The sequence below is a fragment of the Martinezella lusitana genome, from assembly GCF_014207095.1.
GTDB lineage: Bacteria > Pseudomonadota > Alphaproteobacteria > Rhizobiales > Rhizobiaceae > Rhizobium > Rhizobium lusitanum_B.
This window is the reverse complement of record NZ_JACHBG010000006.1, coordinates 173,014-230,684: the sequence shown is the minus strand read 5'-3', so window position 1 is coordinate 230,684 and position 57,671 is coordinate 173,014. Positions and strand designations below refer to the sequence as shown.

The window sequence follows — 57,671 nt, the reverse complement described above, 5'->3', positions numbered from 1 at the left end:
GCTTCGCGGCAATCGCGTCGGCCGCGTAGGTGCCTTCGCGCGAATTGTCCGAGGTGATGAAGGAAATGCGCTTAGAGAGAGGCGAGTCCGCCGCAAAGGTGACAACTGCCGTGCCCTGATCGATCGCGCGATTGATCGGCTCGATGAAGGGATCGGAGTTCATTGGATGAACGAGAATTCCGGCCGGATTCTGGGCGAGCGCCTGATCGAACGTCGCGATCTGCTTGTTGACGTCATATTCCGGCGTGCCGGTATATGCAGTCTCGCAGCCAAACTGCTTGCCGGCCTGCTTGAACATCTCATAGACCGGGAACCAGTATTCGACGCCCGAAACCATCACGTTCATGACGTATTTCTCTCCGGGCTTGCAGCGAAACGGATTATCCGGCTCGGCCGCAGCAGCGGTGGAAATGAATGCCGCCGCGGCCAGGACTGCCATCGCGGTCGTGCTTAGAAAATTGCGCAAGATTCCTCCTCGAGGCCGAAGCCCCTCCCCAAAAAGCCGAGGGCGCGTATCGCGCCTTGTTTGTGAAACCGGGTTTCCTCCTCGAACCCCGGTGATGGTAGTTAGCTTGGCGCAAAGCTGAATGTCAATATAATTCACGCTATGAAATATATTTCATTTCATAGCTGATTTTACTGCTGTCGCAGGAATGGATGCCAAAATGAGCAAATTGTTTCTTCAAGAGCGCCATCATTGAAGTAATATATCTATTCTATAGATTATAAGCACATAACTTAGAAACGCCCGGGGCCAACTGATCCTCCCAACAATCAACGTCCCGGGCTGGGGACAGGCACTTTCAGGAGAGTTTTCATGCAAGCAATTACCAACGTGCACAGGCGCGTGACAGCTGCTGTCGCCGCAACGATGATCGTGGCCGCAACGCTGCTGCCCAACATGGCCAATGCAGGCCCGACACTGGATAAGATCAAGGAACGCGGTCTCATCAAGGTTGGCGTCGGAACGACACCGGGCTTCTTCACTCCGGACAGTAGCGGCCGCTGGCAGGGCTTCTTCATCGATTTCGGTCGAGCGCTTGCCGTTACCGTTTTCAATAATCCGGACAAGGTGGAATTTACCAACTCCTCGCCGCAGCAGCGCCTGCCTGCTCTTCAATCGGGGGAGTTCGACATTCTGCTCTCCGGCGTCACGGAAACCGTCACCCGCGCCTTCAAGCTCGGCTTCCATTTCGGCCCGGTCGTTTTCTATGACGGTCAGGGATTGTTGGTGCGCAAGGATCTTGGCGTCACCAAGGGTCAGGATCTGGACGGAGCCACGATCGGCATCCAAAGCGGAACGACCGGCGAGCTGAACATCGCCGACTTCTTCCGCAAATCCGGCAAGAAGTTCACGCCGGTGACGATCGAGGAAACAGCAGAATTCACCAAGGCTCTGGATTCAGGTCGCGTTGATGCGCTGACGCAGGATTCGACGGATCTTGCGGCAAAGCGCACGCAACTCAAGAAGCCGGACGACTATATTCTGCTGCCCGAGCGGCTCTCCAAAGAGCCTCTTGCTCCGGCCGTCCGCGCAGGCGACGATCAATGGCTGGAAATCGTCAACTGGACCGTCTACGCGACTGTCCAGGCCGAAGAATTCGGCATCACCAAGGACAATATCGATACGTTCCTCACCAGCGAGGATCCAGCCGTCAAGCGCTTCCTCGGTGTCGATCCCTCTCTCGGCCAGGCAATCGGCCTCGACCCGAAATTCGCCTACAATATCATCAAGGCCGTCGGCAATTATGGCGAGATATTCGAGCGCAATGTCGGCAAGGGCACGCCTCTCAATTTCGATAGAGGCCTCAATCAGCTCTGGACGAAGGGTGGCCTGATCTACTCGCCGCCTTTCCGCTGAGACGGGTTCGATGGATCAGCTGCAGATGCATTCTCGTCACGTGGGGTCGGGCTTTTCGAAGCCCGGCCCCCTTCGCCGTGTTCGCCTCTGGCTCGGTCCCGCGCCTGCAGCGCAGGCGGCCGTCCTGTTGGCCTTGGGCGCGGTGCTCTGGTATTTCGGCGCCAACATCGTCGCCACCATGCATCGGCTCGGCATCGAGCCCGGTTTCGCGTTCCTGTCGCAACGGGCAAACTTTGAAATCGGCGAGAGCCTGATTGCCTATTCGTCGTCGGACAATTATGGGCGGGCGCTGCTTGCCGGACTTGTCAACACCATCTACGTCGCGTCCGTCGGCTGCATCATTGCGACACTTCTTGGCATTGCGCTCGGCGTTGCGCAGATGACCCGCAACCTCATTCTGACCTCGTTTGTTCGCTGCTATATCGAGATCTTTCGCAACACGCCGCTCCTGCTGCAACTCTTCCTCTGGAGCGCGATTTTTCACAACCTTCCCGCCGCCCGCCGCGCGACGGAAATAGCCGGCACCTATCTCAGCAATCGTGGCGTCTATATTCCAAAGTTCGTGCTTGCCGGAAATGCGCCTGTCGCAAGCATCGGGCTCGCCTTGCTATGTGGACTTGTCGTAGCCGTTGCACTGCGGCGCCTGCTTCTCGGCCGTCCCTTCTATGCCACCCAGATCAGCCTGGCGACCGTCATTGCCGCAACGGTGACCTTTTGGCTTACCGGGGGCAGCGTCGATCTCGACCTGCCGATCAAAGGCGGCTTCAACATATCGGGCGGGCTATCGCTGAGCCCCGAATTTGCAGGCCTGCTTGCCGGTCTGGTTTTCAATTCGGCGGCAACCATTGCCGAGATCGTGCGCGGCGGGATCCAATCGGTGCAGAACGGGCAATGGGAGGCGGCTCGCTCTCTGGGTCTGCGCCCCGGTCACATCATGCGCCTGATCGTGCTCCCACAGGCGTTACGGGTGATAACGCCGTTGATGACGTCGAGCTATCTCGATCTGACGAAGAATTCCAGTCTTGCCGTTGCGATCGGCTATCCGGATCTGGTGAACGTCGGCAACACGACCGCCAATACCACCGGACAGACGCTCGAAGCGATTACGATTATCGCGGGGGCTTATCTGACGCTCAACCTGATCGTCTCGCTCGCCATGAATCTCTTCAACAGGCACATCACGCGGAGAGGGAACCGGCGTCAATGAGTGAATTGCAGATCGGCCTCTCCCGACGGCGTCGACGTCAGATTTCGAAAGGTCTTTTCGACAACTGGCCGAACGCCATCATAACCATCATCAGTCTCGCAATCCTGCTTTGGATGACAGCTCCTCTCCTGCGCTGGGTGGGTAGCGCCGCGATCTGGGGCGGAACCGGCAGCGACTGCAGTGCCGAAGGTGCCGGCGCCTGCTGGGCATTCATTATCGCAAAGTTCCGCTTCATCGTCTTTGGATTCTATCCCCCTGTATTGCAGTGGCGCCCCGCACTCGCGATCGTCTGTATTCTCGCGTTGCTTTTCATGTCGGCCGACCCGAGATCCTGGGGTTTCAAGCTGCTGATATTCTGGCCGATTGTGCTGGTGCTGGTTTGGCTTCTCATGGCAGGGGTCGTCGTTTCACCACCCGTGCCGACCAATCAATGGGGCGGGCTGCCGATAACCCTCCTTGTGTCGGTCATCGGTCTTGCAACTGCTTTTCCGGTCGCGCTGCTTCTGGCCTTGGCGCGCCGTTCGTCGATGGGCATCCTGCGCGTGCTTGCCGTGGCGTTTATCGAATGCTTGCGAGGTATACCCCTCATTGCCGTACTATATGTCGCCATGTTGATCCTGCCGATGGCCTTGCCGAACGGGGCTTTGCTCGACAAGCTGCTGCGGGCGCAAATCGGCATTACGCTGTTCGTCTCCGCCTATCTGGCAGAGGTCATCCGGGCTGGCTTGCAATCGATCCCTTCGGGCCAGCTCGAAGCCGCTTACTCCCTGGGCCTCGGCTATTGGCGCACAACACAGCTTGTCGTTCTCCCGCAGGCTTTGAGGGCGGTCATTCCGGCCATCGTCAATCTCTCGATAGGAATCTTGCTCAGCACGTCGCTGCTGGCTGTCATCGGCATTTCGGATCTGTTGAACACCGGCAAGATCGCGGCAACCGATCCCGTATGGCTCGGCTTCTACACTGAAGCTTACGTATTTACCGGCGCGATCTATTTCGCAATCAGCTTTGCAGCCTCCCGGTATAGTTTGTGGCTGGAGCGCCGGCTTGCCGCGGGAAAAACGCATTAGTACCGAAAGCGGCGCTTCAGCCGGCGCAACCCCACACACTCACGCCTTGGCCGGCCAAGCCGTCCTGAGGGCAAGCACTTTGCCCGGCCCGTGGACGGCCGCAAAGAACAGCCCAGCCAGGAAGGTGAAATGGTCGACGAAGAAGCCAAACTCAGCTTGGTTGGCGGCCCAGTGCGCCGGGCCATGAAAGGAGAATCCGAGAAAGACGACATAGATGGCCGCAACAATCGCTGCCGGAGTGAAGAAAGCGCCGGACAGGAAAGCGGCAACCAGCAACACCTCCAGGATCGCAGCACACCAGGCCAGAAACAGCGCGAATGGAAATCCCGCGGCGGCGATGTAGCCGGCAGTCGCCCCCATATCCATAAACTTGAATGAGACCGCCATCAGAAAGACGGCGGCAAAGATCAGGCGAGCGATGAGGATGGCGGCAGTCTGCCAGGCCGATTGAGCATTTTCCACGATGTTCCTCCAAATTGAAGCGGTTGATACTTCTAAGACGATGGAGAATGACCGATCCCGACGTCGGAGTCGGATTTTTTTCAAGCTGTGCAAGACTTCTTTGCATATCCGCCAGCTCGCTCGCTGTCGCACCGCCCCAGGCCGAAGGAACGGGTCGGCCTCAAGTTTGCGAGGGACATGATGCTGGCGATGGCAGTTTCTTAACGCATCGCGTCGACATCTCTATGCCACATCAACATGGAAGACATGTGCCACGCCGGATTCATGCCCGTTTTAACGGTTGACAAATACTAAGCTGAACTTATCATTAGGGTGCTGAATTAGATTGACCTCCGGTCCAGCAAAAGGCGGCCCAGTTTTTCCCTAGACTGGACCGCTTTTGTTTTTTTGGAGACTGGATCGAGCTTGCGTGCCGCAGATGGCCGTGCGCTGCACGCGACGCCTGGAATTGCGACCGGGCTGTGCCGGAACAAACGGCCGGGCTCCCTGGAAGAAATAAGTGTCCGACGACACATGGTGAGGCATGGCTATCGCCGTCGGACACTGTGCTGTCCCGGCCTGAGGTGGCATCCAGACCGGCAGTTCGAATATTAGCATCTGCAACGAGCTTAACGACCTGCCCGGATGGGCAGGACCACGTTGGTTCGATCCCACCTGCTCCTGCAACGATCAATGGCGACGAAGCATTTGCAGAAGAGGTGCTTGGGGCTTCCACCCGAGCGCGAGAGAAGCAAGAAGATAGAGTGCGCTCACAATTTTAGGAGAGGCGGAAAAGCTTACGTCGCATCGGGCAATTGCTGCAATTTCGGCACGCTGGATCCCACGATGACCAGCAGCTGGACGGCAAAGCAGCCGACCGACGCAACCAGACAGGCGGTCACTCCGGAATGCGCGGCAACAGCGGCCCCGATTGCGGCGCCGAGTGGCCGTGCCCCGAGGGTCGCCGTCATGATGAACGCGGAAACGCGTCCGAGCATGGAATTGGGTGTCACCGCCTGCCGAAGCGTCATCGTCGAAATCGTCCAAAGGATCGGCCCGGCACCAAAAAGAAAGAAGCTCAGGCCGGCGACCCAGACAGAGGGCAGCCATAAGGTCAACAGCATGGTGAATGCCGCCGCGAACCCGGCGATCGGTCCGATCAAGATTGTGGTGCCGAAGGATATCCGACGTGCCAATGCAGGTGCGGCAAGCGCCCCTGTGATCATGCCGCCGCCGTAGATTCCGAGGGTGACCCCGACCTCAGTGGCCGTCAAGCCGAGATTTTGTACTGCATAGGCGACATAGATCGCCTGGAGAACGAACCAGCCGATGTTGAAGAAAACGGCAGTGACGAGGATCGGTCGCAGGAGATCGTGGCGCAGAACGAAACCGGCCCCTTCTCTGAGATCGTGAAGCAGGTCGCGTTTGTGCTTGGCCACGACCCCATCCCGAGGAAGACCGGCGAGACAGAAAACGGCCAAAAGCGAGAGCGTGGTGGCGAGCACATAGGCGGCGGGCGCCCCGGTCCACCCCACAAGAGCGCCACCGAGCGCCGGCCCCGCCGTAAATGCGGCGCTTCGCGCAAGCTCAAGCCAGCGATTGGCGTCCGAAAGTTGCGCGCGCGGCACTTGAGAGGCGACGAGCGCCGGTGCAGCGACGCTAAAACATACCGTGCCGATCGCTCCGACAAAGCCGAGAACCGCAAGCAACGGCAGGTTCATCACGCCGAGCAACAAGAGAGCAACAATCGCCGCCAGCGACAGCGCACGCAGCAACTCCGATGCGACCATCAGCTTGCGTCTCGACGCATGATCCGCGGCGAGGCCGGCCGGAATGGAAAGCAGAAGGAAGGGCAGCGTCTGGGCAGTCTGCAGCCATCCCGTTTCGGAAGGCCCCGCGGACAGGAGCAGGACGGCTGCGAGCGGCGCTGCGGCAAGCGCAATCTGTTCGGAGAATTGCGCAAGCAGATTGGACCAGCCGATGCGACGGAACGCATCGGAAAAAGATGGGACGGAGCTGTTCACGGGGATCCTCGTTGACGTGGTTTCGCCGACAAGATCGATCCGTTTTCAGGCCGAAACCACCCGTTTCCTGCCCGTCTTCATCTTCGAGATGCGCGCCTCCCGTTCCCCCTCACGCAGGCTCACGAACCTCCCCATCAAATGTGGAGGGCGTGGCCGAGCGCTTTCAATGCGGCTTCCTGCAGACCTTCGCTGCGTGTTGGATGAGCATGAATGGTGCCGGCAATGTCTTCCAGCCGCGCTCCCATCTCGAGTGCCAGAGAAAAACTGCTCGAGAGCTCCGAGACACCGGCGCCGACAGCCTGCAAACCGAGAACCAGGTTCGTATCCATGCGCGCCACGGCGCGGACGAAACCATCTTCGGCCTGGGTCGTCATTGCGCGGCCATTGGCACTGAGCGGGAAGAGACCGACGCGAACTTCATAGCCCTGCGCGCGGGCCTCGTCGGGAGATAGTCCAGCAGTCACGATCTCAGGATCGGTGAAGCATACGGCCGGGATGGCACGCTTGTCCCAGACGCGTTTGCGACCGGCAACGATCTCGGCAACCATTTCACCCTGCGCCATGGCGCGATGGGCGAGCATCGGCTCGCCGGTGACGTCTCCGATCGCGTAGACGCCGCGCATGGAGGTGCGGCAGTGCTCATCGATACGGATGAAGCGGCCGGCGCGATCGAGATCGAGCTCTTCGAGGCCCCAACCTTCGGTACGCGGCTTGCGGCCAACGGTGACAAGCACCTTGTCCGCGGTGATACGCTCCTCCTCACCGCCGGCGGTCTCGATCACCAGCGCTTCCCCCGAATAGGCCTTTGCTTTCGCCCCGGTCAGCACCCTTATGCCGAGTTCACCCAAACGCTTGGCGACCGGCTTGACGAGCTCGGCATCATATTGCGGCAGGATCTGCTGGGTTGCCTCGACCACTGTGACATCAGCACCCAACTTCGCAAAAGCCGTGCCGAGCTCCAGGCCGATATAGCCGCCACCGACGACGGCGAGCTTGCTTGGAACGTTTGTCAGCGAGAGCGCTTCGGTGGACGAGAGGATCGCGCCGCCGAAGGGCAATGATGGCAATTCGACCGGCTCGGATCCGGTCGCGATGACGACCGCCTCCGCACGGATGACCTGTGTCCCTGTCTCGGTCTCGACCTCGACGGTCTTGCCGTCGCGGAATTTCGCCTGCCCATGCACGATCTTAACCTTGGCCTTGCGCAGAAGACCGAGCACGCCGCTGTTTAACCGGCCGACGATGCCATCTTTCCAGCGAATGGTCTGAGCAAGATCGAGCTTCGGCGCCTCGACCGTGATGCCGAGCGCATTGGGGCTCGCCATGTGAGTGACCTTCTCGAATTCTTCAGCCGCATGGATGAGCGCCTTCGACGGAATGCAGCCGATGTTCAGGCAGGTACCTCCGGCCTTCGTCGATTCGACGATGACGGTATCGACACCGAGCTGGCCGGCACGAATGGCGCAGATATAGCCCCCGGGGCCGGCACCGATGACGAGGAGCTTGCAGACGATTTCTTTCATGTCATCAACCTTCGATGAAGATCAGTGCGGGGGTTTCGAGCAGCGCCTTGATCCGCTGCACAAAAACAGCCGCGTCCCAGCCGTCGACGATCCGATGGTCGAAGCTCGACGACAGGTTCATCATCTTGCGCGGGATGAATTGCGTGCCGTCCCAGACCGGCCGGGTCATGATCTTGTTGACCCCAACGATCGCCACCTCCGGGTGGTTGATGATCGGCGTGGTAACGATGCCGCCGAGCGCGCCGAGCGAGGTAATCGTGATCGTGGAGCCGGAAAGTTCCTCCCGGGCGGCCGTGCCGTTGCGGGCGGCATCGGCGAGGCGCGAGAGTTCGGCGGCGACGTCCCAGATCGACCGGGCCTCTGCATGCCGGACGACGGGTACGGTAAGACCGGATGGCGTTTGCGTGGCGATACCGATGTGGACGGCACTGTAGCGGGTGACGACACCGGCATCGTCGTCGAAGGTGGCATTGACACCAGGCTGCTCGCCAATGGTCTTGACCAGTGCCCGCATCAGGAAAGGCAGGATGGTCAGCTTCGGCTGATCAGGCTTGCGGCCGGCATTCATCGTCGCGCGCAGATCCTCAAGATCGGTGACATCAACCTCCTCGACATAGGTGATGTGCGGAATGCGTGAACTCGCGAGACGCATCTTCTCGGCAATGCGGCGACGCAGGCCGGTGACCTTGATCTCTTCGGTAGCAGTCTTGCGGGCAAGCCCCGTTGCAGCAACCGGGGCCGGTTGGGCGCCGCGTGCGATGAACTGGTCGAGATCCTCATGGCCGATACGCCCTGCCGGGCCTGTGCCGATAACCTGGCGCAGGTCGATGCCGGCCTCCTGAGCGCGCAAGCGCACGGCAGGAGACGCCAAAGGTCGCTCAGCCGCCTCGCGAGCGACGGGACGCTCTATGGATTTTTCCGGCTCGGCGATCTTTGCTTCAGCGGCCTGTCTCGCTGGAGACGATGCGGCGTGTTTCGTCTCTGCGGGCCGGTCACCGACCGCCTCGGCTTTCACTACTGGCTCAGTCGCGACAGGGGAAGCCGCCTCCGCTGCATCCCCATCCTCTCCGGCAATCCGGATACGCAGGAGCGGTGCCTTGACGGCGACCGTGTCTCCGACTTCGGCGCCAAGCCAAAGCACGACGCCCTCGACAGGAGACGGGATTTCAACCGTCGCCTTGTCCGTCATGACGGCTGCCAACACCATGTCCTCGCGAACCGGATCGCCGGGCTTGACGTGCCATTCCACGAGTTCCGCCTCAGCTACACCTTCACCCACATCGGGCATCTTGATGACGAACTCACCCATCTTCAGCCCTCCATCACTTCTTTCAAGGCCCGGCCGACGCGGGCTGGACCGGGGAAATAGTCCCATTCCTGGGCGTGCGGATAAGGCGTGTCCCAACCGGTCACGCGCACGATCGGCGCCTCGAGACTATAGAAGCAGTATTCCTGAACCAGCGAGGCGATTTCGCCGCCGAAACCGGAGGTCAGCGTCGCCTCATGCACAACGACGCAGCGGCCGGTCTTCTTCACCGACTGAACGATCGTATCGAGGTCGAGCGGCAGAAGACTGCGCAAATCGATCACCTCGGCATCGATCCCCGTTTCTTCCGCTGCGGCGAGCGCCACATGCACCATCGTGCCATAGGCGACAACGGTCACCGCGCTGCCCGCCCTGCGGATTTCCGCCTTGCCGATCGGGATCGTGTAGTGCCCTTCCGGAACCTCACCGAGATCATGTTTCGACCAGGGCGTGACCGGCCGCTCGTGATGACCGTCGAAGGGGCCGTTGTAGAGCCGCTTCGGTTCGAGGAACATCACCGGGTCCGGATCCTCGATCGCCGCGATCAGCAGGCCCTTGGCGTCATAGGGATTGGAAGGCACGATCACCTTCAGTCCGCAGACATGGGTAAACAGTGCTTCCGGGCTCTGACTATGCGTCTGTCCGCCGAAAATACCGCCGCCCGTCGGCATGCGCACGACGATCGGGCAGGTGAAGTCGCCGTTGGAGCGATAGCGGATGCGCGCCGCTTCCTGAGTGATCTGGTCGTAGGCCGGATACATGTAGTCGGCGAACTGGATTTCGACGCATGGCTTCAAGCCATAGGCGGCCATGCCGATTGCCGTGCCGAGAATGCCGGATTCATTGATCGGCGCATCGAAGCAGCGGGTCTTACCATACTTGGCCTGGAGCCCCTGCGTGGCGCGGAAGACGCCGCCGAAATAGCCGACGTCTTCGCCGAAGATGACGACATTGTCATCTCGTCCCATCGAGACATCCATGGCGCTGCGCACCGCCTCGATCATTGTCATTCTTGCCATGTCAGTAACCTGCCTTCTGCCGCTGGCGGCGGATATGGGCGGGCATTTCCGCATAGACGCCCTCGAAAATGTCGCGCACCGACGGCTTGCCGCCAGCATGGAGGGTGCCGTGGCTTTCGGCCTGCTTCTGTGCCTCGATAACTTCATCGAGCACTTCGGCTTCCGCCTGGGCGTGGCGCTCTTCCGACCAGACGCCGCGCACGATCAGATGCTTCTTCAATCGCAACACCGGATCGCCGAGCGGCCAGGCTTCGGACTCGGTTTTCGGACGATAGGCGCTCGGATCATCCGATGTGGAGTGGGCGCCGACGCGGTAGGTGACATATTCGATCAAGGTCGGGCCGAGATTGCGCCGGGCGCGCTCCGCCGCCCATTTGGCGACGGCATAAACGGCCAGATAGTCGTTGCCGTCGACCCGCAGCGCCGGGATGCCGAAGCCGAGACCGCGGGCGGCAAAGGTGCCGGAGCCGCCGCGGGCAATTCCCTGGAAGGTCGAAATGGCCCACTGGTTGTTGACGATGTTGAGGATGACGGGCGCCTTGTAAGTGGAGGCGAAAACCAGCGCGGAATGGAAATCGGATTCGGCTGTCGAGCCGTCGCCGATCCAGGCGGCAGCGATCTTGGTGTCGTTCTTGATGGCCGACGCCATGGCCCAGCCAACGGCCTGGACATATTGGGTGGCCAGATTGCCGGAGATGGTGAAGAAGCCATGGTCCTTCGACGAGTACATGATCGGCAGCTGTCGGCCACGCAGGGGATCCGCCTCGTTCGAATAGATCTGGTTCATCATCTCGACCATCGGATAGTCGTCGGCGATCAGAAGACCCGCCTGACGGTAGGTCGGGAAATTCATATCCCCCTTGTTCAGCGCCTTGCGGAAGGCGGAACTGACCGCCTCCTCGCCAAGATGCTGCATGTAGAAGGAGGTCTTACCCTGACGCTGCGCCATCAGCATGCGGGCATCGAAGGCCCTGAGCTTCATCATGTTGCGCAGGCCGGTCAGAAGCTCCTCATCGGAGAGCAGTCCTGCCCAGGGGCCGACGGCCTCGCCATCACGGTTGAGCACGCGGATAATGGAATAGGCAAGATCGCGGATTTCTTCGGGCGCCACATCGACCGATGGCCGAGGAACGGATCCGGCTTTCGGGATCTTGACATTGGAAAAGTCCGGTTGACCACCCGGCCGGACCGCCGGCTCGGGGACGTGCAGGCTCAGATTTGGAACCTCGTTCATGCCCTGTCATACCTCCATTGTCGGCCGCACCGCCCGTTGCTCCCCACGACGACTGCGACCACAAACATCCTACAAATTGCGTGCGATAACGATGCGCTGAACGTCGCTCGTTCCCTCATAGATCTGGCAGATGCGAACGTCGCGATAGATGCGCTCCACCGGATAATCCGACATGTATCCGTAACCGCCATGGATCTGGATCGCGTCGGAACAGACCTTTTCGGCCATTTCCGAGGCAAACAGCTTGGCCATCGACGCTTCGGTGAGACAGGGCTGCCCCTCCTCCTTCAGCTGGGCCGCATGCAGCACCATCTGGCGGGCCACCTCAATCTGGGTCGCCATGTCCGCAAGCCGGAAGGCAACCGCCTGATGATCGATGATCGGCGTGCCGAAAGCCGTGCGCTCGCGGGCATAATCGCGCGCCGCCTCGAAAGCCGCTCGCGCCATGCCGACGGACTGCGACGCAATGCCTATGCGTCCGCCTTCGAGATTCGACAGGGCGATCCTGTAGCCGTCACCCTCCTCGCCGAGCCGGTTTTCGGCAGGCACGCGCATGCCGGTAAAGGCGATCTGGCATGTGTCGGATGAGTGCAGGCCGAGCTTGTGTTCGACGCGCACCACCTCGTAGCCGGGCGTATCGGTCGGCACGATGAAGGCGGAAATACCCTTCTTGCCGGCGTTGGCGTCGGTGACGGCAAAGACGATGATGACATTGCCGTTCTTGCCCGAGGTGATGAACTGCTTGGCGCCGTCGATGACATAATGATCGCCGTCGCGGCGAGCCCGGGTCTTCAAGTTGGAGGCATCCGAGCCCGCCTGCGGCTCCGTGAGAGCAAAGCCGCCGATCCATTCGCCGCTTGCCAGTTTCGGCAGGAAACGCTGCTTCTGCTCTTCACTGCCGTATTTCAGGATAGGTACGCAGCCGACGGAGCTGTGCACACTCATGATGGTCGAACAAGGGCCGTCACCGGCGGCGATTTCCTCCAGCGCCACAGCATAAGCCATCACGCCAGTCTCCGAGCCGCCATAGGCTTCGGGCACGAGCATGCCGAGAAAACCGAGTTCACCCATCTCCTTGAGTTCCTCGCGAGGGAAGCGGCTCTTCTCGTCTCGCTCGGCCGCACCTGGAGCCAACCGCTCGCGGGCGAAATCACGCGCCATGTCACGGATCTGGATCTGGTCTTCGCTCAGCATCATGTCGCGATCTCCTCCTCGAAACCGGTCAATTCAGTTCAACGGCCATCGCGGTCGCTTCGCCGCCACCGATGCAAAGCGTGGCCATGCCGCGCTTCATGTCATAGCGCTTCAATGCGGAAAGCAAGGTAACGAGCACGCGTGCGCCGGATGCCCCGATCGGATGGCCAAGCGCGCATGCGCCACCGTGAACATTGACCTTGTCATGCGGCAGGTCGAGGTCGCGCATGGCCGCCATGGCGACAACGGCAAAGGCCTCGTTGACTTCAAACAGATCGACGTCCCGAAGGTTCCAGCCGGTGCGCTCACTCAGCTTTCGCAGCGCGCCTATCGGCGCAGTCGCAAAGAGATTGGGCGCCTGGGAATGCGTGGCATGGCCGACGATCGTTGCAAGCGGGGTGATGCCCTCGCGCTCCGCCTGGGACCGACGCATGAGCACCAGCGCAGCGGCTCCATCGGATATGGACGAGGCGTTTGCCGCAGTCACTGTGCCGTTTTCACGAAATGCCGGCTTCAACGTCGGAATCTTCTCAAGTTTTGCCTTGCCGGGCTGCTCGTCGCGGCTGACGACCAGCTCCGACCTCCCTGCCTTCACGGTGACGGGTATGATCTCGGCGTCGAACGCTCCGTCCTCGATGGCGTTGCGAGCCCTGGTCAAGGAAGTCACGGCATAGTCGTCCTGCGCGGGACGAGTGAACTGGTAGGCTTCAGCGCAATCCTCGGCAAAGGTTCCCATGAGGCGTCCCTTGTCATAGGCATCCTCGAGCCCGTCCAGGAACATATGGTCGATCACACGGCCATGCCCGAGCCGGTAGCCGCCGCGGGCGCGATCGAGCAAGTACGGCGCATTCGTCATGCTCTCCATGCCACCGGCAACCGCGATCGATGCGCTGCCGGCGGCGATGAGATCATGCGCCAGCATGACGGCCTTCATTCCGGAGCCACACATCTTGTTGACGGTGGTTGCCCCCGCCGCAAACGGCAGCCCCGCCGCGATTGCGGCCTGCCTGGCCGGAGCTTGCCCCTGACCGGCCGGGAGAACGCAGCCGAAAACCGTCTCTTCGACGGCATCCGGGCTGATACCGCCGCGGTCGAGCGCAGCGCGGATTGCAGCGGCGCCGAGTTCGGCTGCGGTGGAATCCTTTAAGTCGCCCTGGAAGCCGCCGATTGGCGTACGCGCCGAGCCAACGATAACGATCGGATCCTGCTGCGTCATATCAAAACCTCCCGTAGTGAGCCTTTATCAGAGCATGATGCCGAAACATGTGAGCGCTTTTCGGAGGACATCATGCTCTACCTCTTTGATATTGGAGCGAATTCAGATTTTGGGTCGAACGGACCCAAAATCATCCGGCGCTAATGTGATGCCATGCGCAAGGCTCCATCCAGACGGATGACTTCGCCATTCAGCATGACGTTCTCACAGATGTGGCGTACCAAGGCGGCGAATTCCACCGGCTTGCCGAAGCGCTGCGGGAAAGGCACGCTCTTGCTCAGCGAATCCTGTACCTCCTGGGGCATGCCAGCCATCATTGGCGTCTCGAAAATGCCGGGCGCGATGGCGACGACCCGGATGCCGCTGCGAGCCAGCTCACGGGCTATGGGCAGCGTCATGGCGGCGACACCGCCCTTGGAGGCGGCATAGGCCGCCTGGCCGATCTGTCCATCGAAGGCGGCAACCGAGGCGGTATTGACGATGACGCCCCGCTCGCCGTCTACATCCGGCTCCTGCTTTGCGATTGCCGCGGCGGCGAGGCGGATCATGTTGAATGTGCCGATGAGATTGATGCCGATCGCACGGCTAAAGCTGTCGAGCCGGTGCGGGCCGTTGCGACCGATCACCTTCTCACCGGGAGCGATGCCTGCGCAATTGACCAGCCCATGCAAATGACCGAAGCGTTCCAGCGCCAAGTCGATGGCAGCCTGGCCATCGCTTTCCTGCGTCACATCGGTCTGGATGAAGGCAGCGGCGGCTCCCAGCTCGTTGCGGATGGCTGCGCCGGCATCCGCATTGACGTCGGCGATGACGACGTTGGCGCCATCACCCGTGAGCATGCGCGCGACCGCGGCCCCGAGGCCCGAACCGCCACCGGTAACGACAAAAGTCTTGCCGCGGATCAACATGGTCGCTCTCCTCTAGCCCAGTCGATTTCAGCTGAGGGCCTCCACACGTCATGCGGTCGCCCGCAATATCGTATCCCCCATGATGACGCGATTTTCCCCGCGCCTTGCCTTACTCTATCTCCGCTCGATATTGCATTCGATGACAAAAGCGTCTCAAACCATCGGCCAGTTTTACCATGTTTCATAGGGCATGACGATGACGGAAGCCGCACGGCGGATGATATCACCTTTTTTCGTGGAGGAAGCGCTCGACTGCTTACGGCGACAGGGAAAATCGTCCGAGCGGCTGCTGACGGCGCTCGGCCTCCCCACCCGCGTCGACGCGCCGATATCAGCCGAAAGCTACGGCGCTCTCTGGCTCGCCATCGCCGCCGAAATCGACGACGAGTTCTTCGGCATGGGCGGCAGGCCCATGCATCGCGGCAGCTTTACGCTGCTCTGCCATTGCATCCTCCACGCGAAAACCCTCGACCAAGCACTGCACCGAGCTTTGCGGTTTTTGAACATTGTATTGGAAGATCCGAAAGGGCATATCGAAGTGGCCGACGGGCTGGCGCATGTGGTGCTGACCGATTTGACCGGCGCGCGCTCGGCTTTCGCCTATCGAACATACTGGATATTGCTGCACGGCATCGCCTGCTGGCTCATCGGCCGCCGCATCCCTCTGCGTATGGTCGATTTTCGCTGCGACGAGCCGGATCATGGCGCCGACTACCGGCAATTCTTCGGGGCGCCCGTGCGCTTCTCGCAGCCGGTCAGCAGGCTCGCATTCGATGTCTCCTTGCTCAAACTCCCGGTAACACGCAGCGAGCAGGCCCTGAAGCAGTTTCTGCGCAATGCGCCGGCCAATATCCTCGTGCGCTATCGCTACGACGCAGGCCTTGCGGCAAGCGTGCGCAAGCGGCTCAGGCAATTGCCGCCTGCATCCTGGAAGGCATTCGATGAGCTGGCTGCGCAAATGCGCATGTCGCCTTCGACCCTGCGCCATCGCCTGCATGCCGAGGGCCAGAATTACGCTGCGATCAGAGATGAGATCCGCCGCGACCTTGCGATCGAGATGCTGCAAACGACCGAATTCGGTGTCGGAGAGATCGCCACACGCCTTGGCTTTTCCGAACCAAGCGCCTTCCATCGCGCATTTCGAAAGTGGACGGCAAGAAGCCCCGCTGCATTTCGCAGGGAGATGTCGGCACAGAAACGCTGACCATGATCGAGAGCACCCGCAGGCCAACCGTATGGTTTGGGAAAAGCAGCGCTGCCACCATCACATTGCCGCTGGCCTCCGTTGACCCACGGCCACGATATCAGCATTTATGAACAACCTATTTTGACCCACATCAAGAAAGCGAGTTCTCGTGCCTCACACCGCTTCCAACCTCCTTCTCGATCTCGACGGAACGCTGGTCGATTCCCAACCGGGTATCCTGTCCAGCTGCCGTGCGGCGCTGCGTGCCCTCGGCCACGAAACTGACCCAGAGATGGATATCCGCTCGATCATAGGACCGCCTATCGAGGATGTGATGCGGTATCTTCTGAGCTCATTCGGTGATGACCGTGTCGCTGAGGCTGTCGACGCCTACCGCGCCGACTACGGGGATCGGGGCCTTCTCTTGAGCGAACTCTATCCCGGTATCCGCGAGACGCTAGTCGAGCTGCATTCCCGAGGCGTCCGCCTCCTTCTTGCGACGTCGAAGCGACAGACTTTCGCGCAGCGCATTCTCGACAATCATGGATTGTCGGACCGCTTCCAGGGCATATATGGCTCCGTGCCCGGCGCCGGCCTGGATCATAAGCCGGAATTGCTGGCACATATTCTCAAGGATACCGGGCTGGCAGCCGAGGACTGCCTGATGATCGGCGACCGGAAATTCGACATTATCGGTGCCCACGCCAACCGGATGCGCGCCGTCGGCGTTCTTTGGGGCTACGGAAACCGGGACGAGCTTGAAGCCGCGGGAGCCGACCTGATTATTGACAATCCAACCGAGTTGAGAACGCTCGCCCGATAAGCACATGGAAGGCGCAACGATTTCAACCACGGCGACCGCCTCACGGCCGCCCATTGTCCCGTGGCTCACCTATGGAGCTGCTGCGCCGTCACATCGAGACGCCGCAGCGCTCCATGCGCTTCACCGAGAGTGATTGTTCGCGATACACGCAATACTGTTGCAACCCTCGCGCTTTAACCTCACATTGATATGTCGAGAAGTAACGAAGCCAGTGAAGTCGATTCAGAGAAAAAGCACAGGCACTGCGAGGGGCCTGCGATCCCTATTTCGGTGGGCGATAGCGAGCGCCGTGGCGCTTACTGCTGTTTCATATCACGCCGGCGCTCAGGCCTTGCGGCAGGAGCCGTGCTCCGCGCCATCGCAGCGAAGCGTGGCGATTACCTTCGACGATCTTCCCTACAGCATTGCCGGCGACCCTGAAGCCCAAAACACGCTGGACGCCGCAAGAGACGCAAACGCATCGATACTGGCAGCTCTGGACCACCGTCGCGCGCCCGCAACCGGGTTTGTGGTTGAGAGACGCGTGCGGGCATTGGGACAAATGGGAGAAATCCTGCTCGCGCCGTGGAATCAAGGACACCTGGAATTGGGCAATCATTCCTTCGGCCATAGGGATAGCAACGACCTCAGCCTTGACGAATTCCGCCGCGAGGTGACCGACGGGGAAGCAACCATCGATCCGATGGTGCGGAAGGCTGGGCGATCGCTCAGGTTCTTCAGGTTTCCCTACAATCATGTCGGCGACACCGCCGATCGGCGGGAGGCCTTTGAAACGGTACTCAGAGAGCGCGGCTACCGAATAGCAGCGTCGACGATCGATACGTCCGACTATCTTTTCGACGCCGCCCATGAACATGCGCTGACTGTTGGCGACGAGGACATGCGCCAACGCATCGAAACCGCCTATCTGGACTATAGCCGCACCGAAATCGCCTATTATGCCGATCTCAACAGGCAGGTTCTCGGCTGCGAGCCCCCGGCGGTCATGCTGCTCCACCTGAACCGCATCAACGCATCGGTCATGGATCGATTGCTCGAAATTTTCCAGGCGTCCGGCTACCGCTTTGCATCGCTCGACGAGGCGCAGGCCCATCCGGCCTATGCCAGTTCGCCCCGGTTCGTAACCAAGTTCGGACCGATGTGGGGATATCGCTGGGCGCGCGATCAGGGCGTGAAAGTTGACGGCAGCAAGGAGCAGGAGCCACCGGCATGGATCGTGTCATACGGTAAAACGCCTACTCCCTGATCGAGCCGGAACCGCCGACAAGTCGAAGTCGCAAGCCCTCAATCTGTTGAGTTGGGCCGCTCGGCAATTCCGCCAAGCCCGCAATGAAGCGCATAGCGCTCCATCTCTGGTTTCAGGCCGGCAAATGCGGAGAGGACATGCATCTTGAGCTGCAGTGCAGCCGGCCCCGGTGGCATCAGCTTTGATTGCACGAAGCCCAGGGCGCGCGGCACACCGCTCGGCAGTAACGGCAGTGCTGTAATATTGTCGGTGTCCCGTCGGGCAAAAACCACGCCGAAGGGAAGCACTGCCAAACCGTCCGAATTGGCGAGATGCGCCAAGATCCCGGCCAAGGAGGCGCCGGAGAAATTGATGCGCACATGTTCGGCACCGAGGTTGATCAATGCAGTTCTGAGATCGGTACTCAGCGGACTGCCGGCGGGCGGTTCTACCCAGGGATACTGCAGAAGGTCGGCGGGCCGAAGCGCCTTGGAAGCCAGAAGCGGATGACCGGCGCGACAGGCGATGACATTGCGCCCGGTCAGGATCGGGTCGAAGGTCAGGTCGCCATCGGCAAAAACCTCGACGGGGCAGATGGCAAGATCGAGTTGCCCCGTCCTGATCTTCTCGGCAAGGCTCGCCGTATAGCCATAGACCTGCTCGATCCGGACATTGGGTCGCGTTCTTTGGAAGCTTCCGACCATCGCCGAAACGAGCGCATCCATGAAGAACGGTGTGCCCCCAATCCTGATGTCGCCGCGCTCACCGCGTCGGAATGACTCGGCAACATCGCTCGCCCGCGCCGTGGCGCGCCGCACGGCCGCACCAAGATCGGCAAGATCCCGGCACAGAGGCGTTGGCTCCATGGGGCGACGATTGCGCAAGAAGAGCGGCTCGCCAAGCCGTTTTTCCAGATAGGCGATCGTGCGTGAGAGACCAGGCTGTGTCATGCCGAGCGTTGCCGCAGCCTCCGAGAGGCCGCCGGCATCGACGATAGCCCAGATCTGCAGCAGATGGCGCGGATCGATCTGCAAGACCGCATCTCCCCTCAGTGTCATCTCTTCATAACATACCATACTGGTATGTTGTCATTAAACATCATTATTCGAATTTATCTCGGCCCGGAGCTACAGTCTCTTTCAATCAGAGTGACCAGCCACAACGGTATATCCGCAACTAGGGGAGGAACTGATGAGACCATTCAATTATCAGGGATCGCCAGCAAAGATCCTTTTCGGCGCCGGTATGCGGAAGCAGGTCGCCCAAGCCGTTGCCGACTTGGGCTGCAGGCGGGCGCTTGTCCTTTCCACTCCGCAGCAAGCCAAGGATGCCGAGACCATTGCCGCATTGCTGGGGGAGCGCGCCGTCGGAACCTTTGCGCAGGCGACCATGCATACGCCAGTGGAGATCACCGAACTGGCACTTCAGGCGATGCGGGACAGCGGTGCGGACTGCACCGTCGCCTTCGGCGGCGGCTCGACCACCGGGCTTGGCAAGGCCATCGCCTATCGTCTCGATACGCCGCAAATCGTTATCCCCACCACCTATGCCGGCTCCGAGGTAACGCCGATCCTTGGACAAACCCAGGCGGGCCGCAAGGAAACCGTGCGTGCGGCCTCCATCCTGCCGGAAGTGGTGATCTATGATCCGGAACTGACACTCGGCCTGCCCGTTCCGATGACGGTAACCAGCGGTCTTAACGCCATGGCGCATGCCGCCGAAGCGCTTTATGCCCGCGATCGCAATCCTATTTCATCGCTGATGGCAGTCGAGGGGTTAAGAGCGCTTGCCGAAGCCCTGCCGCAAATAACGGAAGCGCCACGAGATCTGTCTGCGCGAAGCGCCGCGCTCTACGGCGCCTGGCTCTGCGGCACGGTTCTGGGCACGGTTGGTATGTCACTACATCACAAGCTCTGCCACGTGCTCGGCGGGACGTTCGATCTGCCCCACGCAGAGACCCACGCAATCATCCTGCCGCACGCCATCGCCTTCAATGCGGGGGCAGTTGCTGCCGAGCTGCAGCCGATAGCCGAGATTTTCGGTACAACCGCGCCGGGCGCGGCACTGCATGACTTCGCGGTCAGGATCGGCGCGCCAACGGCGCTCAAGGACATCGGATTGCAGGAGGCGGACCTCGACCGCGCCGCCGAGATCGCCACGGCCAACCCCTATTGGAATCCGCGGGAAGTGACACGCACCGATATCCGCCAGTTGCTGGCGGCGGCGTGGCGAGGAGATGCTCCGACGACCTGAGTGCAGGGGCCGGAAATATCGGATACGGGAGGAAAACATGAGCCAATCAACAACCTCGGCGCCAGCCGAGCGCCGAGACGTCGCCATCATCGGATGCGGACCTGCCGGCCTCATCGCCGCTTCGCTTCTTGGCCAGGCCGGGCATCAGGTGATCGTCATCGAGCGCTGGCCCGAACCCTACGGCCTACCCCGCCTCAGCCATATCGATGGAGAGACGGCGCGTCTCGTCGCTTCGGCGGGCGACATCGATCATGCGCTTCGCGATGCAAAGGCGATCGACACCTATCACTACCTTGACGATCAGGGAAACATCCTGATCGACCTCGACTGGAAGGGCAAGCAATGCGGCTTTCCCGCCCATATTTCGATCTTCCAGCCGGAGATCGAGGATGCTGTCTATGCCCGCGCCACCTCGCTGCCGAACGTCGAGTTTCTGCGCGGCTGGGAAGTTTCGAAGCTTGAGCAACGGGACGACCAGGTTCTTGTGGTAGCCCGCCCCTGGGACGGATCGTGGAAAACAGTTTCCGGCGACGGTGAAAATCTCCGCCGCATCGAGGTCGACTATGTCATCGGCGCCGACGGCGCCAACAGCTTCACGCGCCGCGCGCTCGGCGTGGAACGGCATCAATATGGTCACCACGAACGCTGGCTGAATCTCGATTCGGAATATGTCAGGGATCTGGGCGACCGCTTTGCCATTATCTCGATTTACTGCGACCCGGCACGCGCGCATATGTACATGCCGATCGGCAAATCCCGCGTGCGGTTCGAGATGCGCGTGCTGCCGGGTGAGGAAACCAGTTATTGGGAAGACATCAAGAACGGGCTTGCCTGGCTGCGCGACCAGCACGGCGTCGGGCTGGATGAGATCAGGCCAATCCGCAACGTCGTCTACACCTTCGATCCGGCAATCACCAAGAGTTGGAAAGAGGGGCGCATCATGTTGGTGGGCGATGCTGCCCATACGATGATGCCCTATATGGGCCAGGGCGCCTGTTCTGCTATCCGCGACAGCGCCAACCTGGCCTGGAAGCTGGATCTGGTGCTTCAGGGCAAGGCAGGCCCGGAGCTTCTGGACACTTACGAGGCGGAAAGACGCCCGCACGTCACGCAGATCACCGAGATGTCAACAATGCTCGGCAAGGTCGCCAACGAGGACGATCCGCAGAAGGTCGCCGAACGCAACGCGCTCTTCCTGTCGGGCAAGATGCCGCCACCGCCGCCATTCCCCAAGGTCGAGACCGGTGTCGTTCGCGTCGAGGCAGACGGCGGCCTTCACGCTGCGACCGGCGCACCGACGCCACAGGGCCGAGTGCGGCTTCAAGGGCATGAGGGCATGATGGATGAGGTGGCCGGCCGCGGTTTCATGATCGTCAGCCACGCCGATCCGGCTCGCTATCTCGACTCGGAAAGCCTCTCCTTCTTCGAACAGATCGGCGGCCGCTGGATCATCGTCGGCGACAGCGACGCCGCTCCGGATCATGCCGCGGACCTTGATGGTGTCCAGCTGGACTTCCTGAATACAAACGGCTTTGCGGCCTATCTTCGCCGCCCGGATTTTTTGATGTATGGCGCAGTCCGCCAGCTCGGCGACCTACCCGACTTGTTGCGTGACTTGCGCGACAGCCTGCATTGGCAAGGCAGGCCGACGCTGACCCATGAGGCGATGATGGAGGCACGGGCGTGACGGACGATCTCGTCGTCAAGGCGAACCTCGCTCACCAACGCGCCATGGCCATGACCAGGCTTCTGGATTGCGGTATGGACTATGCGGATGCAAGCCGCCTTCATGCGCGCGCTTCGGAGGGTGAACCCTGGGACGTAATCGCCGAAGCCATCGCTGCCGAGCGCCTGGCACAGGCCGACAGAGCCGAAGCCGAAGGACGCGTCGTCACGGCGGCCGAGGCGCGGCGGCGCGGCATCGCGGCGCTGGTCTTCGCGCAGATGGCCTTTAATTTCGACGAGCCCCGCAAGGTCGAATTGTACCGCAAGCTGATTGCCGCTTGCGGACGGCTCGGCCCCGTCTTCGATCTGCCTTTCGAGCGCGTCGAAACGGAGTTTTCCGAGAAGCGCCTGATCGGCTGGCTGGTGCGCCCGGCGAGCCTAGCGGCACGTGGCACCGTCATCCTTTTCGGCGGGCAAAGTGGTTGGGGCGCAGCCTATCTTCCGCTTGCCCGGGAGCTTGCTCGGCGCGGCCTCGCCACCATCCTGGCCGAGGGACCGGGCCAGGGTGAGACCAGGATCGAACAGGGGCTCTATCTTCAAGAAGGCATAGAAGCCGCCTTCGGTCGCTGGGTCGATTTCATCGTGGCCGACCCCTCGCTTGGCACGCCCGGTATCTGGGGCAACAGCTATGGCGGGCTGTGGGCCGCCCGAACGGCAAGCAGCGACAGCCGGATCGGCGCCTGCTGCATCAACGGCTCCTTCGCCCGGCCGGCTATCCTGCCATTCCGTACGGCCTTCGAGCAGAGCGCTGCGATGATAGGCAGCGAAGACCGAGCGGTGATCGAGGCCGTGATGGCGAAGTTGCGTTTCGACCCGACGCAACAGCGCATAGCATGCCCGCTTCTCATCCTGCATGGTGGCGCGGATCCGCTCGTGACGCTGGAAGATCAACAGCCGTTCCTCGATGCCGCCACCGGCGAGGCGGTGCTGCATGTCTGGCCCGATGGCGAGCACACGATATACAATCACAGCTTCGAAAGAACTGCGCTCGTCGCCGACTGGTTTGCGGCGCGGCTTGGCCCGGCGGCGTGAGGGAGGAACAACATATGACCGGTTATTTTACCGAAGAAAACTCCGTCGACGCCGTCAACTGCCGGATGGGGGATGCGGCCTCGCCGCGCATGCAGAAGGTGATGACAAGCCTGGTTCGTCATTTGCATGATTTCGTCAAAGACGTCGAATTGACCCAGCAGGAATGGGAGATCGCCATCGACTTCCTCACGCGTACGGGCAAAACCTGCACCGATACGCGGCAGGAATATATCCTGCTGAGCGATGTGCTCGGCCTATCCATGCTGATCGATGCCATTGGCAATCGCCGTCCCGCCGGTGCGACGGAGAACACTGTTTTAGGCCCATTTTATGTAGCCAATGCGCCGGTCCGAGAGAAGGGCGAGAGCATCAGCCTGGATGGCAAGGGGGAAAGCTGCCTCTTCGAAGGGCGGGTGATCGACCTCGATGGCAACCCCGTCCAAGGCGCGATGATCGATGTGTGGTCTGATAACGCCGACGGATTTTACGATGTGCAACAGCCGGAGCTACAGCCGAAATGGAACAATCGCGGCCGCTTCGTCACGGATTCCGACGGCGCCTATAGCTTCGTTGGCATCAAGCCGGTCAGCTACCCCATTCCCGACGACGGGCCTGTCGGCGAGCTTCTTGCTGCCCTCAGCCGCCACCCTTACCGCCCGGCCCACATGCATTTCCTGGTGACAGCGTCGGGCCATCAAAAGATCGTCACGCATATTTTCACAGGCGGTGATGCCTATCTCGAATCCGATGCCGTCTTCGGCGTCAAATCTTCGTTGATCGCCGACTTCGAGCGCAGCGAAGGCTTAAACAAGTGGCACGCCTCTTTCGACTTTGTCATGGTACCGGAGGACCTGTCGGCCCCCAAAGCATCGAGCGCCATGGACGGCTGAGCATCCGCAAAACAAGATAACTATAGATCAGACATGCCGCCCAGTCCGCGGGTGGCCAAATTCTCGAGGGGTCAGCGCTCACCCGCAGGCCCCTCATTATGACCTCATATTGCAAAGAACAGTCCACCATCACGGCAAGGCCTCATGCCGTCTCAACGCGCCCGCAGGGCTTCAAGCCGGCGGCCCTTTCAGCAAAACGCGATCAATCCGTTCGGCGCCCATATCCCTGGATGTTCCCGGCGTCTGCCGAGTTTTTTGATGCCGCCCCTCTTCATTTAGTCCCGCAATCGAAGCCACAACCCATCCATTGATGCACCAAAAGACATAAACTCGTCTGACAGCTTGCCTCGATGATCTTCACCGCTTTGCTGATGAGTTATGCCCCCGAGGACAGTTATGCCCGGAATTCATTAGTTACTTCCGAGCTATCATTAACTTTCCGAGACAGGACTCTTGACACCCCGCGCCTGATGCAATCTAGTTCAGTTGTCAGACATCTTACATAAGGTGGAACAAGTGTCTGGCATTGGAGGATCTATGAACAATTTCTTGAAAGGTATGGCGATCGCTGCGGCGGCGTTCGCCATGGTATCCGTTGCGCACGCCGGTACAACACTTGACCGCGTCTTGTCGAAGAAGAGCATGGTGGTTGCGACGAACAGCGGTTGGCCGCCACAGAGCTTCCTCGACGACAACAACCAGATGGTTGGATTTGATATCGACGTCTCCCGGGAGATCGGCAAGCGCCTGGGTGTCGAAGTCAGTTTCCAGACGCCTGAATGGGCAACCCTTACGGGCGGTCACTGGCAAGGGCGCTATGACGTCGGCGTCGGCTCCGTTACGCCCACCAAGTCGCGTGCTCAGGTCATCGACTTTGCTGGCATCTACTACTACAGCCCCTATGTCTACGTCGTACACAAGGACAGCCCGCTGAAGACCGTTGCCGATCTCAACGGCAAGGTTATCGGCGTCGAGACTGCGACGACCTCGGAAGATTTCATTCGCCGCAATCTGCAGATCGATGCGCCCGGCCTGCCGCCGGTCCAATATAAGGTCGAGCCCGGCGAAGTCCGCACCTTTGCCGACTCCATGCTGCCGTTTGACGATCTGCGCCTCGGCCCAGGCGTACGTCTCGATGCCGTCATAGCACCGGAACAGACAGCCCAGAACGCCATCAAGAATGGCTATCCGCTGCGCGTCATCGCGGGCGAATATGCCTTCCGCGAACCGCTCGTCATCATTGCGGAAAAAGGCGATGCGGAATGGACTGCCAAGGTCGGCGAGATCATCAAGCAGATGAAGGCAGACGGCACGCTCGGGACGCTTACCAAAAAGTGGTATGGCGCCGACTATAGCGTCGACTGATCGCAAATGGGTCGGGGCGGCGCCCTGCCCTGACCTGCCTCCTTTCCAGATTACCTTGAAAGAGCGACCATGTCGTACCCTGATACTTACTATCGCCGGACAATGACCGAAACGAGCGACCGCCCGTCGCTGAACGGCTCCACAGAATGCGACACGGTCATTATCGGCGGCGGCCTTGCCGGATTGACAACCGCATTGCAGCTCGCGCGCGCCAAATTGGCGGTGGTTGTTTTGGAGGCAGAATCTATCGGCTTCGGTGCATCCGGCCGCAACGGCGGCTTCGTCAGTGCCGGCTTTGCGACGGACAGTTCCGCAATCGCGCGCGTTACCGGCGCGGAAAGGGCAAAGGCTATCCATCGTCTCTCGATCGAAGGTGTCGATTTCGTGCGCGACACCATCCGGGATCTCAATATCACCGACGCCAGGCCGACACCCGGCATTATCAGTGCCTTGCGGTATGATGGCGGCGATAGCCTGAAAAGATACGCCGAGGAAATGAACCGTGATTTCGGCAGCGACCTCGAATACATGGACCGCAGCCAAATCCGCACCGTTCTGAAATCCAATCGCTATTTCCAGGCGCTGCGCAGCCCGAAATCCTTCCATATCCATCCGTTGAACTATCTGCGGGCGATGGCCCGCGAAATCGAGCGACTGGGCGGGCGGATTTATGAAAACTCTGCAGCAACCGACTGCCAGCTTTCCGGCCCGGAAAAAATCGTGCGAACGACGCATGGCCATGTGAAGGCACGGCGGGTCGTGCTGACGACAGGCGGCTATACCGGCCCCTTGGTCGGCAAGCTCAAGCGCTCCTTCCTGCCGATTGCCACCTACGTCATGATCTCGGAGCAAAACCCCGAGCTGATCGCCACGGCAATCGCGACAAGCAGCGCGATCGGTGACAATCGCCGGGCGGGCGACTATTACCGCGTCGTCGATGATGGCAAACGCCTTCTCTGGGGCGGGCGCATCACCACGCGCGCAGCCTCGCCTGCGGCATTGGCTCGAGAGCTGCGCCGCGAGATGACAGGCACCTACCCGCAGCTCTCCGACCTCAAAACCGAACTCGCCTGGTCCGGCCTGATGTCTTATGCCCGTCACCTTATGCCACAAATCGGCGAGATGATGCCGGGCGTCTGGCACTGCACGGCCTTTGGCGGCCATGGCCTCAACACGACGGCGATGGGCGGAAAGATCGTGGCCGAGGGCATTCTTGGACAATCCGATCGCTATCGCCTGTTTCAGCCCTTCGGTCTCGTATGGGCGGGCGGGGTTGCCGGACTTGCGGCAGCGCAGCTCACCTATTGGAAACTGCAGGCACAAGACTGGTGGCGTGAAAGAGCCGCCTAGGGCAGCTCCAGGAAAAGTGCGCAGCGGCTTTCCGTCCGGAATTGCGAGGAAATAAAGAGCTGGAACGGTTCAGCCTTTCCATCAAAAGCTGAACCGTTCCAGGAAGATCATCAAGGGGAACGATGGTGCTTGGAAGACTGATTTTGAACTATCCGGACGCGGCCCGGCGAACCGGGCTGCTCATCATGCTGACGCTGATGACGGCGGTCCTCTACACGCTCGGAATAAGTTCCGCCTGGATCGGCAAGCTTGTGCCCATGACGCTGGGCTGGCTGACGGACAGTCCGCAGGCGAGCCGCCTCGTCTCGGCCGTGCTCATCTCCCTGATCATTGCCGTCAACATCAAGCTTCTAAGGCTCCTGCCGCGCAATCAGCAGATCGTCGGCGTGTGGATGGAGCTGCTCATTCTGCTGATGCTCTTCTTCTATACCTTCGATCTCTCCTACGCCTTCATCGCAAAGAAGATTGGCTTCCTGATCTCGCAAGGCGTGGTGACAACGCTTTACATCTCCGCGATCTCGATCGTCATCGCCACCGCCATAGCCCTTGCCGGAGCGATCGCGAAGCTCTCGCGAAACGGCGTCGTCTATGGCCTGGCGACGTTCTACACCTCGCTCTTCCGCGGCCTGCCGCTTCTGATGCAGATCTACATCATCTATCTCGGCCTGCCGCAGGTGGGCTATGTCATCAGCGCCATACCGGCCGGCATTCTGGCTCTTTCCCTCTGCTACGGCGCCTATATGACCGAGATTTTCCGGGCCGGCATCGAAAGCATTCCGCGCGGCCAGTCCGAAGGTGCAACGGCTCTCGGGCTCAGCCCGAACCAAACGATGTTCCTGGTGATCCTGCCGCAGGCAATGCGTGTCATCATCCCGCCGACGGGCAATCAGTTCATCGCCATGCTGAAGGATTCCTCGCTGGTCTCCGTCGTCGGAGTTTGGGAGATCATGTATCTGGCGCGTACCCAGGGCCAGACGGAGTTCCGCCACATCGAAATGCTCATCACGGCGTCGATGATCTACTGGATCCTGTCCATGGCGCTCGAATTCCTTCAGTCCCGCATCGAAGAGCGATTTGGCCGCTTCAACGCGCGATAACTTCCAACTGCTGGCTCCAGGGCGTTTCCGTGATTTGAAGAATGACGGGAACGCCCTGAGCGCTGCCACGGTGCACCCCCAGTCTTCAAACCTGCTTGGCGCCATATGCCGCTAGCGTGGGTTAAAGCAGCAATGGTTGCTGCGGGAAGCCGCCGACATGGGTGCAGGTGATTGCCGCGCAGTCGCGTCCGGCCTCCATGCATGCCGCCAACGGCCTGGAAGCGATGAAAGCAGCCAGAAAGCCTGCGATAAAGCTGTCTCCCGCCCCCGTCGTATCGACGACTTGCACCCTTGCAATATCGATTTCAGCCCTTTCGGACCGATGTGAGGCAATTGCTCCCTCCGCCCCGCAGGTCACGACAGCGCAGCGCGCACCGCCTTCGAGCATATCGCGAAGCATGGTTTCCGCCCTTTTGCCGCGCGCACCGGCGGACGCAAACGCGACCGATAGCCCTTCGACGCCCAGATTTTCCAGGCTTGCATTGACGGAAATATCCTGGGACACGCTGACGCCCCGTGCAGCCAACCGGCGGCGCAAGGCGCCGCCATCATCCATCCAGCCGATATGGACATGATCGACCCCCTCTAGGACGGCGAGATCGCTTTCGCTCGGTCGGTAGCCGGCGCAGACACCGAACTCCTCAAAGACCATGATCCGGTCACCCACGGGCGTCTGCTCGATGTCTGTATAGGCGGTCACGCCCTGGCAAATGCGAAGACGAGCGGTTTCGACGCCATTTGCTTCGAGTGTTTGCCTCGTCCATACGCCGTCCGCATCCTCGCCTACCGCCCCGAAATAAGCGGCCGATTGACCGAGCCGGGCGAGCTGTACAGCGACGTTCACGGCATTGCCGCCGACAAGCGACTGGCTTACCGGCGGCAAAAATCGATCGATGCAATTATCTCCGACACTTGCAAATCGGAACCGCGGCATTCATCCCCCAAGAAAATCCTTGTCTTCAAGACAACGGACCGCCGCAAGTGCCTCCAACACCTGCGGCGGTCTTCCTTCTTGCCACAATGGCTCAATAGGCAACACGCTTATAGTAACGACGGGTGGTCAACGGATGATTTCGCAAGACCTCGAGATGGGCGCTGATGCGCTCCAGCACGGTTGCAAGCAGCACGGGCGAAATCAACGCGCGAACCTCGGCCGATATTCCCGGCAATGCGAAGTCGGCCGTATCCAGAACCGTCAGCTTCTGCGTATAGTTGGGCACGAAATTCTGAACCCGCTCGGCCAATGGGCGGTAGGCGTCCTCGCCCTTGAACAGGATAACGCTGACCTCTTTATCAACCAATTCAAGCGTACCGTGGAAAAAGTCGGACGCGTGAACGGGACGCGTGCGGATCCACTGCATCTCTTCCAGGATGCACATGCCGTAATAGAAGGCTTCGGGCCAGACGTTTCCGGCGCCGATGATGATGTGATAATCGGACGCCGCAAGAGCCCTGGCATAGGCCTCTGCCTTGCCCTCAAAAGCGCGCTTTACCTCAAGCAGCAGCCTGGGTAGCGTCGCCAGTTCGCCGAGAATGCCGTCGTAGTTCGAAATCTCGCCGCGATGCTTCATGATCGACAGTGCGATGATGAGCGACTGCAGATAGAAGGACTCGCAGGACGTATCGTCTTCGGCGAAGTTGACGAATACGTGGTCGCCACCCTTGCCGAGTGGCGTCTCTTGATGCCCCACCAACGTCAGGACCGTGGCACCGATCTCCTTGAGCTTCGAAAGCAGCGCGACGCTTTCCTTTGTCGTGCCAGAAAGCGACGGCATGACAACGACGGATTTGGCTGTCAGGTTTACCGATGACGAAATAAACAGCTCGGCTGTCAGGTCAATGAACGCAGGAAAGCGCGAGTTGCGCTGCAGCAGCTGGGCAGCCGGCTGCATGAGAATCGCGGCGCCGCCGGTTCCCAGGAAAAATACGTTCTGCGCGCCGGCGGCCAGGCAGGTGCCTATCACGTGATCGAGGCGCTGTGCCAGCACCAAAGCGCCGGACTGGATACGCAGAAATCGTTCTTCGTCAAAATTCAGCATGGAACTCTCTCGGTTGGTGACGTCGCGCGGACGCACTCGGTGATGACCTTCGCCCATCAAGCAAAGTTGTAAGACAACTGACATCATTGAATTTACCTGTCAAGACGCCCAAGCGACGGCTGACCCTGTTTTCAAGGCTCAGTTGCCGAGCTGGAAAGGCGCTCACCTCCAGAGCCACCTCTTGACCAATTCATATTTGTCAGACAAGACGATAGTTGAGTGAAAGAGTTTGGAGAGGCATGATTTGAACGAGTCTATTCGCGATACGCGCACCATCGTGATCCAGCTTCGCGACCGTATCGCCGACCTCATTCAAAGCGAAGGATTGCGGCCCGGCGAGAAATTGCCGACCGAAGCCCAGCTGACGCAGCGCTTCAACGTATCCCGACCAGCCTTGCGCGAGGCGCTGAAATTGCTCGAGCAGGAAGGCGATATCTATGTGGAACATGGCCGCGGCCGCTTCGTCTCCGCGATTTCAGCCGTGCATGTCGACCGCCCGATTACCGCCTTCGAAAGCGTCACCGACATGACGCATGCCTATGGCTATACGACCGTAAACAAGGTGCTGTCGATTTCGGAAGAGGTGCCTGACGCGACGATTGCCAAGCATTTGCAGCTCGAAGACAAGGAAACCGTCATTCGGCTCGAGCGGCTACGCCTCGAAAACGATAATCCGATCATGTATTGCCTGGATTATGTGCCGCGCAGCATCGTCCCTGCCCGACTTTACGATGTCGACTGGAGCGGATCTCTGCTATCGCTGCTGGAGCAGTACAGGCACCGCCCGAGAATGTCATCCGCCTCCGTCAGCGCGGTCATGCTGCCTCAAAGCGTGGCCGAGCGCCACGATCTCAAAGACTTCGGTCCTGCCCTTCTCATCACCGAAACCTGCTTCAACGATGCCGGCATTCCGGTGATTTATGCCATCGATTATCATCGTGGCAGTCACTTTACCTTTAGCCTGGTGCGCAAATAGGTTCCGGCCGCGCCGGTAGAATAGGGCTGAAGCCCAGCACGAAATCTAAAACCTTCGCTGAAGACATTTCGCATGGCTTGAGGACAGCTTTTTCGTCGGAGAGAAAATAGAGATTGAAGCTGACGATATCCGTCGCGCCGAGTTCTTCACCGTAGAGCCACAGTCTTTTGCCGTCAGCGGACCGCTTGACGGTAGCGCCCCACGGACGGCCCTGAAAATATCCCTCTGTATAGCCATCGGGCAGCTGGGCAAGGGCACGTTCGAACTGCCGGAAGTCGAGAGGCAGCAGTTCTCTGGTACCTTTCGTCACGCGGCCAGACATTCGTCGCATATGCCGCAGCCATCATCGTCCATCCTCGACGCCGACCGCCTTCTGCGACAGCAAAGACAGGTCTTAGCATCAGCCCGCGTTTCCTCACCACGCTCGGGCGGAAGGATCTCCATATATAGATCTGGAAGCGAATCGGATTTGAAATGGCCCATATTGAGGCTCCGTGAGGGGGACAGCCAAGAGATAGGAAGCCTCGCGCACATCACAAGGTGGTGGTGGCGACACGTATGACGCAGCGCCGTTTTCAAAGTCGCCCCTTGTGTCGCAACGACGGTTTGATATCGCCTTCAAGAATGGTATGTTCCTCTTTTGTTTCGCCCCCCCAGAGCAGAAGAGTCGCACGGAATTTGCAACGTGAATACTGAGACCGCCGCCACGGATATAAACCCGAGCCGTGTTCGAAAAATCATCCACGTCGACATGGATGCGTTTTACGCCTCGGTCGAGCAGCGGGACAATCCCGAACTCCGCGGCAAGCCGCTTGCAGTCGGCGGATCGGCGGCCCGTGGTGTCGTAGCGGCGGCAAGCTATGAGGCCCGCGCCTTCGGCGTCCACTCCGCCATGCCGTCGGTCACTGCGAAGCGCAAATGTCCTGAGTTGATCTTCGTGCCGCCGCGTTTCGACGTATATCGGGCCGTGTCTCAGCAGATCCGCGAGATTTTCGCGGAGTATACGCCCCTCATCGAACCCCTTTCACTTGATGAAGCCTATCTCGATGTCACCGAAAACCTGAAGGGCATGCAGATTGCCACCGAGATCGCGCTGGAAATCCGGACGAAAATCAAGCAGGTCACGGGGCTCAATGCTTCGGCAGGCATTTCATACAACAAGTTCCTCGCCAAGATGGCGAGCGATCTCAACAAGCCGAATGGCCAGGCGGTGATAACGCCGAAAAACGGCCCGGCCTTCGTCGAGACGCTTCCCGTCAAGAAATTCCACGGCGTCGGCCCGGCAACCGCCGAGCGCATGCGCAAATACGGTATCGAGACGGGGCTCGATCTGAAATCGAAATCCCTCGCCTTTCTGCAGGAGCATTTCGGCAAGTCGGGTCCATATTTCTACGGGATTGCCCGCGGCATCGACGAACGCCAGGTCAAACCCAACCGCATCAGGAAATCCGTTGGTGCGGAAGATACCTTTGTCGAAGATATCAGCGATCTCGCACTGGCGACGGCGGAACTGCAGCCGCTCGCGCAAAAGGTCTGGCGTTACTGCGAGGCAGGCGGCATTGGCGCCAAGACGGTGACCGTGAAGATCAAATATTCGGACTTCACCCAAGCGACTCGTAGCCGGACAAGTGCCCTGCCGGTCGCTGGTGTGGACGAGGTTCTCGAGGCGGCCTCCTCGCTGCTGGCAACCGTCTACCCGTTCAAGCGACCCGTTCGTCTGCTCGGCGTCACGCTCTCCTCTCTGACCGCCGAGGAAGCAGCGGACGATCAATCCCAGCCTCAGCTCGACCTCGGCGTCTGAGGGACAGGATCGCCCTCAGACCTTGCACTCTGAGGAATTTGGAGCGAACCGCATGCGTCCAGCCATTCCGGGCTCTTTCATACAGAAAATACGTGCATGAAAGAGCCTGCATTCCTGGAATGCCAAACTGGCTCAATGACCTGAAGGTTCCCGCGAGGATACTATCGCCGGATGCTCATCTGATCGGCTGGACGGCGGTGCAATCCTAGGCGTAGACATCGGTATAGAGCTCCGACGAAGCCGGCGCCGGATTGGCCTTGGCAAAATCGACCGCCTCCGCGACAACCTCCTTGATTTCCTGCTCGATGAGCTTGAGGTCGCTTTCTGTGGCGTGGCCATCTTCGAGAATGCGAGCGCGTGAACGGGCGATCGGGTCGTTCTCATTCTTGACCTTCTCTACTTCCTCGCGAGAACGGTACTTCGCCGGATCCGACATCGAATGCCCACGATAGCGGTAGGTCAGCATTTCGAGAATGAACGGCCCCTTCCCCGTACGGGCATGTTCAACGGCCTTCGCACCTGCGGCGCGAACGGCACGGACGTCCATTGCGTCGACTTGCTCGCCCGGCACGTTGAACGATAGGCCGCGCTGGGACAAATTGAGGTTTGCCGAGGCGCGCACGATGCTCGTTCCCATGCCGTAGTGATTGTTCTCGATGACATAGACGACCGGCAGGCTCCAGATTTTCGCCATATTGAAGCTCTCATAGACCTGCCCCTGGTTGGATGCCCCATCGCCGAAATAGGTCAGACAGACACGATCATTGCCACGATATTTGTTGGCGAAGGCAAGGCCGGTGCCGAGAGACGCCTGTGCGCCGACGATGCCATGGCCGCCGTAAAAACCCAGATCCGGCGCGAAGATATGCATCGAGCCGCCCTTGCCCTTAGACGCCCCTGCCATGCGGCCGGTCAGTTCGGCCAGCACCGCCTTGGGATCCATGCCCGCCATCAATGCGTGTCCATGGTCACGATAGGCAGTAATGACCTGATCTCCCTCACCAATCGTCATCTGCATGCCAACGACAACCGCCTCCTGGCCGATATAGAGATGACAAAATCCGGCAATCAAACCCTCGCCATACATTTGACCGCAGCGCTCCTCGAAGCGGCGGATCAGCAGCATGTCGCGGAAGGCCTTCAATTCCTCGGCTTTGGAGAGGACGAAATTCGGGTCGGCATTCAGCTTGGCCATGGTATTTCCTTACTATTGGGATGAGCAGGCGCCGGGCCTCAAGTGCTCGAGAGCTTGAGGCCAACGATCCCGCTGAGAGTGACGGCGATCCAGAAGAGCCGGAAGAAAGTCGCAGGCTCACGGAAGATCACGATACCGACAACGATGGACCCGACCGCGCCTATGCCGGTCCAGACCGCATAGGCTGTCCCGATCGGCAAGACCTGAAGGGCTCTGCCGAGGGCGTAAATGAAGGCGGCGAGCAGGACAAAGGAGAGGATGGACCAAGTCAATCGGCTGTAGCCATCCGCCATCTTCACGCTGATGGCCCAGCATACGTCGAGAACGCCCGAGACGACCAACAATGTCCACGCCATCCCCGTTCCCATGCCCGCCATCATCCTTCGTTGTCGTTTCCGGTCATGCCTTGCAAACGCGAAGCTGCGCTGGCTGTGGCACACATTTCGATGATAGGGGCGCTGCAGGCGCTATGCCCGTTGTGGTTTGGCAAGCGGATATTTCCGTTTGCCAATCGCGGCGATAAAAGCGGTGTCGATGTTTGCGCGCTTGCTGCTATCAAGCCGATATGGCGCAAGGCTCTGTCCCGCGACCGCTTGCGGTTCGGCAAGACTGCCTTGCGTTTTTACAATGCAAACCGTGCATTTCGAAGAGTACATTGCATTGGAGCGAGCTTGGACCGGGATTTCGGGTGTCATTGAGCTTGCCGAATTGCAATGCAAAATATTGAAATGGCAACTAGATGTGCGAGGCAGCAAGGGCGTGACGGATTGGAACGAATTCAGGATTGTGCTGGCGATAGGCCGAGCCGGGTCTCTTGTTGGGGCGGCAAGAGACCTTGGCCATGACCACTCGACGGTCTTTCGTTGGCTGAACGCCCTGGAAAAGCGCAGAGGGGTACAGCTGTTTGATCGGGCATCTAGCCAGTACGTGCCGACGGAAGCCGGCTTGCAGATGGTGACGGCCGCTGAGCGGCTGGAGGCGGAGATCCTGGCGCTCGACCGGTCGATTACCGGACAGGACACTCGGCTGTCCGGCAAGCTGAAGATCACCTCATCCGAAACGTTGGCTTATCGCATTCTCAACGAAGTGCTTGCGGGCTTCCGCCGCGAGCATGACGGAATAGAACTGGAACTCCTCGTCGACAATCGACAGCTCGATCTTCTCCGGCGCGAGGCGGATATCGCCATTCGTGCGACACGTCCGCATGAGGGGGAGCTCTTCGGACGCAAGATAGCCACCACGCCCTGGACCTTCTATGGGAGCAGCCTCTATCTTGCCGACCGGGAGCGCCCCACGGATATCGACTCTCTTTCCGACCATGTCGTGATCGGCTGGGACAGCGGCGCCGTCGCGGCAGCGTCCAAGTGGCTGACGGAGAATATTCCATCCCGCGCCTTTGCATATCGCTCGAGTAGCCTCATCAACCAGCTCATGGCGGTGAAAGCGGGCCTCGGTCTAGCCCTCCTGCCGTGCTATCTCGGCGATCTCGAACCCGATATCGAACGGGTTCAGGAACCACTCCCCGAACTCACCCGAGAATTGTGGCTGATCACACACAGGGATCTGCGCAACACCGCGCGGGTGCGAGCCTTCTTCGACCATGTTGGGGGCGGGCTGCTGGCACGCCGCGCGCTGTTGGAGGGAGAGCACGGCAAAAACTCTGGCCGCCACTGATTGAGCGAAGGCGGCCGGTGCCCACGCGGAACACCCGACGGGCACTCTCAGCGCGCCCCAAGGCCACTCGCTATTTGCGCAAGCCCTCGGCAACAAGCGTCGCATGCACGCTCGGGCGCTCGGCGACCCTTGAGAGATAGCGCATCAGATGTGGCCAATCGTCAAGATCGATACCGCGCCCGTTCGACCAGTTCATGATCGTGAAGCAATAGGCATCGGCGATACTGAAGCGGTCGCCGGCGAGATAGTCATGATCAGCGAGATGAGCTTCTAGGATGTCGAAACGGGGCTTTAGCCTTTCCCTGGCAACGTTGGCGGCCTGCGCGCCATATTCGGGATGGAACAACCACGGACTGAAGGTCTTGTGCAGCTCGGAGCTGATGAAGGTCAGCCACTCCTGCAAGCGGTAGCGATCGAAGCTGTCTTGCGCCGGCGCCAGCATCGCTTCCGGATTCCGGTCGGCAAGATACAGCAGGATCGCGACGCCTTCGGTGAGAACTTGTCCGTCATCGAGTTCCAATATCGGCACTAGGCCCTTTGCACTCACGGACTTGAGATCACGGCCATCTTCGACGCGATGCGGCTCGCTGCGAATGTTCACTCCTATCAAGTCTAGGGAAATACCGGCCTCCACGGCGGTGATGTGGGCGGCCATCGAGCAGACGCCCGGCGCATAATAGAGCTTCACTTGCTTCCTCCTTTGTCCGGTTTCAATTCCAGAAGATAGGCGCCCCTTTAGGAGAAAGCCGGTTGGAAGCTGACAAGCCGGGTTTGCCGGACGGCAACGCATGCAAGCGAGACGCGGCATGGGCGCTTTCGCTACACAGGGCGATCCCGCCCGCCTCGATATGGCCGGGTAAAGGTGAGCACAGTCACAAGCTCGTGACGTGAGGCGGTGTGAGCATCAGCGCAAAGGACGGACACGATCGGTAGAATGAGCAGAGAACCAGAACGTACTGCAACACCATTGCTGGACCGGATCGGGACCCCTCGGGATCTCTGGAACCTTTCAATCGAGCAGCTGCAACAGCTGGCGAACGAACTGCGCACTGAGACGATCGACGTGGTCTCGCAGACGGGAGGCCATCTCGGTTCGTCGCTTGCGGCCGTAGAACTGACGGTGGCGCTGCATGCCGTCCTCCACACGCCGCACGACCGGCTCATCTGGGATGTCGGGCACCAAGCCTACCCGCACAAGATTCTGACCGGTCGGCGGAACCGGATGCGAACGATCCGCCAGCGCGACGGCTTGGCGGGGTTCACCAGCCGTAGCGAGAGCGAATACGATCCTTTTGGCGCAGGCCATTCCTCCACATCGATCTCAGCAGGCCTCGGCATGGCGGTCGCCCGTGATCTGCTGGCCGCAGAAGGTTCCGGCAAAGATCGGACCATTGTCTGCGTGATTGGTGACGGCGCCATGAGCGCGGGCATGGCCTATGAAGCGATGAACAATGCCGGCGCGATGAAAGCGCGTATGATCGTGATCCTCAATGATAACGAAATGTCCATCGCACCGCCGACCGGTGCGATGAGCGGCTACCTCTCGCGCCTCATCAGCAGCCGGCAATTTCTGACGTTCCGCGATCTCGGCTTGAAACTCGCCGGCCGGATATCGTCGCGCCTCGAACGTAGGATACGGCGAGCCGAAGAATTAGCGCGAAGCCTGATGACGGGGTCGACACTATTCGACGAACTCGGATTCTACTATGTCGGGCCAGTCGATGGACATGATCTTCACCAGCTCATCCCCCTCCTGCGCCATGTGCGCGAGGCGGAACTCATCCACATGGTTCGGACAGCGCGGCAGATTGACGACCGTCCGAGCGCGATCCGCTATCCCCGCGGTCCCGGCACGGGAGCACTGCAACCGGTGAGAGCCGAAGCGCTGACCATAGGCTGCGGGCGAATTCTAAAAGATGGAACTTCCGCTGCGATCCCGTCGCTCGGCACGCGCCTTGCGGATGCCTTGGAGGCCGCACTTGCGCTCGAAGGATTGGGGCTATCCGTCACGGTCGCCGACGCGCGCTTCGCCAAGCCGCTGGATGTCGAACTCATCACCCGTCTGGCAAGACACCACCCGATATTGGTGACCGTCGAAGAGGGCGCCGCCGGCGGCTTTGGTGCGGCCGTCATGCATTGCCTGACATGGGAAGGCTTGATGGATTGTGGGCTCGTTTTCCGGGCAATGACCCTGCCCGATCGCTTCATCGATCACGACGGCCAGGAGGGGCAGATTGCGACAGTGAAACTGACAGCCGCCGATATTGTCGAAACCATTCGCCACGGCCTGGAGAAGTTATCCGGCCGGAGTGACAAGCGCATTTGAGCGCCCGAGAGCGACACAGCCATGCCGCAAGCGATACCGCCGCCGACGGCAAAAGCGCCCGCAGATGCGTTTGCGGGCGCTTCGAGACATTTCAGGCGAGACCTTACTTCAGGCGATCGGCGAATTTGTCGAGCGCCTTGGTGGCGCAGGCTTCGTCGAGATTACCGCCCGGCGCCCCGCCGACGCCGATAGCGCCGATCGTGTCCTTGCCGACCTTTACCGGCACGCCGCCAGCGAGGACCAGGAAGCCGGGGATATCGGCCAGACCGGCGGCAGCCGGGTTCTTCTGGACTGTCTCGACCATGCCGCTGGTCGGGTTGCGCGAGGAGGCGGAGGTATAAGCCTTGGCCGTAGCGGCATTGGCCGTATGGGCACCGGCATTTTCAGCCCGGACCAGTGCCAGCAGAATGCCGGAGCGGTCGGTGACAGCCGCAGCAACGTTATAGCCGTCGGCTGCGCAAGCCGAAACGGCAGCCTGGGCGAGATCAACCGCAAATGCAGTTCCGAGGCTGGTCTGCTTGACGGTATTGTCCGCGAAGGCCGGAGCAGCGACCGCGGTGGCAAGGGCGAGCGAAAGCAGGACTTTTTTCATTTCGGGGATCTCCAAAGCGTTGTGTTTCCTGAAGGGAGATCTAGCTGTTGCGGCGGCTTGCCGGAATTCGCACGGCCACGGAGACATATCGGTAGAACTACCGATGTGCGGCAAGCCATATGCGTGTTTGCTCGGCCACCGCGGGCGTGCCGAGCTTCATGGCGATGCTCGCACGATGGCTGTCCACCGTGCGGACGGACACGTCGAGCGTCGCTGCGATCTCCTTGCTGCCCAAGCCTTTCGAGACCAGTTCGATGACCTCGCGTTCGCGGGCCGTGAGCTGATCCAGCAGCCGGCCGGTCTCCTCACGCACCAGGAGTTCGGCAAGCTGCGCTTCGCAGGAAGCAATCGCCTCGATCAGCACATGCTCGTCGACGGGCTTGACGAGGAAATCCGCTACTCCGGCCTTGAAGGCGCGGCGACAAGCTTCGACGTCACCGTGACCGGTGATCATGATCGCCGGCCAGTCGATATTCATCTCCGCCAGTTTCTTCAGGAGTTGCAGCCCGCTGATTGCCGGCATGCGCAGATCGAGGATCAATATACCAGGCTTGGCCTTGTCGAGATGGGCAAGCAGATGTGCCGCATTCGGAAAGGCGGTGACATTCTTGCCATAGGTGGAAAGCAGGAGCGTGAGCGCTTCGCGCACGGAAGCGTCGTCGTCGACGAGATAGATCATGCGGCCCCTCCGGCTGGCAGGCGAATGGTAAAGCAGGCGCCGCCATCGTTGCGTACTTCAATGGTGCCGTCGACCTTTTCGATCAACCTGATGCAGAGAGGCAAACCGAGCCCCATGCCATCCGGCTTGGTGGTGAAAAACGGCTCGAAGATGCGGTCGAGTAGCGCAGGGTCGATCCCCGGCCCGTTGTCGGCGATGGCGATGACCGCCTGGCCGTTCTGCGAGCCAGCCTTGAGCGTTATGCGCGCGCCCGGTTGACCGGCAACCGCATCGGCAGCATTGCGAATGAGGTTGTGGATGACCTGCTGAAACGAGATGACATCAATCGCGACGATGCGGGGAGCCTCGGCTATCGTAACGTCGAGGGTGATCGCCTGTTGTGCCAAATCCGTCTCGACGAGGCGCAACGCGCCATGCAGCGCCTCGGACAGTGCCACTCTCTCGATCCGCGCCTCTGCGCCGGAGATATAGGCGCGCATGCGGCCGAGGATATCGCCCGCCCGCTTCGCCTCACGGATATTGGCATCCAGAGCCTGCTCAAGAATATCCGCGCGGTCCAAGGTCAGCGCACGCCGCGCGGCCTGGCTTTGGCTCAGCATGGCGGCGACAGGCTGGGTGAGTTCATGGGCAATGCCCGACGCCATTTCGCCAAGCGCGTTGACGCGGCCGGCATGGGCGAGCCGTGTCTCCTGCTCCAGAAGTGTAGCGCGAAGCTCCTGCCGCCTCTTCTCCCGGCGGGTATTACGATATTGCACGCCAAACCACACCACAGCGGCCGATCCCAGCACCAGAGGAAGCACCAGACGGAAGGGAAAGAGTTCGCCAAGACTGAAACCCTCGCTGATCGATAGATGCAGCGGCTGTCCCGGATTGCCGGCGGAAAGGCTGCTCTTCACGTCCACAATCGAAGCTTGGTCCGAAACTCTGCTGAAGAGCACGGTGTCGCCGAGCGACAGGCTGACCGAGTATCCAGACGGCAGGCTGTCTGTGGCGAAGAGCGCCGCGGCGTTGATGCGCAGGCGCAGCAGCCGGCCGGCTTCGACGAGCTTGTATATGTCGTAGGCATGACGCTCCGAGATCGGCCGAACGGCCGTTTCCCCGGGCTTGCCGAGCTTCGGCAAATCGCCGGCCGACAGATCCGCTTCCTTCGCCGGCCCATGGGCTCTGCCATAGGCGATGACGTGGGCATTTGCGCCGTCGATGCGGATCGTCGCGATATCGGCGACTCGGGGATAGAATGCGGTTATCGACTCGGCAAGTCCCTGAACGCCCGCCGACGGCTCGGTTGGCGACATACGGATCACAGCGGCAAGCGCGGTCATATGGGCATCGTGCTGCGCCAACTTTTCGGCCAGAAAAGTATCCGTTCCTCGCGTCCAGTCGGAAAGCTCGGCAACTCCGGATCTATACTGAACGGCCGCCAGCAGCGCGACGGCAAGCGCCGCTGTTGCCAGCCAGAGCACAAGGGGCCTGAAGGGAATGGCCATCGAGCTTGAAGGATGTCTCATCGTGTCGTGGGCGGCCTCAAAGCGGCAGCAGCGCGTCCTGTTTGGTTTCGGAGGGCTTATTCACCACGACTGGAAGGGAACCCGCAACCGCGAAATGCGGCCGGCGGCTCCCCGATGCATAGACTTACCTCTATTGGCGTCAGATCGTCGCCCGATTATAGGTGCGGATGACATTCCGGATGGCCTCTAACGCCAACGGGCGCGCCTTCGCTTCCACCGTGCCGGCAGCGACGGCCGGATAGAGCGCGCCGAGGTACTGACTGACCAGCGTCTCCGGCAATTCTCGGTCGCCGAGCCTTTGAAACAAGCCCTCGACAAGCGCCGCAGCAGCGGGATGCGGCCAGTAGTAGCGAATGCGGTCGCTATAGGAGAAATGTCGCTGAATGCGCAGTTCCGCCTCGTTGCCATGATAATATTTCTGCCAGTTCTTCGGCTCTGCGAGCAAAAGAGCTTCCATGCCCTGCCGCAAGGTTTCCGGTCCGTTATCAAGAACCGCAGCGATCTGATCGAGACCGTAGAGCGCTTCGCGCAGTGCGAAGGTTAGGCCGGGACCAACCTTGAGAATGGCAAAGCCGTCCTCGACGAGCCCGCGCAGGGCTGAAGCCGGCTGGTAGTCGGTCGAATGCGCTTCGAAGACGAACTGCGGCATACGGGCCAGAACATTGCTGAGATCGCGGGCGGCGGCACGGTCGTAGACCACCACATTCTCATTGCCGAATTCGACGCCCGGCTGCACAACGACGCCGATGGCGCGGGCGAAGGCGCTTTCGAGGCCAACAGCGGCGAAGGCGCGGCGATGCACCTCGACGGTTTCCAGCGCGGCTTCCGGGCTGGTCAGCTCCAGATGGCCCAGCGCTTCCATGGCGCCGCCGGGGATCGGCACTTCCGTACCGACGATATAGACAGGCAAGTCAAAGCCTGATTCCGCTGCCGCTTTCTCCGCTACCAATGCGAGACGCGCGGCGCGTTCGGCGGTTACCGCATCCGACAAGGCCACCGGCTCGCCGGCGCAGCCCATCGAGGTATCGAGATGGATCTTTGTGAAGCCGGCGCGCACGAAGGCATCCATCATCACTTCGGAGCGCTGCATCGCCTCTTCTGCCGGCAGATGCTTCCACGGGTTAGGACCGAGATGGTCGCCACCTAGGATCAGCCGGCGCGTGTCAAAACCGACGTGCGCGGCGATTTCCTCCACGAAGTGGCGGAAATCGGCGGGTGTCATGCCGGTATAGCCGCCCTCCTGGTTGACCTGATTGCAGGTGGCTTCGATCAGCACATCCATCTCGGTCGCAAGTCCCTCCAGGAAGGCGGCCTCAATGACCAGCGGATGGGCCGAGCAAATGGAAGCAATGCCACGCCGTTCACCCGCCGCATAGCGGGCAGGAAGTGTGCTGAGGGTCTTGGTGCTGCTCATGACGATACTCCGGAAAGATTGCGGGCGGCGAGGAAGGCTTCGATCTCAGCCATGCTGGAAGTGCCTTCCATCGGGCCTTTGACGCCGACGGCGCGTGCGCCGGTGGCATTGGCAATAACGAGGGCCTTGTCGGCGGCCATACCGCGCAACCAGCAGGTGACAAAGGCCGCACCAAAACTGTCGCCGGCGCCGGTCGGGTCAACCTCCTCAACCTTGAAGGCCGGGGCGATGGTCTCGCCAGAGGCATCGAAATAGCTGGCGCCTTCTGCACCGCGCTTGATCACGACGGCCTTGATGCCCCGCGCCAGCAATTCCGCGACAGCAGCCTTTTCTTCCGTTGCCTGGGTAAAGAGGAAGATCTCCGCACCACTCGGCATGAAGAGATCGGTGTTTTCAAGCGCATGGCCAAGCGCCTCGCGCATGCCCGGTAACTCGAGCATCTCCTTGCGAATATTCGGATCGAAGGAGATCGTACCGCCCTTCGCCTTGATGCGCCGCGTCGCCTCGTGAATGGCCGCGACGATGCCATCCGAGAACAGCGCGGAGCCCATGATGTGCAGGTGGTCGGCGGTCTCGACCAACGCTTCTGCTTGCGGCGTCAAGCCAATGGCCGAGCAGGCGCTGTGCTTGATGTTGAAGATGAAATCGCGATTGCCGTCCTGCCGGTAACGCACGAAGGCGCTGCCGGTCGCCGCGGTCGGATGTACCGCGATGGCAGAAACATCCGCGCCGTCGTTGCGCAAGCGTTCGACATTAAGCACACCAAAATCATCATTGCCGACGGCGCTGACGATGCCGCAGGGCTGGCCGAGCTTGGCCGCCTGGTCGATGAAAATTGCCGGAGCGCCCGAAGCGAAAGGCCCGATCAGCGAGATAGCGGACAGGAAACCGTTGCCCGTTTCGACCGCCATGATCTCGACGACGATCTCGCCAATGGTGATGATCTTCTTCATGCTCACGTCCGTACCGCCTTGCTGCGCACGTCGAGCCAGACGGCGATGAGAATGACCAGGCCCTTGACGATGAGCTGGTAGAAATAGGGCACCGACAGCATGTTCATGCCGTTGTTGATGACACCGATGATCAATGCGCCGAGAATGGTGCCAACCATCGTGCCAACGCCGCCGGCAAGCGAGGTGCCGCCAAGCACGACAGCCGCAATGGCGTCGAGCTCGTAGCCCATGCCGGAATTGGTCTGTGCCGAGGACAGGCGCGAAGAGAGCAGAATGCCGCTGATCGCCGCCATCACGCCCGAAATCATGAAGACGATGATCTTGATGCGATCGACGCGAATGCCGGAATAAACGGCTGCCTCGCGGTTGCCGCCGGAAAGATAGACCTGCCGACCGAAAATCGACTTCGACAGGACAATGTGGTTAATCGCGAAGAGCACGGCCATGATCCAGATGATGATCGGAAGCCCGAGGAAGCTTTCCGAGCCGATGGCGAGCCATGCATCGTTGTCGATCATGGCCGGAGCGCCGTTGGTCGGCAGGCTAACGACACCGCGATAGATCCCCATGCTCGCCACGGTCACGATGAACGACGGCAGCATCAGCTTGGCAGAGAGCGCCCCGTTCAAGCCTCCCATGATAGCGCCGGCCACCAATGTCAGCAGAACGGTCGGCAAGAAGCCGAAGCCCATGGCGAAAGCCTGTGCCGCCACCATGCCGGCAACCGCGATGATCGAGCCGATCGAAAGATCGATCTCGCCAAGCAGGATGACATAGGTCATGCCATAAGCGGCAACGGCAACAACCGCCACCTGCTGCATGATGTTCATGAAGTTGTTGAACGCGAGGAAGCGCGGGTTCAACACCGAGAAGACAATGCAAAGCACGGCAAGCGAAATGACGATGCCGCCATACTGGCGCACCACCGGCGACTGGAAGAACGAGGGGCGGGCCTGGGTGTCGGCGCCCCTTCCCTGCGTAGTCTGAACATTGCTCATACGTGCATCCCCGCTGCATAGGTCATAACGGTTTCGGGTGTCAGGCCTTCGGCATCGAGCACGGCTGCTAGGCCTCTGTTGTGCATCACGACGACGCGGTCGCTGAGGCCGAGTACCTCGGGCAGTTCCGAGGAAACCATCAGGATCGCGGCGCCTTCGGCGGCAAGCTCGCGGATGATGCGGTAGATTTCGAATTTTGCGCCGACATCGACGCCGCGTGTCGGTTCGTCGAGGATCAGCACGCGTGGCCTGATCTGCAGCCATTTGGCAAGCACGATCTTCTGCTGATTGCCGCCGCTGAGCGAGCCGGCAGTCGTGTCGATCGAGGCGGCCTTGATCGCGAGGCGCAGGACTTCTGTCTTGGCGGCGGCACGCTCGGCGCTACCGCGCATCAGGCCGAAGGGACCGGCGAGCTGCTTCAGCGCCACCATGTTGACGTTGCGCTCGACGCTGTGCGCGAGCACAAGGCCTTCTTCCTTGCGATTTTCCGTCACGAAGGCGATACCGTTGCGGATCGCCTCCGAGGGAGAGGCGAGTGTCAACGGCTTGCCGTCAAGGAAGATCTGCCCTTCCGGGCGCTCCATGCCAAAGAGCGCCTTCATGATGTCGGACCGACCGGAGCCGATCAGGCCAAAAAGACCGACGACTTCGCCAGGCTTCACATCGATGGAGACATCGTGGAACTTCCCCGGGACCGTGAGGTTTTTCGTCGCCAGGACGGGTGCAACACTCTCGGCCGGACGCGGCGCCACGCGAGGCGGGTAAATATCCTGCATTTCGCGGCCGACCATCAGCGCGATCAGCTTGTCGATGCTGGTCTCGTTCTTCTCCGTCGTGGTGACATATTCGCCGTCGCGAATGACGGTAATATCGTCGGAGAGCCGCATGATTTCTTCCATGCGGTGCGAGATGTAGATGATCGCCTTGCCGCGCGCCTTCAGCCGCTCGATGATCGAGAACAGGATTTCCGCCTCGCTATCGGACAGCGACGATGTCGGCTCGTCGAGGATCACCACATCAGCAGGCAGGCTGAGGCCCTTGGCAATTTCGACAAGCTGGCGCTGCGCAATGGAAAGATCGCCGACCTTGGCATGCACATTGACCGGTAGGCCGAGATCTTCGATCAACGCTTCGGCCTTGGCGACAAGGACGCGGTCGCGGACGAAACCAAAGCGGCTCGGCTCGTGGCTGGCAAAAATGTTCTGCGCGACGGATAGATTTCGGCAGAGGCTAAGCTCCTGAAAGACAATCGAAATGCCGTGAGCACGAGCGTCGCGCGGGTTCTGCGGCTGGTAGGCCTTGCCTGACAGCAAGATCTCGCCCGAGGTCGGCTTGTAGACGCCCGCGAGGATCTTCATCAGTGTTGATTTGCCAGCACCGTTTTCACCCAACAGCGTGTGCACGCGACCGCGGCGAACTCTAAGGTTCATGCGCTTCAACGCCTGCACGGCACCAAAGGACTTGGCGACATCGCGGATCTCTAGCACTGTTCCCGTGCCTCGCGACGCTTCTTCCTGTATGGCTGCATTGCTTTGTGTCACGCATGATCCTCCCTGGCCGCCCGCATCGGTAGCAGCAAGCACGGCCATTGGCGAATGAACGGATAAGATGGACTACGGTCCAGGCCGCAGACAACAGATAGCCGCCCGGGTAAGGTGACCGCGGCGGCCAGAGGCCGCCGCGAAACTCAATTTACTTCGTTTCGCCGTCCTTGGTCACGACGCCGGGCACGATCGGCTGCTTGGCCGGAACTGTCTCGCCCTTAATGACCTTGACGGCGGTTTCGACAGCAACCTTGCCCATCTGGTCCGGATACTGAGCGACAACACCGACCATGACCGGATCGTTCTTCACAGCGTTGCGCGCCTCTTCCATGCCGTCGAAGCCGATGACCTTGACCTGGCTCTCGAGCTTGGCAGCCTTGACGGCAGAAGCAGCAGCCAGCGCAGCGTCGTCACCGAAGCCGAAGATGCCGACGATGTCGGGATTGGCCTGCAGCATGTTCTGCGCAGCAGCCAGCGCTTCCGGACGCGTGATGCCCGTCTGGATGGCGGCGATCTTGACGTCTGGATACTTTTCCAGACCCTTCTTGAAGCCCTCGACGCGGTCAACGACCGACTGAACCGTCGGATAGTCGATAACGGCGACCTTACCCTTGCCGCCGATGGACTTCGCCATCAGCTCGGCAGCCTTCTCGCCGCCGGCAAAATTATCGGTGCCGACGAAGGAGGTAACATCGGCATCGATAGCCGGAACGTCGACGGTAATGACTTTGATGCCGGCCTTCTCAGCCTTCTTGATCGCTGCGCGCACGCCCTTGCTGTCGACAGGCGATATGACGATGACGTCGACGCCCTTGGTGATGAAATCCTCGACGTCGGCGAGCTGCTTGGACAGATCCTGGTTGGCGATGGCAACTTCCAACGGCACCTTTTCCGCCTCGGCTTCCTTCTTCATCGCGTTGGCAAGCGAGATGTAGAATGGATGCTGCTGCGTCAGGAGCGACGCGCCGATGCCGGCTGCGGATGCAACACTTGCCATCAGAGCAAGGGCCGCGCCGGAAAGAAGAATACGACTGAGCGTTTTGCGAAGCATGATTTCCTCCAATTGCCGGCCTCGCCGGCTGATTAAAAATCGTGAATCCGCCCTGCCAGCTGGCGGCGGCAGCCGCCTTTCCTCTCCTGCACAGGACATATCCACCCATATTGGGCGCAGTTCCTATCGCATTGATTGGATATCGCGTCAATCAATTTTTTTACACGTGAAAAAAACTTTACGGCGCTAAATTATGTTTGTAACAGTTGATTTGACCGCTATACATATGACGAACAGTTGCGGAAGGCTGCAAAACAAGCATCATCCCACTGATAGGCATAAAGAATTATTTTTACGCATGACAAATGAGCGCGACAGCGCGTCGAAACCGTTACGAACCTCGAAAGCGACCATGAGCGAGAGCAAAATCAGGACGATGGAAGAGTTCGCTGCGGCAAGCGGTCTCTCCCGCCCGACTGTTTCGAAATATTTCGACAATCCCGAAAGCGTGAAGCCCTCGACCCGTGCCCGCATCGAAAAGGCGCTGAAGGATTACGACTACCGGCCGAATATTTTCGCCGTCAGCCTCAATCGCAAGAATCCGAAGAATATCGGGCTGATCGTTCCGCATATTTCGGATCCGTTCTATGCCGAGATTGTACGACAGGTCGAAATGCGCTGCTTTGCCGAAGGTTACTGGACGATCGTCCTGTCCTCTCACGGCGAAAGGAAGCTCGAGGCGCGGGCTATGCGCACTCTGCTATCGCTGAACATCGCAGGCGTTCTGATGGCGCCGCTCGGTTTCGAGACGGATGCACGGCTACTCGAAAGTCTCGCCGACGCCATGCCGACGGTCTTCCTCGACAATAGTATCGGCGACCGCCCCTTTGTCGGCACCGACAACCGGCAGAGCATCGGCAACATCACCGAATATCTTTGCAGGACGGGCGAGCATCCGTGCTTTCTGGAGATGCCCGCCGTCAACCAGAACGCTCTCGAACGACGGAACGCCTATATCGCAACCATGGAGCGACTGGGGTTGGAGCCCGTCACATTGGCGATCCCGCCGAAAGACTGGAATTTCGAGCAATTGGGCTATGAGACCGCCGGACGCCTGCTTGATGGTTCCGGCTTTCCGACGCGCACCGTGCTTTGCGCCAATGATCGCCTCGCTTTCGGTGTCATCGCGGCGGCCTTCGAAAGGCGACTTCGTGTCGGGCACGACAGCGATTGCGACCTGCGCGTCGCCGGCCATGACGACCATCCGCTCAGTCGCTTCACCTGCCCGCCGCTGACCACCATGGCACAGGATTACCGTGGCATTGCAGCCGCAGGTATCGACATGTTGTTTGCAGCGATTGGCGGAACCTCGGAACAATCAAAAAGCCAGGATCGGACGACGCATCTCGAAGCGCGGCTCATCATGCGACAGTCGGCATGAACACGGCCGCCTGACGCATTTCCTAGGAATGTCGCGGGCTTTCTATCCGGACAGCGGAGTGTTCACGACAACCGCACCCAATCCATGGCCTCAAGCACATAGGGAGCAAACAGGAAATCCCTGATCTCGATAATCCGGCCTTCCGACCATTCGATCAGGACGAAATGGGCGGGAATGTCCATCGAGCCGGTGCCATCGAAGACCAGCATAGCTGGCCTTCCTTCCACAGCACCAAGAGCAAACCGCCATTTCGCCACCTCGGCATAGCGCGTGAAATAGGGAGCGATCTTGTCGCGTCCCTGCCACGTGAGCCGGTTGACCAGCTCCAGCTTCACATCATCGGCGAGCATGGCCCGGATCGCGTCGAAATCGCCGCTTCGGAACATATCGACATAGGCTGCGATCTTCCGACGGTCCGTGTCGGACATCAGCGGCAGCCTTGTGTCTTCGCCCTCCTGCGCGAGCAGTCTGAGTGTCACACGCCCGCGTTGGAGTGCCGATTTTGCGGCCGCTGGAGAGCAATCGGCAATGCCGGCTATCTCCTCTATCGAATGCCCCAGGACATCCTTGAGGATCACCGCGCAGCGCTGCAGCTCCGGCAACCGCAGAAATGTCTGAAAGCCGATCGCGACAATGTCCGCTTCGGGTATGAGATCGGCTTCGATATCGTCCGTGAGCGGGACGACGGTGTTTCGAGAGTTGCTGCGCAGGAAGTCGAGGCTCGTGTTGTGGGCGATGCGAAACAGCCAGCCTTCAAGGTTGTCCACCTCGGCTCCCTGGCTTCGAGCATGCAACGCCTTGACCAGGGTGTCCTGCAGGATGTCCTCCCCCTGAACGGCCGATCCCGTCATGCGCGCGCAGTATCGATGAAGGCGCGGTCGCAGCGCTTGCAATCGATCTTCGAAACCATCCGTGTCCATTGGTTTACCCTCTGTTCGCATTCTCTTCTGCCAGGGATCGGACACCGATGTCGATGAGGATCTTTGACAGGTTAGCCGGCTGCGACAGGAATGGCGAGTGGCTGCTATCCAATGTGTGAGTAGTGGTCTTGCCGCCGAGCGCACTATCAACAGTAGCGATCATATGGTCTTGTCCGGAGAGCGGAACGGCACGGTCCTGGGTACACCGGATATAGTGGCGACGCACCGAGCCGAATCTCCTTGGTGTTACCGGCGAAGGAGCGAGCGCGCCGGCGTTCGATTCGTCGCAATGGAGCTGCGATGCCACCTGCACGAACTCGCTCTCCGGCACATCCGCATAGAACGAGGCCTTGAGCAGCGACCTATAGGCTTCGTCGGTCGATCCAGCATGGATCCTTGTCGCGCCGATGGCGACGGGGTCACCTATGAACAAGCCGGGCGACAGGGCCGAAGACATGGTGCCATGCTGAAGCATGGTGAGCAATGACATACCGTTCGGCACCATGAAACCCGCTAGATAGACAACGGCGAGAAGCAGGCTCGGCACCTGCTCCGCAACCGCCGAGATCGTCATCCCGCCGGCCGAATGTCCGACGAGAATGACTTTGCCGCCAGCCAGCGATGCAGCCTCTTCCACCAGTGCAACAACAGCGCTGGTCCGCTCCTCCTGCGGCGCGTCGGCGACGGGCGACCGCTCTGCGGCAAATACAGCCGCATCGAACGGTTGCCGATGGAGCGACGCAGGCGCTGATGCATTTGCACCGGCGCCGGGAAGATCGAGCGTCAAGGCAAGGAAACCACTGGCTTCCAGAAACGGTATGACCTTGTTCCATACGGAGCGGCTGTGCCAAGCCCCGTGGACCAAGACGAAAGCGGCTTTGGGTCCCGGCATGTGAAAGTCTCCCTAGAAAATGTCGTTGTTCGGCCGCTGATGCACATTGCTCGCGCCCTTCCGCGCAAAGCTGCTCCTTCCTCTCGTGGACAGGCAAAAGGGACGCAGGCTCAAACCGGCCTCTTGTCGAAAAGATACATTTGAACACCGGAGTCGTCGGGCGCATAAATTCGGCGATCTGCAGCAGCCGCTTGACCTTCCGGACTTGCGAAAGCCATCTTGATTGCCGCGAGGTCGTCAAAGTACAGCGTGCCTATCCGATATATATCGGAGGAACCTACCGGCACTGCGATCGGCCCATGACTGATCTCGTAACTTCTGAGCCCCGGAAGCTTCTTGGCAAGTGGCACATGGATATCGAAATAGTGCCTATCGAATGCCTCCGGATCCTTCGGCGTCCGGTAGATCACGACCATCCGGGCTGTTCCAGCGTCCACCTGGAGGCCATGCGAGGCGGATTCGACGGTGCGTTCATGTGTCATAGTCGCCACCGCCGAGCCCATGATCGTTTCCAGGCTTGCCAGCGCCGCGATCCTCGGGAAATAGGCTCTCATACGCGGATCCTCACGCATCGCTGCGACGGCGGCAGGTGTCTCCCATTCGGACTGGATGACGACGCCGGTGCCGTCCGCCGCCGCGATCAACCGGGTCATCCTCCAGCCGGGAAGCGTGCGGATGACAGTCTCTATGTTCTCTTGCAGGAGTGCGATCAACGCCTCCTGATTTCCCGGTTCGCACCTCAAGAGGTTGATCAAGGTGACAAGTTGGTCGGACATGGCATATCTCCTTCTGTTTCGGATATGCCAAGGACGATCCGAAGGCTGGAAACGGATCGCGGTTCAGAAGATTTTTTAGACCGTGAGCAACAGGCCCAAATCGTGCCACTCCGCCCCTTCCCGGTGTGGTTTAAGATAAGCTCAGGCGACGCCGTATGTCGACCTAGACGACCGTTTCGCCGCCATCGACGACAAGGATCTGGCCTGTCATGTAGGAGGAACGATCGGAAACGAGGAAGAGGATCGGCTCGGCAATTTCCGAGACGTCGGCCCAGCGTCCGAGCGGCACCTTTTCGGCTATATAGCCTTCGATGGCCTCGCGGCCGCCCATCTGCGCGATGAACGGTGCATTGAATGGCGTGTCGACCCAACCGGGGCAAATCGCGTTTACCCTTATGCCGAACCGGGCATAGTCGCCCGCCATCTGCCGGGTCATGGCGATCACCGCATGCTTGGAGGTGGTGTAGGCAATCATCTCGCGGTCGTAGAGGACGCCTGACGAGGACGAGGTGTTGAGAATGACGCCCTTACCGGCCTTCCTCATGATCGGCATGACGAAGCGCGCGGCCATGAAATGCGCTCGCACGTTCAGGTTCCAGGATGTGTCGAAGCCTGAAACCGCGACTTCTTCCAGATTGCCCGCGACCTGTGCGCCAGCATGATTGTGCAGGATATCGATGCGGCCATGCTGCGCCGCGATTTTGGCAATGCCAGCCTCAAGGGCGCGATCGTCCATAACGTCGACAACCATGCTTTCGGCCCCGCCACCTGCGCCGGCAATCTGGCTTACAGTCTCCTCGGCACTTGCCAAATCGATATCGGCGACGATCACATGCGCACCTTCACGCGCCATGATGAGCGCGCCGGCGCGGCCGATCCCGGAGCCGGCTCCGGTGACGATTGCGACCCGATCCTTGAGTATCATGATGTTTCCCTGGTCAGTTTGTCGTTGTCTTTTCGCGCATCAGAAGGCGCGCGATGAGAATGAGGACGAGGGATGCGATCAGCACCATCGTCGCAATGGCATTAATTTCCGGCGTGACGCCGCGACGGATCGAAGCGAAGACATAGATCGGCAGGGTCGTGTTCGATCCCGCGACGAAGAATGCGATGATGAAATCGTCGAAGGAAAAGGTGAAGGCGAGCAGAAAGCCTGCAAGGATCGACGGCATGATCTGCGGCAGGACGATCTGGCGGAACGTCGTCAGTGGTGTTGCGTAGAGATCGCTTGAGGCCTCAACAATATCGCGGCCAAGGCTTGCAATGCGCGCCTTCACGATCATTGTCACCAGCGCCATGGTGAAGAGTCCGTGCGCCGCGATGATCGAGCCGTAACCGAGTGCGAACTTCGGCGGCTGGTCGCCGGGCCAGACGGCTGCGATCAGCGGATTGATGATGCCGAAGACCTCGACCAGAGCCACCAGCGTCGCAATGCCGATGACAACACCTGGGACGACGATCGCCGCGGCGAACAACCCGTCGAAGATGGCGCGCATGCCGGGGCCGAGCCGCTCCAGGCCAATCGCTGCCATCGTGCCGAAGATCGCGGCAAGCGTCGCACTGGTGAAGGCGATGATCAAACTGTTTTGCAGCGCTTCCATGAGGAAGGTGTTCGACAACGCCCGCCCGTACCATTGGGTCGAAAAGCCGGTGAACTCGCTCGCATTGCGGCCGGCATTGAAGGAGAACAGCACGACGAGCGCGATCGGCGTATAAAGGAAAAGATAGACGAAAGTGACGAGTGCGCGCATCAGACGAGATCCACCTGGCGGGTGCCTGCAACGCGCCAGGCGATGCGCATGGCAACAAGCAATATAATGACGACAACAGCCACCAGCGTCACGGCGATCGCCGATCCGAACGGCCAGTTGCGCGACTGCAGGAAGAGATCGACGAGCGCGTTGCCGATGAAGAAGACTTTGCCGCCACCCAGCAACTGGGGGATCAGATACTCACCAAGCAGCAGGATCGTTACCAATGCGACGCCGGTCATCACGCCCGGCAGGGATAGCGGCAGCGTAATGGAAAAGAAGGTCGAGATGGGCTTGGCGCCAAGATCGGCAGATGCCTCCAGCAGCCGGCGATCAAGCTTTTCGAGACTGACATAGATCGGCATGATCATTAGCGGCAGGTAGCCATAGACGATGCCGAGGAGCACGGCACCGGGCGTATTGATCAGTCTGACATTCTCGATCCCGACATATTCGAGCAGATGCGGAATACCGCGCGCGCCAAGCAGGTACATCCAGGCATAGGTGCGCACGAGAAGGCTCGTCCAGAAGGGAACGACCACCAGCGAGACGAGCAGCAGTCGGCGCTGCGGGCTTGCCTTCACTGCCAGATAATAGGCGACCGGATAGGCAACAAGCAGGCAGGCTGCAGCACCGATCGGCGCAAGGATCAGCGTATTGACGAAGGCTGCCGAGCGAGAACCGAGATTGGCGAATTGCGCGAAGGTGAAGGCAGCCTGATAGCCGCCTTCCGGCGCTCGCTCGCCAAAAGCAAAGACGATGATGGCGATGAAGGGCAGCACCAGAAAGACGAACAGCCAGATGCTTGCCGGGCCGACGAGGGCAGCGGTGACAAGGCGCCGTTTGGTGGCAGAGGTAAGGGGCATCGATGGGTTTCTTTATCGCCGGTTCGGAATGCGAGCCCGGCCCCTTCACGCAATGACGCTAGGGACCGGGGTGGGGCAAGGACGATCAGGCCGACTTGAAGCGGGCCATCAACTCGGCGCGGCTCGGATCGGTGAGCGTGACGGCGGCGCCGAATTCCAGCGGGTTCAGCGCGGCCTCGTCGGGATAGACGATCTTGTTCGAGGTGATGTCCTTCGGCAGAAGAGCGATGACGCGGCTGTCTGTGGTCGGGGCGCCGTTGGCGATGTGCTCCTTCACCGCGTTCTTCGGATCCATGAGATAGTTGAGAAGAGCGTACCCGGCTGCCTTGTTCGGAGCATCCTTCGGGATCGCGTAATAGTCGGTCCAGATTTCGCCGCCGTCCTTGCCCAACACATAGGCAAGTTCCGGCATGTCGCGGTTGAGCTGCGCGCCGTCATTGGTCCAGCACATCGTGAGCCAGGCATCCGTCGAACGCATGGACGGCTGGTAATCGGAGTTAATCGCAAAGAGATGCGGCTTGACCTTGATCAGCAGTTCTTCGGCTTTGGCGAGCTCTTCGGGCTTGATCGAGTTGAAATCATAGCCGAGTGAAACGAGTGCGCTGCCGATGGTTGTCAGCTGATAATCGTGCACCATGGCGCGCCCATCGGCATCGGTCTGCGCGATCTCGAAGAAGTCTTTCCAGCTTGCGAGCTTCGTCTTGATCTTCTTGGTGTTCACAGAAAAGCCGGTCGTGCCCCAGTTCTTCGGCACGGCATAGGTCTTGCCGTCGATCTGCCCTTCCTTGGTGAAGCGCGGGCTCTCGGTGGTCTGGCTAAAGTTCGGAACCTTGGACAGATCGAGCTCTTCGACAAGGCCGAGCTTGTGATAGGTCGAAATCGTGTAGTTGGTCGGCACATAGAGGGACCAGCCGGAGGCGCCCGCCTGGAGCTTGGCGAGCATTTCCTCATTCGAGCCGAAGACATTGACCTCGACGGCAACGCCGGTTGCCGCCTTGAAGTTCTCGAAGGTCTGGGGATCGTGATAGTTCGGCCAAGTCGCGATCGACATCTGCGTGCCGAGTTCGCCTGCGGCATAGGCCGGCGTCGAAAGCGCGCCCGGGAAGCGCGACAGAACCGCCGTCGCAAGGCCGAGACCGGTGATGCCGAGGAAATGACGGCGGCTGACGGAGCCGCGCTTCAGGCGCATGAATTCATCCATGAAGCCTTCAGCTGAAATGGGGAGATTGTCCTTGTAATCCTTGCTCATGATGCTGTTCCCTTGTTTTGGTTTATGCATTCGATGCTGGAAAGACATGTAAGGCTTTGGGATCGAAGCCGAGGAAAACCTGCTCGCCTGGACCGACGAGGTGATTTTCGCTCATGCTGCTGCGATCTGAGGTGATCAGGAAATCGCCCAATCCTGGGACGGTGACCGCGTATTCCGCCGATGAGCCCAGGAAGATGCGGTGGGTCACTGTGCCCTTGAAAGACATGCCCGCCGCCGTCATTTCGCGGGTGAGCTTGATCGCCTCCGGACGCAATGCCGCAATTGCGGCTCCGGGCACGAGCCGCTTGCCGGCCGAAAGCGCCGAGCCGTCGGCAAGACGCAGCGTTTCGCCGTCGGCTTCCATCGTGGCCTCGATGCGGTTCGTCTTGCCGACGAAATCTGCGACAAAGAGATCGGCCGGGCGGTCATAGACCTCCTGCGGCGTGCCGAGCTGGCGGATGCGGCCGGCGCTCATCACGCAGACGATATCGGCCATCGACAGTGCTTCTTCCTGGTCATGGGTGACCAGAACGAAGGTGATGCCGAGTTCGCGCTGCAGCGTCTGAAGTTCGATCTGCATGGCCGAGCGCAATTTCTTGTCGAGCGCGGCAAGCGGCTCGTCGAGCAGGAGCACGGAGGGGCGATTGACGATGGCGCGAGCAAGCGCAACGCGCTGCTGCTGCCCGCCCGACATTTCGTGGATGCGGCGCTTGGCGAAGCCGCCGAGGCGGACCATCTCAAGCGCTTCGGCGACGCGCCGGTCGATCTCAGCCGCGCCGACTTTCGGACGCATCTGCTTCAGCCCATAGGCAACGTTTTGCGCGACGTTGAAATGTGGAAACAGCGCATAGTGCTGGAACACCATGTTCACGGGCCGTCGATAGGCGGGAACGCCGTTCATCTCGCGCCCGTCGATCAGCACCGTGCCCTCGCTCGGCTGCTCGAAGCCGCCGATCATGCGCAGACACGTCGTCTTGCCGCAACCGGAAGGCCCGAGAAGCGCCAGAAATGCGCCCTTGGGCACATTGAGATTGATGTCCGTTACGGCAGTCACGGCGCCATAGGCTTTCGTGACCGAACGGAATTCGATGTCGTTCGTTGAAGCGGATGCCACGTCTGTTCCCTGCGGTTGGTCGGCAGTCTTCATCTGCCTTATTGCCACCGTCGTTAAAGAAAGAGTAAGCCTGGGCTTCCGGCGAGGTATATACCCCGAGAGAGGTATTTTCGTGCAGATTGCTTCATGGGAGGTGTATATGAGGGCTGCGCTTGTTAGCGCAGGGCGGCAGAGGGGATCCGTCACATGAGCACCGACCTTGAAGGACTTTTCGCGGCCTTCAATGCCATGATCGGCAGATCGTCCATGACGGATGCCGAGTTCGGCGAGACCTTTCGCCGGACGATGGCGGCGCTGGTGCGGTTCGACTACGTGGTCGTTTTCGCCTATCGCGGCAAGGAGCGGCCGATCGATCTCTACAGCACGTTCGATCCCGAGGAGCACGTCGTTTTCGTGACGCTCTATCAGGCCGGGCCTTACCTGCTGGATCCCTTCTACCACACGGCACGTAGCCGCCGCGAGGGCGTGCTCAGAATGCGGGAGCTGGCACCGGATCGCTTCTTTTCCAGCGAGTACTACCGGACCTATTATGTGCAAACGGGGCTTGCCGAGGAAATCGGCTTTTTCGTCAATGTTGACGAGGACATCACCGTCGTCCTGTCACTGATGCGGCGCGAGCAAACAGGCGTTTTTCCGCCTGCGGAATTCCTGACACTCAAGAAGGTCGAGCCGCTCGTCGCTAACATGGTAAGACATTATTGGGCCAGCCTTGCTCCACGCTTCGATGCGCAGTTGACAGCCGGCGGCAGGAGCCGTCGCCGGCAGGGTCAGAGCGAAGCCCTCGCGCCGGCCGAAGCGGTCTGGCGGGATCTCAATCTGACAAGCCGCGAGACTGCCATCGTCGAGCTCGTCCTGCAAGGACACTCGTCGGAATCGATCGGCCTCAAACTCAACATCTCCACCGGCACGGTGAAAGTCCACAGACGCAACGTCTATCGCAAGCTCGGCATTTCGTCGCAGACCCAGCTGCTTTCGCTGTATCTCAAGAATCTGGCATAGAGAGTTCGGACCTTCCCCGAATTTGCCGGCGACAGGATTTGCCAATCTGCCCGCCCGATAGAAAACGAGCGCACGCGTCGAGGTAGGCCCGGTTTAGGCAGTCTCAACCGTACAAACCAGCGTCTTGCATGCTGGCAGCCCGGCAACGCCCATTATGCCGATCTATGATATCTAGCCCGCATTGTTTCGCATATAAGCGCCCCTCGAATTCCGCTATTCTGCTCGCGGCAGGTCGAATGGATTCAAGGGATCTTCATGGTGCCAACCGATAATTTCGCTTTCCTGCTTCCGGTTATCATGCTGACGTTCGGGTGTACTTTCCTCATCGTCGGCCATTGGGGTTCGCGCCAGGCAAGGATCTGGGGCACAGGCTATCTTTCGGCGGCGGCGGCATTTTCCGTGCCGCTGGTTCTCTCGTGGCTGCCGGTGCAAGCTCAGACCCTGACGGCGGACGCTCTTTTCATCGCAACATTCTATTTTTTCGGAGGCGCGCTCCTCGCTCGTTTCCGCAGACCTTCCCTTATCGCACCGCGAATCGCGCTCGCAATTGCCGCCTTTGCTTCCAATCTCTACTCCGTCATTGTCGCACACAGTCTACCGGCCGAACTTCTCGTCAACGATCTCGCCTGTGTCGTCCTTTTGGGTCTGCCGGTCGTGATCTGCTTCGGTCAGTCGCAGCACGCCCGTGACCGGCTGCTTCTCGCCGTCGCCTCCGCCGTTGTGCTTGACACGATCGTCCGCGACACCATCCTGATCGTTCTGCTGCCTTCGCCCACAGGGATCGAGGGCTTCACCTCGTCCAGCTACGATTTCTATATGCAGGTCGGCGCATCGATCCTTGGCCTGCTGATGGCCCTAACGGCCCTCGCCGCCGTCGCCCTCGATACGATCGCGATCTATCGGGACGCGGCGGATCGGGACCATCTCAGCGGCCTGCTTAATCGGCGCGGCTTCGACAGAGCTGCCGCCGAGCTGCGGCATCGCGGGAAAACCGGTGCAATCATCATCTGCGATATCGATCACTTCA

General features: G+C 60.2%; 53 protein-coding genes (2 of these 53 only partly in view). 20 read left to right on the top strand and 33 right to left on the bottom strand.

Features of this window, described 5'->3' with window-relative positions; all coding sequences use genetic code 11:
* Positions 1–466: the start of a substrate-binding domain-containing protein gene (locus GGD46_RS15660; protein WP_184705392.1), read on the bottom strand. 566 nt of this gene lie to the left of the window's left edge; 466 of the gene's 1,032 nt are visible here — the first part of the coding sequence; it begins with the start codon at positions 464–466; its stop codon lies beyond the left edge, outside the window.
* 405 nt (positions 467–871) lie between these two features.
* Between GGD46_RS15660 and GGD46_RS15655 the strand changes: the two genes are divergently transcribed.
* The 3 genes from GGD46_RS15655 to GGD46_RS15645 are packed head-to-tail and all read left to right on the top strand — an operon-like array spanning position 872 to position 4,135.
* Entirely contained in the window at positions 872–1,861 is a 990-nt protein-coding gene (locus GGD46_RS15655) for an amino acid ABC transporter substrate-binding protein (protein ID WP_409527687.1), read from the top strand.
* Positions 1,862–1,886: 25 nt separating this feature from the next.
* Positions 1,887–3,068, top strand: coding sequence for an amino acid ABC transporter permease (locus GGD46_RS15650; RefSeq protein WP_246806321.1), 1,182 nt, complete (start codon positions 1,887–1,889; stop codon positions 3,066–3,068).
* A complete protein-coding gene (locus tag GGD46_RS15645; protein ID WP_184705386.1) occupies positions 3,065–4,135 on the top strand; it encodes an amino acid ABC transporter permease in 1,071 nt (356 codons plus the stop codon). Before GGD46_RS15650 ends, GGD46_RS15645 begins: the two co-directional genes overlap by 4 nt.
* A 39-nt stretch (positions 4,136–4,174) precedes the next feature.
* Here the strand turns inward: GGD46_RS15645 and GGD46_RS15640 are convergent, their stop codons facing one another.
* From GGD46_RS15640 to GGD46_RS15600, 9 genes are all read right to left on the bottom strand, one after another.
* Entirely contained in the window at positions 4,175–4,597 is a 423-nt protein-coding gene (locus tag GGD46_RS15640) for a DoxX family protein (protein ID WP_184705384.1), read from the bottom strand.
* Positions 4,598–5,373: 776 nt separating this feature from the next.
* Positions 5,374–6,600, bottom strand: a complete 1,227-nt coding sequence (locus GGD46_RS15635) for an MFS transporter (RefSeq protein WP_184705382.1) — start codon at positions 6,598–6,600, stop codon at positions 5,374–5,376.
* 134 nt (positions 6,601–6,734) lie between these two features.
* Positions 6,735–8,123 (bottom strand): dihydrolipoyl dehydrogenase, encoded by a 1,389-nt coding sequence (gene lpdA / locus GGD46_RS15630; protein ID WP_184705380.1) that lies wholly within the window; start codon positions 8,121–8,123, stop codon positions 6,735–6,737.
* Positions 8,124–8,127: 4 nt separating this feature from the next.
* Positions 8,128–9,432 carry a dihydrolipoamide acetyltransferase family protein gene (locus tag GGD46_RS15625; RefSeq protein ID WP_184705378.1) on the bottom strand — a complete coding sequence of 435 codons (1,305 nt, stop codon included), beginning with the start codon at positions 9,430–9,432 and terminating at the stop codon, positions 8,128–8,130.
* Positions 9,433–9,434: 2 nt separating this feature from the next.
* A complete protein-coding gene (locus tag GGD46_RS15620; RefSeq protein ID WP_184705376.1) occupies positions 9,435–10,448 on the bottom strand; it encodes an alpha-ketoacid dehydrogenase subunit beta in 1,014 nt (337 codons plus the stop codon).
* Position 10,449: 1 nt separating this feature from the next.
* A complete protein-coding gene (locus GGD46_RS15615) occupies positions 10,450–11,682 on the bottom strand; it encodes a 3-methyl-2-oxobutanoate dehydrogenase (2-methylpropanoyl-transferring) subunit alpha (RefSeq protein WP_184705374.1) in 1,233 nt (410 codons plus the stop codon).
* 69 nt (positions 11,683–11,751) lie between these two features.
* Positions 11,752–12,879, bottom strand: a complete 1,128-nt coding sequence (locus GGD46_RS15610) for an acyl-CoA dehydrogenase family protein (RefSeq protein ID WP_184705372.1) — start codon at positions 12,877–12,879, stop codon at positions 11,752–11,754.
* 25 nt (positions 12,880–12,904) lie between these two features.
* The gene (locus tag GGD46_RS15605; protein WP_184705370.1) at positions 12,905–14,092 is read right to left on the bottom strand and encodes an acetyl-CoA C-acyltransferase; all 1,188 of its coding nucleotides are present in this window, start codon (positions 14,090–14,092) and stop codon (positions 12,905–12,907) included.
* 140 nt (positions 14,093–14,232) lie between these two features.
* The gene (locus GGD46_RS15600) at positions 14,233–15,000 is read right to left on the bottom strand and encodes a 3-hydroxyacyl-CoA dehydrogenase (RefSeq protein WP_184705368.1); all 768 of its coding nucleotides are present in this window, start codon (positions 14,998–15,000) and stop codon (positions 14,233–14,235) included.
* Positions 15,001–15,196: 196 nt separating this feature from the next.
* On the opposite strand from GGD46_RS15600, the gene GGD46_RS15595 reads away from it, so the two are divergent.
* From GGD46_RS15595 to GGD46_RS15585, 3 genes are all read left to right on the top strand, one after another.
* Positions 15,197–16,204: an AraC family transcriptional regulator gene (locus tag GGD46_RS15595; protein ID WP_184705366.1), complete on the top strand. Its 1,008-nt coding sequence runs from the start codon at positions 15,197–15,199 to the stop codon at positions 16,202–16,204.
* 151 nt (positions 16,205–16,355) lie between these two features.
* Positions 16,356–17,009, top strand: coding sequence for an HAD hydrolase-like protein (locus GGD46_RS15590; RefSeq protein WP_184705364.1), 654 nt, complete (start codon positions 16,356–16,358; stop codon positions 17,007–17,009).
* A gap of 211 nt (positions 17,010–17,220) precedes the next feature.
* A complete protein-coding gene (locus GGD46_RS15585; RefSeq protein WP_409527686.1) occupies positions 17,221–18,255 on the top strand; it encodes a polysaccharide deacetylase family protein in 1,035 nt (344 codons plus the stop codon).
* Between the two features lie 38 nt (positions 18,256–18,293).
* On the opposite strand, the gene GGD46_RS15580 is transcribed toward GGD46_RS15585, so the two are convergent.
* The gene (locus tag GGD46_RS15580) at positions 18,294–19,268 is read right to left on the bottom strand and encodes a LysR family transcriptional regulator (protein WP_210325587.1); all 975 of its coding nucleotides are present in this window, start codon (positions 19,266–19,268) and stop codon (positions 18,294–18,296) included.
* A 154-nt stretch (positions 19,269–19,422) separates the two neighbouring features.
* Here GGD46_RS15580 and GGD46_RS15575 point away from each other — a divergent pair, with 154 nt between their 5' ends.
* From GGD46_RS15575 to GGD46_RS15545, 7 genes are all read left to right on the top strand, one after another.
* Entirely contained in the window at positions 19,423–20,487 is a 1,065-nt protein-coding gene (locus tag GGD46_RS15575) for a maleylacetate reductase (RefSeq protein ID WP_184705621.1), read from the top strand.
* Between the two features lie 37 nt (positions 20,488–20,524).
* Positions 20,525–22,174 (top strand): bifunctional 3-(3-hydroxy-phenyl)propionate/3-hydroxycinnamic acid hydroxylase, encoded by a 1,650-nt coding sequence (locus GGD46_RS15570; RefSeq protein ID WP_184705358.1) that lies wholly within the window; start codon positions 20,525–20,527, stop codon positions 22,172–22,174.
* Complete coding sequence (locus tag GGD46_RS15565; RefSeq protein WP_184705356.1) at positions 22,171–23,244, top strand: alpha/beta hydrolase family protein; 1,074 nt, start codon at positions 22,171–22,173, stop codon at positions 23,242–23,244. The genes GGD46_RS15570 and GGD46_RS15565 overlap by 4 nt, the downstream gene beginning before the upstream one ends.
* 14 nt (positions 23,245–23,258) lie before the next feature.
* Positions 23,259–24,134, top strand: coding sequence for an intradiol ring-cleavage dioxygenase (locus GGD46_RS15560; protein WP_184705354.1), 876 nt, complete (start codon positions 23,259–23,261; stop codon positions 24,132–24,134).
* A gap of 537 nt (positions 24,135–24,671) precedes the next feature.
* Entirely contained in the window at positions 24,672–25,499 is an 828-nt protein-coding gene (locus GGD46_RS15555; protein WP_184705352.1) for a transporter substrate-binding domain-containing protein, read from the top strand.
* Positions 25,500–25,568: 69 nt separating this feature from the next.
* The gene (locus tag GGD46_RS15550) at positions 25,569–26,849 is read left to right on the top strand and encodes an FAD-binding oxidoreductase (protein ID WP_184705350.1); all 1,281 of its coding nucleotides are present in this window, start codon (positions 25,569–25,571) and stop codon (positions 26,847–26,849) included.
* A 125-nt stretch (positions 26,850–26,974) separates the two neighbouring features.
* Positions 26,975–27,946 carry an amino acid ABC transporter permease gene (locus tag GGD46_RS15545; protein WP_184705619.1) on the top strand — a complete coding sequence of 324 codons (972 nt, stop codon included), beginning with the start codon at positions 26,975–26,977 and terminating at the stop codon, positions 27,944–27,946.
* 121 nt (positions 27,947–28,067) lie between these two features.
* Here the strand turns inward: GGD46_RS15545 and GGD46_RS15540 are convergent, their stop codons facing one another.
* Positions 28,068–28,880: a PfkB family carbohydrate kinase gene (locus tag GGD46_RS15540; RefSeq protein ID WP_184705348.1), complete on the bottom strand. Its 813-nt coding sequence runs from the start codon at positions 28,878–28,880 to the stop codon at positions 28,068–28,070.
* A 91-nt stretch (positions 28,881–28,971) separates the two neighbouring features.
* Complete coding sequence (locus GGD46_RS15535) at positions 28,972–29,985, bottom strand: SIS domain-containing protein (protein WP_184705346.1); 1,014 nt, start codon at positions 29,983–29,985, stop codon at positions 28,972–28,974.
* Positions 29,986–30,229: 244 nt separating this feature from the next.
* Between GGD46_RS15535 and GGD46_RS15530 the strand changes: the two genes are divergently transcribed.
* Complete coding sequence (locus tag GGD46_RS15530; RefSeq protein ID WP_184705344.1) at positions 30,230–30,961, top strand: GntR family transcriptional regulator; 732 nt, start codon at positions 30,230–30,232, stop codon at positions 30,959–30,961.
* Here the strand turns inward: GGD46_RS15530 and GGD46_RS15525 are convergent.
* A complete protein-coding gene (locus GGD46_RS15525; RefSeq protein ID WP_184705342.1) occupies positions 30,942–31,283 on the bottom strand; it encodes a hypothetical protein in 342 nt (113 codons plus the stop codon). The genes GGD46_RS15530 and GGD46_RS15525 overlap by 20 nt on opposite strands.
* Before the next feature lie 363 nt (positions 31,284–31,646).
* Between GGD46_RS15525 and dinB the strand changes: the two genes are divergently transcribed.
* A complete protein-coding gene (dinB, locus tag GGD46_RS15520) occupies positions 31,647–32,762 on the top strand; it encodes a DNA polymerase IV (protein WP_184705340.1) in 1,116 nt (371 codons plus the stop codon).
* A gap of 205 nt (positions 32,763–32,967) precedes the next feature.
* Here the strand turns inward: dinB and pdhA are convergent, their stop codons facing one another.
* Both pdhA and GGD46_RS15510 read right to left on the bottom strand, forming a co-directional pair.
* A complete protein-coding gene (pdhA, locus tag GGD46_RS15515) occupies positions 32,968–33,957 on the bottom strand; it encodes a pyruvate dehydrogenase (acetyl-transferring) E1 component subunit alpha (RefSeq protein ID WP_184705338.1) in 990 nt (329 codons plus the stop codon).
* 38 nt (positions 33,958–33,995) lie between these two features.
* A complete protein-coding gene (locus GGD46_RS15510; protein ID WP_184705337.1) occupies positions 33,996–34,313 on the bottom strand; it encodes a DMT family transporter in 318 nt (105 codons plus the stop codon).
* 385 nt (positions 34,314–34,698) lie between these two features.
* On the opposite strand from GGD46_RS15510, the gene GGD46_RS15505 reads away from it, so the two are divergent.
* Positions 34,699–35,631: a LysR family transcriptional regulator gene (locus GGD46_RS15505; RefSeq protein ID WP_313206302.1), complete on the top strand. Its 933-nt coding sequence runs from the start codon at positions 34,699–34,701 to the stop codon at positions 35,629–35,631.
* A gap of 70 nt (positions 35,632–35,701) precedes the next feature.
* Here the strand turns inward: GGD46_RS15505 and gstA are convergent, their stop codons facing one another.
* Positions 35,702–36,319 (bottom strand): glutathione transferase GstA, encoded by a 618-nt coding sequence (gene gstA, locus GGD46_RS15500; RefSeq protein WP_184705335.1) that lies wholly within the window; start codon positions 36,317–36,319, stop codon positions 35,702–35,704.
* 246 nt (positions 36,320–36,565) lie between these two features.
* Between gstA and GGD46_RS15495 the strand changes: the two genes are divergently transcribed.
* Positions 36,566–37,957: a 1-deoxy-D-xylulose-5-phosphate synthase N-terminal domain-containing protein gene (locus GGD46_RS15495; protein WP_184705333.1), complete on the top strand. Its 1,392-nt coding sequence runs from the start codon at positions 36,566–36,568 to the stop codon at positions 37,955–37,957.
* 103 nt (positions 37,958–38,060) lie between these two features.
* Here the strand turns inward: GGD46_RS15495 and GGD46_RS15490 are convergent, their stop codons facing one another.
* The 8 genes from GGD46_RS15490 to GGD46_RS15455 all read right to left on the bottom strand — a co-directional run bounded on the left by GGD46_RS15490 (position 38,061) and on the right by GGD46_RS15455 (position 46,696).
* Positions 38,061–38,549 (bottom strand): GlcG/HbpS family heme-binding protein, encoded by a 489-nt coding sequence (locus GGD46_RS15490; protein WP_184705331.1) that lies wholly within the window; start codon positions 38,547–38,549, stop codon positions 38,061–38,063.
* A gap of 97 nt (positions 38,550–38,646) precedes the next feature.
* Positions 38,647–39,228 carry a response regulator transcription factor gene (locus tag GGD46_RS15485; protein ID WP_184705329.1) on the bottom strand — a complete coding sequence of 194 codons (582 nt, stop codon included), beginning with the start codon at positions 39,226–39,228 and terminating at the stop codon, positions 38,647–38,649.
* Positions 39,225–40,736: a sensor histidine kinase gene (locus GGD46_RS15480; protein WP_184705327.1), complete on the bottom strand. Its 1,512-nt coding sequence runs from the start codon at positions 40,734–40,736 to the stop codon at positions 39,225–39,227. Before GGD46_RS15480 ends, GGD46_RS15485 begins: the two co-directional genes overlap by 4 nt.
* Positions 40,737–40,875: 139 nt before the next feature.
* The gene (locus GGD46_RS15475) at positions 40,876–42,150 is read right to left on the bottom strand and encodes a D-tagatose-bisphosphate aldolase, class II, non-catalytic subunit (protein WP_184705325.1); all 1,275 of its coding nucleotides are present in this window, start codon (positions 42,148–42,150) and stop codon (positions 40,876–40,878) included.
* Entirely contained in the window at positions 42,147–43,103 is a 957-nt protein-coding gene (locus GGD46_RS15470) for a sugar kinase (protein WP_184705615.1), read from the bottom strand. The genes GGD46_RS15475 and GGD46_RS15470 overlap by 4 nt, the downstream gene beginning before the upstream one ends.
* Positions 43,104–43,105: 2 nt before the next feature.
* Positions 43,106–44,101, bottom strand: coding sequence for an ABC transporter permease (locus tag GGD46_RS15465; RefSeq protein ID WP_210325584.1), 996 nt, complete (start codon positions 44,099–44,101; stop codon positions 43,106–43,108).
* The gene (locus GGD46_RS15460; protein ID WP_184705322.1) at positions 44,098–45,642 is read right to left on the bottom strand and encodes a sugar ABC transporter ATP-binding protein; all 1,545 of its coding nucleotides are present in this window, start codon (positions 45,640–45,642) and stop codon (positions 44,098–44,100) included. The genes GGD46_RS15465 and GGD46_RS15460 overlap by 4 nt, the downstream gene beginning before the upstream one ends.
* Before the next feature lie 151 nt (positions 45,643–45,793).
* Entirely contained in the window at positions 45,794–46,696 is a 903-nt protein-coding gene (locus tag GGD46_RS15455) for a substrate-binding domain-containing protein (RefSeq protein ID WP_184705320.1), read from the bottom strand.
* Between the two features lie 352 nt (positions 46,697–47,048).
* On the opposite strand from GGD46_RS15455, the gene GGD46_RS15450 reads away from it, so the two are divergent.
* A complete protein-coding gene (locus GGD46_RS15450; RefSeq protein ID WP_184705318.1) occupies positions 47,049–48,077 on the top strand; it encodes a LacI family DNA-binding transcriptional regulator in 1,029 nt (342 codons plus the stop codon).
* Positions 48,078–48,139: 62 nt separating this feature from the next.
* Here the strand turns inward: GGD46_RS15450 and GGD46_RS15445 are convergent, their stop codons facing one another.
* From GGD46_RS15445 to GGD46_RS15410, 8 genes are all read right to left on the bottom strand, one after another.
* Positions 48,140–48,997, bottom strand: a complete 858-nt coding sequence (locus GGD46_RS15445) for a sigma-70 family RNA polymerase sigma factor (protein WP_184705316.1) — start codon at positions 48,995–48,997, stop codon at positions 48,140–48,142.
* Between the two features lie 4 nt (positions 48,998–49,001).
* On the bottom strand, positions 49,002–49,889 hold the full coding sequence (locus GGD46_RS15440; protein WP_184705314.1) for an alpha/beta fold hydrolase: 888 nt from the start codon (positions 49,887–49,889) through the stop codon (positions 49,002–49,004).
* Between the two features lie 110 nt (positions 49,890–49,999).
* Positions 50,000–50,665, bottom strand: coding sequence for an EthD family reductase (locus tag GGD46_RS34405; RefSeq protein WP_184705312.1), 666 nt, complete (start codon positions 50,663–50,665; stop codon positions 50,000–50,002).
* A 163-nt stretch (positions 50,666–50,828) separates the two neighbouring features.
* The gene (locus GGD46_RS15430; protein ID WP_184705310.1) at positions 50,829–51,590 is read right to left on the bottom strand and encodes an SDR family NAD(P)-dependent oxidoreductase; all 762 of its coding nucleotides are present in this window, start codon (positions 51,588–51,590) and stop codon (positions 50,829–50,831) included.
* Positions 51,591–51,603: 13 nt separating this feature from the next.
* On the bottom strand, positions 51,604–52,416 hold the full coding sequence (locus GGD46_RS15425) for an ABC transporter permease (RefSeq protein ID WP_184705308.1): 813 nt from the start codon (positions 52,414–52,416) through the stop codon (positions 51,604–51,606).
* On the bottom strand, positions 52,416–53,282 hold the full coding sequence (locus GGD46_RS15420; protein WP_184705306.1) for an ABC transporter permease: 867 nt from the start codon (positions 53,280–53,282) through the stop codon (positions 52,416–52,418). Before GGD46_RS15420 ends, GGD46_RS15425 begins: the two co-directional genes overlap by 1 nt.
* An 85-nt stretch (positions 53,283–53,367) precedes the next feature.
* On the bottom strand, positions 53,368–54,531 hold the full coding sequence (locus GGD46_RS15415; RefSeq protein ID WP_184705304.1) for a PotD/PotF family extracellular solute-binding protein: 1,164 nt from the start codon (positions 54,529–54,531) through the stop codon (positions 53,368–53,370).
* 22 nt (positions 54,532–54,553) lie between these two features.
* On the bottom strand, positions 54,554–55,678 hold the full coding sequence (locus GGD46_RS15410) for an ABC transporter ATP-binding protein (RefSeq protein ID WP_210325582.1): 1,125 nt from the start codon (positions 55,676–55,678) through the stop codon (positions 54,554–54,556).
* Positions 55,679–55,831: 153 nt separating this feature from the next.
* Here GGD46_RS15410 and GGD46_RS15405 point away from each other — a divergent pair, with 153 nt between their 5' ends.
* Both GGD46_RS15405 and GGD46_RS15400 read left to right on the top strand, forming a co-directional pair.
* Positions 55,832–56,644 (top strand): helix-turn-helix domain-containing protein, encoded by an 813-nt coding sequence (locus GGD46_RS15405; RefSeq protein ID WP_184705300.1) that lies wholly within the window; start codon positions 55,832–55,834, stop codon positions 56,642–56,644.
* A 255-nt stretch (positions 56,645–56,899) separates the two neighbouring features.
* Positions 56,900–57,671 carry the 5' portion of a diguanylate cyclase gene (locus GGD46_RS15400; RefSeq protein ID WP_184705298.1) on the top strand. 407 nt of this gene lie beyond the right edge of the window, so only the first 772 of its 1,179 coding nucleotides appear in the window; its start codon is at positions 56,900–56,902; its stop codon lies off the right edge, out of view.

Bases quoted from the DNA above. Each gene is read 5' to 3' on its own strand.
- GGD46_RS15620 (WP_184705376.1), bottom strand. From the start codon at position 10,448: ATGGCAAGAATGACAATGATCGAGGCGGTGCGCAGCGCCATGGATGTC.
- GGD46_RS15555 (WP_184705352.1), top strand. From the start codon at position 24,672: ATGAACAATTTCTTGAAAGGTATGGCGATCGCTGCGGCGGCGTTCGCC.
- pdhA (WP_184705338.1), bottom strand. From the start codon at position 33,957: ATGGCCAAGCTGAATGCCGACCCGAATTTCGTCCTCTCCAAAGCCGAG.
- GGD46_RS15535 (WP_184705346.1), bottom strand. From the start codon at position 29,985: ATGCTGAATTTTGACGAAGAACGATTTCTGCGTATCCAGTCCGGCGCT.
- GGD46_RS15525 (WP_184705342.1), bottom strand. From the start codon at position 31,283: ATGTCTGGCCGCGTGACGAAAGGTACCAGAGAACTGCTGCCTCTCGAC.
- GGD46_RS15650 (WP_246806321.1), top strand. From the start codon at position 1,887: ATGCATTCTCGTCACGTGGGGTCGGGCTTTTCGAAGCCCGGCCCCCTT.
- GGD46_RS15420 (WP_184705306.1), bottom strand. From the start codon at position 53,282: ATGCCCCTTACCTCTGCCACCAAACGGCGCCTTGTCACCGCTGCCCTC.
- GGD46_RS15605 (WP_184705370.1), bottom strand. From the start codon at position 14,092: ATGACGCAGCAGGATCCGATCGTTATCGTTGGCTCGGCGCGTACGCCA.
- GGD46_RS15445 (WP_184705316.1), bottom strand. From the start codon at position 48,997: ATGGACACGGATGGTTTCGAAGATCGATTGCAAGCGCTGCGACCGCGC.
- GGD46_RS15480 (WP_184705327.1), bottom strand. From the start codon at position 40,736: ATGAGACATCCTTCAAGCTCGATGGCCATTCCCTTCAGGCCCCTTGTG.
- GGD46_RS15595 (WP_184705366.1), top strand. From the start codon at position 15,197: ATGACGGAAGCCGCACGGCGGATGATATCACCTTTTTTCGTGGAGGAA.
- GGD46_RS15455 (WP_184705320.1), bottom strand. From the start codon at position 46,696: ATGCTTCGCAAAACGCTCAGTCGTATTCTTCTTTCCGGCGCGGCCCTT.
- GGD46_RS15410 (WP_210325582.1), bottom strand. From the start codon at position 55,678: ATGAAGACTGCCGACCAACCGCAGGGAACAGACGTGGCATCCGCTTCA.
- GGD46_RS15430 (WP_184705310.1), bottom strand. From the start codon at position 51,590: ATGATACTCAAGGATCGGGTCGCAATCGTCACCGGAGCCGGCTCCGGG.
- GGD46_RS15570 (WP_184705358.1), top strand. From the start codon at position 20,525: ATGAGCCAATCAACAACCTCGGCGCCAGCCGAGCGCCGAGACGTCGCC.
- GGD46_RS15610 (WP_184705372.1), bottom strand. From the start codon at position 12,879: ATGATGCTGAGCGAAGACCAGATCCAGATCCGTGACATGGCGCGTGAT.
- GGD46_RS15600 (WP_184705368.1), bottom strand. From the start codon at position 15,000: ATGTTGATCCGCGGCAAGACTTTTGTCGTTACCGGTGGCGGTTCGGGC.
- GGD46_RS15470 (WP_184705615.1), bottom strand. From the start codon at position 43,103: ATGAAGAAGATCATCACCATTGGCGAGATCGTCGTCGAGATCATGGCG.
- GGD46_RS15645 (WP_184705386.1), top strand. From the start codon at position 3,065: ATGAGTGAATTGCAGATCGGCCTCTCCCGACGGCGTCGACGTCAGATT.
- GGD46_RS15440 (WP_184705314.1), bottom strand. From the start codon at position 49,889: ATGCCGGGACCCAAAGCCGCTTTCGTCTTGGTCCACGGGGCTTGGCAC.
- GGD46_RS34405 (WP_184705312.1), bottom strand. From the start codon at position 50,665: ATGTCCGACCAACTTGTCACCTTGATCAACCTCTTGAGGTGCGAACCG.
- GGD46_RS15490 (WP_184705331.1), bottom strand. From the start codon at position 38,549: ATGAAAAAAGTCCTGCTTTCGCTCGCCCTTGCCACCGCGGTCGCTGCT.
- GGD46_RS15425 (WP_184705308.1), bottom strand. From the start codon at position 52,416: ATGCGCGCACTCGTCACTTTCGTCTATCTTTTCCTTTATACGCCGATC.
- GGD46_RS15540 (WP_184705348.1), bottom strand. From the start codon at position 28,880: ATGCCGCGGTTCCGATTTGCAAGTGTCGGAGATAATTGCATCGATCGA.
- GGD46_RS15495 (WP_184705333.1), top strand. From the start codon at position 36,566: ATGAGCAGAGAACCAGAACGTACTGCAACACCATTGCTGGACCGGATC.
- GGD46_RS15465 (WP_210325584.1), bottom strand. From the start codon at position 44,101: ATGAGCAATGTTCAGACTACGCAGGGAAGGGGCGCCGACACCCAGGCC.
- GGD46_RS15450 (WP_184705318.1), top strand. From the start codon at position 47,049: ATGAGCGAGAGCAAAATCAGGACGATGGAAGAGTTCGCTGCGGCAAGC.
- GGD46_RS15550 (WP_184705350.1), top strand. From the start codon at position 25,569: ATGTCGTACCCTGATACTTACTATCGCCGGACAATGACCGAAACGAGC.
- GGD46_RS15560 (WP_184705354.1), top strand. From the start codon at position 23,259: ATGACCGGTTATTTTACCGAAGAAAACTCCGTCGACGCCGTCAACTGC.
- GGD46_RS15510 (WP_184705337.1), bottom strand. From the start codon at position 34,313: ATGGCGTGGACATTGTTGGTCGTCTCGGGCGTTCTCGACGTATGCTGG.
- GGD46_RS15625 (WP_184705378.1), bottom strand. From the start codon at position 9,432: ATGGGTGAGTTCGTCATCAAGATGCCCGATGTGGGTGAAGGTGTAGCT.
- lpdA (WP_184705380.1), bottom strand. From the start codon at position 8,123: ATGAAAGAAATCGTCTGCAAGCTCCTCGTCATCGGTGCCGGCCCCGGG.
- GGD46_RS15615 (WP_184705374.1), bottom strand. From the start codon at position 11,682: ATGAACGAGGTTCCAAATCTGAGCCTGCACGTCCCCGAGCCGGCGGTC.
- GGD46_RS15485 (WP_184705329.1), bottom strand. From the start codon at position 39,228: ATGATCTATCTCGTCGACGACGACGCTTCCGTGCGCGAAGCGCTCACG.
- GGD46_RS15415 (WP_184705304.1), bottom strand. From the start codon at position 54,531: ATGAGCAAGGATTACAAGGACAATCTCCCCATTTCAGCTGAAGGCTTC.
- GGD46_RS15655 (WP_409527687.1), top strand. From the start codon at position 872: ATGATCGTGGCCGCAACGCTGCTGCCCAACATGGCCAATGCAGGCCCG.
- GGD46_RS15405 (WP_184705300.1), top strand. From the start codon at position 55,832: ATGAGCACCGACCTTGAAGGACTTTTCGCGGCCTTCAATGCCATGATC.
- GGD46_RS15475 (WP_184705325.1), bottom strand. From the start codon at position 42,150: ATGAGCAGCACCAAGACCCTCAGCACACTTCCTGCCCGCTATGCGGCG.